The following is a 56886-nucleotide window of genomic DNA, read 5'->3' as shown; positions in this document are numbered from 1 at the left end:
TAAAAGCAGCAGTAGAATTATCTCATCGATATATTACTGATCGATATTTACCAGATAAAGCTATTGATTTAATTGACGAGGCAGCCTCTAAAGTTCGATTGATGGTTGTAACAGCACCGCCTGATTTAAAAGATTTAGAGGAAACCTTGGAAAAACTAAGCAAAGAGAAGGAAGAAGCCATCAGCTTGCAAGATTTTGAGAGGGCGGCACAGTTGAGGGATAAAGAAAAATCCGCTAAGGAAGAACTTGAAAAAAGACAAATGGATTGGACAAATAAAGCCCATGCAAACAAAGCAGTAGTAGATACGGAAGAAATTGCCGGAGTTGTTTCTGATTGGACAGGAGTACCAGTAAAAAAACTTCAGCAGGAAGAATCAGAAAAACTGCTTAACATGGAAAGTATATTACATGATCGAGTAATTGGGCAGGCAGAAGCTGTTAAATCTGTATCCCAGGCTATTAGAAGGGCAAGGGTAGGATTAAAGGATCCTAAAAGGCCCATTGGTTCCTTTATTTTCCTAGGGCCAACAGGCGTAGGAAAAACAGAACTATCAAGGGCTTTAGCAGAAGCTATGTTTGGGGAAGAAGATGCTATGATTCGCATAGACATGTCAGAGTACATGGAAAAACATACAGTATCAAGGTTGATAGGCTCTCCTCCTGGATACGTAGGGTTTGATGAAGGTGGTCAACTAACGGAAAAAGTTAGAAGAAAGCCTTACTCAGTTATTCTGTTTGATGAAATTGAGAAGGCACATCCAGATGTTTTCAATGTATTACTACAAATACTAGATGATGGCCGTCTTACTGATGCAAAAGGAAAGACTGTGGACTTTAAAAACTCTATCATTATTATGACTTCTAATGTAGGGGCACATACAATAAAGAAACAAAAATCTCTTGGATTTGCTGTAAATGAAGAAAATGTAGCAAAAAATGAATATGAGAAAATGAAAGAAAATGTTATGGGGGAACTAAGAAGAAGTTTTCGACCGGAATTCTTGAATAGAATTGATGACATCATAGTGTTCCATAGTTTAGATAGAGAATATATTGCACAGATAGTAGACCTGATGGTAGGAGATTTGAAGAAACGTCTGGATAAGCTAGAAATTGAAGTAGAAATCACCGATCAAGCTAAAAAGCATATTGCAGATGAAGGATATGATCCACAATTTGGTGCAAGACCATTGAAAAGGGCAATACAAAAACTAGTAGAAGATAAGTTGTCAGAAGCATTATTAAAGGGAGATGTAACAGCAGGAAGTCATGTGGAAATTGACTTTCAAAATGATGATATAATAGTAAGAAAAAAATAGGAAGGATGATCCTTTCTATTTTTTTCTTTTTGAAGTATCCGGTACTGCAAATATAAACGCTAAATTTAGATTGCCTATTTCAGCCTGTAGACTAGAGCTTTGCTTGAAAAAGTGATGTATATAATAGTATACTTAAGTGAATGATGTATAAAATAAAATCTTTTTTAGAAAGGTTTATGTGGAGGAAAAATGAAAGAGAAAACAATATATCAATGTTCGAATTGTGGCTATCAGTCCCTAAAATGGGTAGGAAGATGTTCAGAATGTAATGAATGGAATACAGTTGAAGAAGCTATTGTACGGATGGATAAAAAATCTGCAGTAAAGAAATATGAGATAAGGAAGAAAACCCCTATAATAAAACTATCAGAAGTGCAAGGTAGTAAAAGCGATAGAATCATTACACGGATGAATGAATTTAATCGAGTGATGGGGGGCGGAATTGTTAGAGATTCTATAACGATTATTACTTCACCTCCAGGAGGGGGGAAATCTACTTTAACCTTAGCTGTAGCTAATGATGTAGCTTCAAAAGGCTATAAGGTTTTATATGCCTCTGGAGAAGAGAGTGATAGTCAGATTAAGAATAGAGCAGATAGAATCTTAGATAAGATAGACGAAAACATTTGGATTATAGCTGATACCAGTATGGACTATGTACTACAGTCTATTGAAGAAATTGAACCTGATTTGATCATTGTAGATAGTATACAAACATTTACTTTAAGTCAACACCTACCGGCTAGGGCAGGCAATCCAACACAAACTATGGAGTGCTCTAATGAATTATTAAGGGTTGCGAAAAATAGTGATAAGCCAAAGGCAGTCATCATGATAGGACAAATGAATAAAAATGACGAGATCGCAGGTTTGAGAGCATTGGAACACCTTGTAGATACAGTGTTGGTGATTGAAGGAGAAGATGAAGAAGAGCTAAGAGCTGTTTTATCTACTAAAAATAGGTTTGGCAGTACTGGAGAGATGGGCTTTTTTTCTATGACAGAAAAGGGACTTTTATCTATAGATAATCCTTCGGAGTTTTTTATGACGAAAAGGGATGAGGGAGAGATTGTTTCAGGGAGCGCTTTGACTGTTTTGAGAGAGGGTTCTAGGCCTATTATTGCAGAAATAGAGAGTTTGGTATCTAACTCCTTTACTCCTTATCCTTCTAGAATTGGGGAAGCTCTAAGAAGAGAACAACTGAACACATTAATATCTATCCTAGAGCAAAGGGGAGGAATCAATTTATTTAATAAAAATGTTGTTATTAAAACCACAGGTGGAATAAAGCTTAAAGAACAAGCGGCAAATCTATCTGTCATCATGAGTATCGCCTCTTCTGTATATAATATAGGAATATCTAATAATATAGTTTTTATTGCTGATGTAGGATTAACAGGGGAATTGAAAAAAGTTCCAGCCCTTGAGAGCAGAATAAAAGAACTAGCTAGAATGGGCTTTAAGAAGGTATATGTTGCAAAAAATACTTTTTCTAAGGCTGTTAAGTTTGACAATATTGATGTAATCCAGTCGAAAACCCTTCAAGAAGTGATTCAACAAGTATTTGGTGTAGAAAAACCTTAGGAGGAATTCGGCGTTGGTTATCTATACAAAAATCTCCTTATAAATATTGATAAATTTATAGATTGATTGGCAAAATAATGGTAAAATTATATACTGAAACATTAGGATAGAAGGAGGGCAGTGTGATGGTTAAGGAAGAGTGGAGCAAGGAAGAGGAGTTAATGGAAACTCTAAAATTATTGGCTCCTGGCACACCCTTGAGGGAAGGGCTGGAAAATTTGTTAAGAGCTAAAACGGGAGCGTTGATTGTTATTGCTGATAGTCAGGATATCATGGAAGTCGTAGATGGTGGGTTTCATATCAATATAGACTTTTCCCCTGCCTATATATATGAACTAGGAAAAATGGATGGAGCTATTATTTTAAGCTACGATGCTAAAAAAATATTATATGCCAATGCACAGTTGATTCCAGATTCTTCAGTTCCTTCCAGTGAAACGGGTATTCGACATCGTACAGCAGAGCGGGTTGCAAAAGAAACGGGAGAAATTGTTATTGCTATCTCTCAAAGACGTAATATCATTACCTTATATAAAGGTTATCATAAATATATTATACAGGACCCAGACAAAATATTGACCAAAGCCAATCAAGCTATACAAACCCTAGAAAAATATAAGATATCCTTCGACAAAGCTATGACCAGTCTTAGTGCTTTAGAGTTTGAAGATTTGGTGACAGTATATGATGTAGCAGTAGTTTTACAAAGAACAGAGATGGTAATGAAAATCGCCTATGAGATTGAGAAATTTATTTATGAATTAGGAAATGAAGGGCGATTGGTAAGCATGCAGTTAGAAGAATTAGTAGCTAATGTGAAAGAAGATGGAAAACATGTTATTTACGATTATAAATTTGGGGCAGAAGGGGATTACGAGGGAATTGAAAAAGCAATCAAATCTCTAACTTCAGAAGAATTGCTAAATCTAAATAACATCTCAAAAATATTAGGTTACGGCAATAGTATAAACGCATTGGACTTAGCGGTGTCCCCTAAAGGATACAGGATTTTGACAAAGATCCCGAGATTGCCCCTTGGTGTTATAGAGAATTTAGTAAAGCAATATAATAGTTTTCAGAAAATTCTTAAGGCATCTATCGGGCAGTTGGATGAAGTAGAGGGCATAGGAGAAATTAGAGCAAGGGCTATAAAAGAAGGATTAAGAAGACTACAGGAGCAGGTGTTGTTGGAGCGTCATATATAGATATTATGGGCTTTAACTTAACACAATTACTTCTAATACTTCTAAAATTTTTTTGACCTGTCATCCTTTGACTCAGCTTTGCTCCCCTCGGAATGACAAATTGTGATTTAAGTTAGCGCTAATAATATAGATAGATAAGATATTAGCTATCAACGGTACCTTTAGTATATTAAAATTTAATAATATGATTCCAACTATAGTATGATAAAAAGCTAGGGTAGACCTTTTGCTGTATAATTAAGTTATAGGGTGAAAGGCTTACCCTCAATTTATAGTTGTATGTTTATAGTAAACCATACTTACCTAAGGTTTTTAATTGATTTTCATAATAATTGTTCAGAAGGTCCTCAATATTTGTATTAAAAGCATTAGCAAGGGCAGTTATGTAAAAAAAGTTGATAGACAACTCTTGTTCTATCTTTTCTCTACAAACATCGCATAGATTTCCTGTTACATGACTAGACATATAATCTTTTAGTTGTGAGTAAGAAATGTCTTGAGGAACTTCTTGTTTGGTTATGTTTAATTCTATGCATCCACAGAAAGTGGCAGACTTAGCGACAGCACGATTTATTCGTGCACTACTTTCCTGAAGCTTTGTCAATATATCCAAAATACTACTATGTCTAACTAAAACATCATCAACTTTGTGTTGAAAACTCTCCAAAGAAAACTTTTCCATAAGAACAACTCCTCATTATTAATAATAAAATTAATTTAATCAATGTATACCAATACTATATATAATAGCTAAGAATACAGAAAACAAAATGTAAAATTTTGAAAAAAAGATTTAAAAATTTCTGTAAAGTATTACCCAAAATGCAGAAAAATTTGTGAAAGACCTTAAGCAATTGTAGTAAACGTTTGCTTTGTCATGATTTAATTATACTTTTATCCTATACAATTTGTCAATTGGAGGAAGTTTCAAAAAACATATCCATCTATGTCACAATGAAAATTTTATTGACAATTTATAAGGCATGTGATAAAATAATATTTTTATTTGACATCCATACTCTGATCATGTATACTATAATTAATAAAAATAAGCAGTTCTGTAGGGGGGAAAAATATGTTCAATATTGGTGATAAAATTGCTTATCCTATCCACGGTGCTGGAATTATTGAAGCTATTGAGGAACGAGAAATCTTAGGTAAGTCTAGAAAGTATTATATAATGAGAATGCCTTTAAATAATATGAAGGTAATGATTCCTTTAGATAATGTAGAGGATATAGGTATTAGATCTGTTATAAGTTTAAAAGAGGTAGAGCAGGTGATGGCAGTACTTGCATCAGATGTTACAAAAATGCCTCAAAACTGGAACAGAAGATATAGAGCTAATATGGATAGAATTAAAAGTGGTGATATCTATGAAGTAGCAGAAGTAGTAAGGAATTTAATGTTGAGAGATCGCGAAAAAACGCTTTCTACTGGTGAAAGAAAAATATTGAACAATGCAAGACAAATATTGTTAAGTGAACTTATTCTTGCTGCTGATATGGAGGAAGCGGAAGTGGTACAATTAATTGAAAAAGTAGTGAAATAAGTTTTCTTGCTTCTGTCAAGAAAACTTTGCATTGTTCTTTCTTTCCTTTTCTGATGCCTTTTGATACAATATATAAGGGACTACTGGCGAAGTGAATACAATATATTTTGCTAAAATTTATGTATTTTTCTATATATAGATATTAAAAGTGTAAAAAAAGGGAATAATGAAGGAATAAGGAGGTGACCGAATGATTAATAGAATTGTAAGAGGAATTCTGTCTGCTCTAGGTGCATTGTCAGGACTATTAATCTATATTTATATTACCAATAATATCATCACGGTTACAAAAGATAACTTTTTAACTTACAGCGTTGGAATTATTATATCTTCATTCATTGGTGGAGGACTTTTGTTTCTTTTAGCTCCTTGGCTAATTAACAAAGGAAGAGATATTGCTAATTGGATTGAAAATGAATTGGCTAATGTTCCAATTACAAACATTGTACTAGGATCTGTAGGGCTTATTATAGGATTGATTATTGCCTACTTAATAAGTCAGCTAACAAATAACATTCCTATTCCTTTTGTAGGAACCATTGTTTCAACAATAGTATATATTTTTATGGCTTATTTAGGAGTAAACATAGCTACCAAAAAGATAGAAGAATTACCAAATCTGCAAGCTGTGTTTAAGAAAAATGCTTCTAAGGAAAAGAATGGAAAAAAAGAGTATAAAGGATCTCCTAAAATCTTAGATACTAGTGTAATCATTGATGGTAGAATTGCGGATATTTGTAAGACTGGATTTATTGAAGGGCCACTAGTGATACCAGAGTTTATTTTGCAAGAACTTCGCCATATTGCTGACTCTTCTGTGACCATTAAAAGAAATAGAGGTAGAAGAGGGTTAGACATATTGAACAAAATTCAAAAAGAGTTAGACATAGAAGTGAAAATCGACAATAAGAGCTTTGATGATACACTTGAAGTAGATATAAAACTCTTGAAGTTAGCACAAGTCTTAGAGGGAAAGGTTGTAACCAATGATTACAACTTAAATAAGGTAGCAGAGTTCCAGGGGGTACCAGTGCTGAATATTAACGAATTAGCTAATGCTGTGAAACCAGTGGTATTGCCAGGAGAAGAGATGTTTGTTCAAGTAATCAAAGATGGAAAAGAGTCTGGACAAGGCTTGGCTTACCTAGATGATGGAACTATGATTGTTGTGGAAAGCGGGAAAAAGTACATTGGTCAAAACATTGATGTATTGGTTACTAGTGTACTACAGACAGCTGCTGGTAGGATGATTTTTGCAAAGCCAAAATCTATGGCGGATAAATCTGCTTAGTTAAAGATAAAGTTTTATTATTGAAAGAGACTCTTCCGATGGAGGAGTCTTTTTCAATCTTATTTAGAACATACTTAGTATAGATGCATACTTCTAAAATCAAATTTTAGTATACAAAGTCTGGAATTTTTTTGCAAGGGATGGGATACAAAGGGAACTCTTGGTGTATTAAAATTTAGGACTACATATTTATAAGGCGAGAGGTTTGTTTAACTAGTGAAGGGGAGGGATGGTTAAATTGATGCAAAAGGGGAAAAATATTGCTATTATTGTAGCGGCAGGCAAGGGAAAAAGAATGGGAAGAGAACTTAACAAACAATACATTCTATTGGAAAATAAACCTATTGTAGCCTACACATTGGAGGTGTTTGAAGAAAGTGAGCATGTAGATGAAGTGATCTTGGTGGTGGGAGAAAATGAAATGAGTTTTGCTCAAGACAATATTATAGAGAAATATGGGTTCAAAAAAATTAAACAGGTAGTTTCTGGAGGAAAAGAAAGACAAGATTCTGTTTATAGAGGTTTGTTGGCAATAAAAGAGCAGTGTGAAATTGTCGTGATTCATGATGGTGCAAGACCTTTTTTGGAGAAAGAGTTATTGAAAAAAGCTGTAGAGACAGCTGAAAATATAGGAGCAGCTATTATAGCAGTGCCTGTAAAAGATACAATTAAGGTGGTTAGTGAAGAGATGGAAGTAATAGATACGCCTAATAGGAGCTTGATGTGGGCGGTGCAAACCCCCCAAGTTTTTCGGTATGCTTTATTAAAAGAAGCCTATGGGCGATTAATAGAAGAAGGACTTTGTGCTACAGATGATGCTATGGTGGTAGAGAAATATGGTCACACAGTGAAAGTGATTCAAGGAAATTATGAAAATATAAAAATTACTACGCCAGAGGATTTAGTCGTGGCGGAAGGGATATTAAGAAAGGAGAAAAGGTAATATGCGCATAGGTCTGGGATATGATGTACATAAGTTAGTGGAAAATAGAAAACTTATATTAGGTGGAGTAACCATCCCTTATGAAAAAGGGTTGTTAGGGCACTCTGATGCGGATGTACTGCTACATGCTATCAAAGATGCTTTGTTGGGAGCAGCAGCTTTGGGAGATATAGGTAAACATTTTCCAGATACTGATGAAAAATATAGAGGTGTCGACAGCTTAAAATTATTAGAGGAAGTTGCAAAAATGTTGTTGCAAAAAGGGTATGTTGTAAATAATATAGATACTACCATCATTGCTCAAAGACCGAAGGTAGCATCTTATATTGAAGGTATGCGAGAAAATATTGCTGGTGCCTTAGATATTTCTATACACCAGGTGAATGTAAAGGCAACTACCACGGAAGGACTTGGTTTTGAGGGACAAGGAGAAGGCATTGCTGCTCAAGCTATTGTGAGTATTGTTATAAAGTGATGAATTTTTCCAACGACAAAACCGATAACGGATGTAGAATTAAATTTTATAAAGCCGTTGACATAAATTAGATAATGCTATATGCTATAAAAAAAGAATATTCCTATGCTATGATAGGGAATAGTAAAGAAACAAAGCTTTTTTAGAGAAAAAACCCTAGGCTGGAAGGTTTTTAAGTAATGTTTTTTGAACCCGCCCTTGAGCTGTTAACTGAAAAATTAGTAGGTTATACCGGTGGACGCCGTTAAGTCATGAAGGGAACTGTAATGGTTAACTAGAGTGGTACCGCGGGGAAAGTAAATCTCTCGTCTCTAAATATAGAGATGAGGGATTTTTTGATGTATTTTATAATGAAAATTGTTACAATCTAGTCAAGAGAGAGGAGAATGAAAAATGGGTAAAAAAGACAAACAATTTGTTGCTGAAATTACACCGATGGAAGTAGATTTTGCTCAATGGTATACAGATGTTATTTTAAAGACTGACTTGGTGGATTATTCGCCAGTAAAAGGTTTTATGGTCATTAAGCCCTATGGTTATGCTATTTGGGAAAACATTCAAAAATATATGGATGATAGATTTAAGGAAACTGGACATAAAAACTGCTACTTTCCACTATTAATTCCAGAAAGTTTATTAAAGAAGGAAGCGGAACACGTGGAGGGGTTTGCTCCTGAAGTGGCATGGGTTACCCACGGTGGCCAAGAAGAGTTAGCAGAAAGACTTTGTGTTCGCCCTACGTCTGAAACCATCATATGCGAGATGTATTCAAAGTGGTTAAAATCCTATAGAGATTTGCCTTTTTTATATAATCAGTGGTGTAGTGTAGTTAGATGGGAAAAGAGCACTAGGCCTTTCTTAAGAACTTCTGAATTCTTATGGCAAGAGGGGCATACGCTACACGAAACCTATGAAGAGGCACAAGAAGAAACATTGCAAATGTTACAAATTTATAAAGAAACAGCAGAAGAACTTCTGGCTATGCCAGTAGTGGTGGGAAGAAAAAGTGAAAAAGAAAAATTTGCTGGAGCTCATGCTACTTATACGATGGAAGCTTTAATGCATGATGGTAAAGCATTACAGGCTGGAACTTCCCATAACTTAGCACAGCATTTCACTACCGCCTTTGATATTAACTACTTAGATAGAGATGGAGAGTTAAAACATCCTTATCATACCTCTTGGGGAGTATCTACTCGACTTATTGGAGGTATTATTATGGTACACGGAGATAATCGTGGGTTGGTACTACCTCCAGGAATCGCACCTGTTCAAGTGGTGATTGTACCTATTGCTGCGCATAAGGGTGGTGTTACTGAGAAGGTAGATGAAATTTTTGCCCACTTAAAGAAGGATATAAGAGTGGAAGTAGATGACAGAGAAAATTACTCTCCGGGCTGGAAATTTAACGAGTGGGAGATGAAAGGTGTGCCTCTTCGTATTGAAATAGGACCAAAGGATATTGAAAATCAACAAGCGGTTTTATTTAGAAGGGATACTTTGGAGAAAGAAGTTGTGGCACTGGACCAGTTGAAGGAAAAAGTTCAAGGGTTGTTAGGAGATGTCCATAACAACTTACTACTCAAGGCAAAGAATATGAGGGATGAAAAAACCTATTATATTAAAAACTTTGATGAAATGAAGGAAATCATGCAGACAAAGCCTGGTTTTGTAAAGGCTATGTGGTGTCAAGAAAGAGAATGCGAAGACAAAATTAAAGCAGAGACAGCTGCTACTGTAAGATGTATTCCTTTTGAACAAGAAAAACTAGGAGAAACTTGTCCTTTCTGTGGTAAAGAGGCAAAGGTAATGGCTTATTTTGCGAAGGCTTATTAATAGCAAAGTCCCTTAGGAAACTAAGGGACTTTGCTACTTCGTCTTCATGTAGAACTTAAAGCTGCAGATTGCCTCACAATTTTCATTGTTATGAAAGTACTACATGATACTTTCGTTTATTGTGGTGTGAGTAACGCATGTAAATTTTGAAGGTAGTAAACAGTTTTCGAAGGTTATTTTTTACGGAATCTGGTGTGGATTTATCATCATAGGGATAGTAAGATAACGTGATTCTGTATATTTGCATGAAAATGTGGTAAAATATAGAAATATAAAGGTGTTGGAGGGATAAAGGTATGAAGAAAAAACTCGTTAGTATAGTGCTGCTTTGTGTATTGCTCACTACATGGATGAGCTATGGAAGCCAACATGTGGTTGTTACATTAGGCAATGACTTGAATCAGCAGCAGCGACAACAAATGCTTGAGATTTTTGGAGTTCAGGAAGGAACTGTAAAAACTTTGGTTGTTACAAATCAAGAAGAAAGAAGATACTTAGAAGGGCTTGCAACTGAAAGACAAATTGGAACCCGAGCCATTTCTTCGGCTTACATAGAAAACCTTCAACAAGGCGAAGGTATTTCTGTAGAGACCTATAATATCACATGGGTTACAGAAGAAATGATTATGAATGCTTTAGTAACAGCTGGTGTAACAAATGCAAAAGTGATAGCGGCGGCTCCTTTTGAAGTATCTGGTACGGCGGCTTTGACAGGAATTTTGAAGGGTTTTGAGGAGATCACAGGAGAAAAAATCAGTGAAGAACAAAAGCAAGTTGCTAATGAAGAAATGATTAAAACGGGTGAATTGGGAGAAGAAATTGGCAAGGAGGAGGCGACTACATTAATTAGGGAGATTAAGGAAGTCGTTGTTGAAAAAAGAATTCGAGAACCAGAGGAAATAAAAAGAGTTGTTATAGAAATAGCAGGACAGTTAAATATCCGTTTGACAGAAGGACAGGTAGAAGAAATTACTAGGTTAATGGAACGAATTACAAGGTTGAACCTTAATACTGAAGTAATTCGTCAGCAGTTGCATGGAATTGGACAACAATTAAGAGATATTTCTAGGGACAACCAACAGGTGCAATCTTTGTTGCAAAGAATGATTGAAATGTTAAAAAGATTGGTGGAGTCGATATTAGGCATGTTTTCTAGTTAAACAAAACTGGCTTGATACACTGAAGAGAATAGTTTATAATAAGGTAATATAGATGGGAAAATAGGAGGAATTTATATATGTCGGTAAGGGTGAGATTTGCTCCAAGTCCTACTGGATTTGTCCATATAGGTAGTTTAAGAACAGCGTTATATAACTATCTACTGGCAAAAAAACACGGCGGGCAATATATCTTGAGGATTGAGGATACTGACCAAAGTCGTTATGTCGAAGGTGCCATTGAAAACCTATTACAGTCAATGGATTGGGCTGGAGTTTTGCATGATGAAGGTATCACGATGGAAAAAGGCAATGTGGTAGAAAAGGGAGAATATGGACCTTATATTCAATCCAAAAGACTAGACTTGTATAAAAAGTATATTGAAATTCTTTTAGATAAAGGAGATGCCTATCATTGTTTTTGTTCTAAAGAAAGACTAGATGAAGTGCGAGAAAAGCAAAAAGCTTTGGGTCTCACTGCTAAATATGATGGGTATTGCAAAAGTTTAACGAAGGAAGAAGTTACAAAGAAGATTGAAGCTGGAGAAGAACATGTTGTTCGGTTGAAGCTTCCAGCTAACAAAAACATAGAAATTAATGATGTTATCAGAGGTAAGGTAGTTGTAAATACGGAAGAAGTCGATGATCAAGTATTGATTAAGTCCGATGGATTTCCTACTTATCACTTTGCTGTGGTGGTGGACGATTATCTCATGAAAATTACCCATGTTATTCGAGGTGAAGAATGGTTACCCTCTACACCGAAACATGTGTATCTATATGAAGTATTAGGGTGGGAGGCACCGCAATTTGTGCACTTGCCTAATATCTTAAATACAGATAAGAAAAAATTAAGTAAACGTCAAGGCGATGTATCAGTAGAGGATTTCATGAAAAAGGGTTATTTACCAGAGGCATTGGTGAATTATATTGCTTTGATAGGATGGAGTCCTGAAGAAAATCGGGAGATTTTTTCCATGAAGGAACTGCAAGAAGCCTTTTCTTTAGAGCGTGTATCTAAAAGTGGTGGTGTGTTTGATGTAAATAAGTTGAATTGGATGAACAACCATTATATTAAAGAAAGTCCTATTGAGAGAATCACAGATTTAGCCATTCCTTATTTGCTAGAAGCAGGATATATTGTTGAGGCAGAAGTTGAAGAAAAGTATGAGTGGTTAAAGGATATGGTTTCTGTTTTTCAAGATGGTATGAACTATGTGAAGGAAATTGTTGAAAAGGTAGAGGTTTTCTTTAAAAATGAAGTTAAGCCTGAAGATGAAGAAGCTGAAGCTGTACTAAAACTAGAACATATAAAAGAGCTGTTAGATATATTTTATGAAAAAGTTGAAGCGGAAGAAGTGATGAACCAAGAGGCTGCTAAAAGGATATTTAAGCAGGTGCAAAAAGAAAAAGGAATTAAAGGTCCCAACTTATTTAAACCAATTCGGGTAGCCTTAACGGGTAAAGCCCATGGACCAGATCTTCCGTTAATTATTCAAGTGCTGGGGAAACAAGACATCCTATCCCGCATACAATATGTAAAGCATAACTTCATATAGAAAAAGATGTTGAACAGGAGAAGTAAATCCATGCTACTTTAATAGAGAGGAACCATCGCAGGCTGAAAATGGTTCTAAAGAACAGATGGGTTGAAATGCACCTGGGAGTTGTTGCTTGAAAGAGAGTAGGGCAAATCGGGAGGTCCCGTTACAGACTAAAAGGGGAATGAACTTTTTCATTCAACCAGAGTGGAACCGCGGAAAAAACTTCGTCTCTGTAATGATACAGGCGAGGTTTTTTATTTTTGATCAAAGAAAGGGAGATGAATATGAAGGGATTTTTTAGAACAATAAGAGAAGATATTGATGCTATTTTCGAAAGGGACCCGGCAGCCCAAAATGTTTTAGAAGTAATGTTGTGTTATCCTGGACTACATGCTATTATTATTCATCGTATTTCCCATGCACTATTTAAAAGGGGGCTTGTTATATTACCTAGGTTTATATCCAATATAGCAAGATTTCTTACGGGTATTGAAATTCATCCAGGTGCAAAAATAGGTAGAAAAGTTTTTATTGATCATGGAACTGGTGTGGTTATTGGAGAAACTACAGAAATTGGAGATAATGTAACTATCTATCAAGGGGCTACTTTGGGAGGGACAGGAAAAGATAAAGGAAAAAGACATCCCACTATCGGAAACAACGTTGTAATTTCTTGCGGTGCTAAAGTGCTAGGACCCTTTAAGGTAGGAGATAATTCTAAAGTGGGTGCAGGCTCGGTGGTTTTAAGAGAAGTTCCTGCTGACTGTACAGTAGTTGGTGTGCCGGGACAAATTGTTATTAAAGAAAACAAAAAAGTTCGAACTGTTTACAATGAAGTAGATTTAGAACATGGTAAACTGCCAGATCCAATTGCGGAAGAACTAGGTTGTCTACAAAGAAGGATTATAGAATTAGAAAAAAAGCTGTCAGAAATGGAAAGGAGAAGTAAAAATGAAGCTGTATAATACGCTAACGAGACAAAAAGAAGTGTTTACCCCTATCTTTCCTGATGAGATAAAAATGTATGCCTGTGGACCTACTGTGTATAATTATTTTCATATAGGAAACGCTAGAACTTTCATGGTTTTTGATGCAATGAGGAGATATTTTCAATATAGAGGTTATAAGGTGACTTTTGTACAAAACTTTACTGATATTGATGATAAAATCATAAAAAGAGCACAGGAGGAAAATATCTCTTCTACGGAAGTTAGTGAAAAATATATCCAAGAGTATTTCAAAGATGCTGAGACTCTGGGAATTCAAAAGGCAGATATTCACCCTAAGGTAACAGAAAATGTGCAGGAAATTATTGAATTTATTCAAGCATTGGTTGAGAAGGGGTTTGCCTATGAAGTAGAAGGTGATGTATATTATGATGTATCGAAATTTGAACATTATGGAAAACTATCAAAACAAAGCTTAAAAGATTTGCAGTCTGGTGCTCGAATAGAAGTCAACGAAAGTAAAAAGAATGCTCTTGATTTTGCCTTATGGAAGGCAACGAAGCCAGATGAGCCTAGCTGGGAAAGTCCTTGGGGATTAGGGCGCCCTGGTTGGCATATTGAATGTTCTGCTATGGCACAAAAGTATTTAGGGGAAACTATTGATATTCATGGTGGTGGTGGTGACTTGGTTTTTCCTCATCATGAAAATGAGATTGCCCAGAGTGAAGCCTGCACAGGAAAGCCTTTTGCTAATTATTGGCTGCATGTAGGTTACTTAAATATAGATAATAAAAAAATGTCTAAGTCCTTAAATAACTTTTTTACACCTAGAGAAATCGCTGAAGAATTTGATTTAGAAAACCTAAGATTCTTTATGCTTTCAGCTCATTATCGTAACCCTTTAAACTTTAGTAGAGATCTATTGACATCTGCTGAAACTGCACTTGAAAGACTATATAATGCTAAAAACAACCTTCAACATCTGCTGGAGAATGCAGAGGAAAAAATCTTGACACAAGAAGAAGAAGAGTTGCAGAAAATGCTTCTGAGTTATAGAGAAAAATTTGTTGAAGTAATGGATGATGACTTTAATACTGCCGATGGTATTGCGGTTATTTTTGATATGGTGAGGGATATGAACAGCTATCTAAATGGAAGCACTTCTAAATCATTAATTAAAGCTGCACTTGAACTGCTAGTGGAATTGACGGGGGTGCTGGGCTTGTTACAAAAGAAAGAGGAAAGTATAGATCAGGAAATTGAAGAATTGATTTTAAAACGTCAACAGGCAAGGAAAGAAAAAAACTACCAACTAGCAGATGAAATAAGGGATCAACTTAAAAGTATGGGAATTGTATTAGAAGATACGCCCCAAGGTATAAAATGGAAAAGAGACTAAAGGTTTGCTAAATGCAACAGATTATTTTATGATAGTAATAGGAGAGTTATTATGGTAAAGGAACTACTAGAAAACATGGTTAATGGTGGGGAAGTAAAAACAGAGAAGGAAGTAAAAATGATGGCACCATTAACCTTAGCCTATATGGGAGATGCTGTATTTGAGGCCTTTATCCGCAATTATCTTATTTTAACAGGAAATGTTTCGGTAAAGGAACTCCACAAAAATGCTATACGATATGTAAAGGCGAAGGCACAGGCAGAAATTATCCATGAACTAGAAAAAGAACTAACCCAAGAAGAATGGGGAGTTGTAAAAAAAGGAAGAAATCAAAAGTCGGCTTCTCCTCCAAAGAATGCTGATCTTATAGACTATAAGTATGCAACGGGATTTGAAACTTTGCTGGGTTATCTATTTTATACAGGCAAAACAGATCGTTTGATGGAAATTATGAAAAAGTCAGTAGATATTATCAATAGCAACTAGGAAAAAGGAGGAGCTATGGATAAGCGAGGACAAGCAATGCTGATAGTAACCATCCTTTTGCTAGTTTTTTTGATAGTTAAGTCTTTGTTTTTTGATCCTGTAAGGGGACTAGAGGGAGATAGAGAGAAGTACCGACTCTTTGCTTTACAGGTGGCTCCATCACAAAATATAAGTTTGCTGGAGCGGGGGAGCCTGCTTAATTACAAGGTAATCTATGTTTTCAAAGAAAATGAAGAAGACAATACTAAAATTATGTATAAAAGAGATGAAGCTTGGATTACTGAGGTTTTAGAAGGGGGATATAGTGCCAAAGTAAGGGCCTATATCCTCGGAGTAATACCAGTAAAAGATATTTATGTACAAGGGGGCATGCAAAAATGAAAGCAACATTAAAACTAAAACTATTGGCGTATACGCCAAATCCTGATGCTGTTGTGGCAAAAGGGGGCAAGCTTTGCTATTACCCGGGAGGGATTGAAGAATTAGAAGAGGGTTTAACGGAAGAAAAGATAGGTAGATTTGTGACGATGTTGGCGGAAATGGAACACGAATCTCCTCTAGAACACGCTGTATTTACCTTCGGGATAGAGGGTGTTTCCCGAAGTTTAACTCATCAATTGGTTCGACATAGATTGGCTAGTTACAGTCAGAAGTCCCAGAGATATGTTTCAGAAGGTAGTTTTGAGTACGTGATTCCTAAAGATATAAGCAACAATGAAGAAGCACAAAAAACCTTTATAAAGGCTATGGAAAATGCACAAGAAGCCTATGATAAAATCACTGAAGAACTATTGGCTGAAAAAATAAAGGGATTTTATAAGGAAAAAAAACAAACAATAGAGGTAGGGAATCAAGAAATTATCCAACACTGTAAAAAACACTTTAAAAGGGATTATAGCGCCTTAGAAAAGTTGGCTATAGAAAATGCAAGGGCAGTTTTACCAAACGCTTGTGAAACAAAAATTATTGTTACAATGAATGCTAGAATATTACTACATTTTTTCAAAAAACGCTGTTGTAGTCGTGCACAAGAAGAAATTAGGGACTTAGCTACTGAAATGTTAAAACTAGTTAAGACAGTGGCACCTAATATCTTTAGATATGCAGGCCCTGCTTGCGTACATGATGTTTGTCCAGAAGGAGACATGACCTGTGGACGGGCTAAGGAGATTAGAGAGCAGTTTAACAGGATATAGTGGAAGAATAATTTATTTAGGAAACTGAAGAATCCCCTGTGTTTAGTAGGGGATTCCAAGGGAAAATTAGGATAAGCACAAGAGGTGATTAAGAAAGTGGCAAATAATCAAATAGAAGGAAGAAATCCTGTCATGGAGGCTTTAAAATCTCATAGGGAGATTGATAAAATATTAGTGGCTAAGGGTGCTAAAGAGGGTTCTATCCAAAAGATAATAGCAATGGCTAAGGAACAAGGTGTTTTTATTCAATATGTTGAAAGACAAAAGCTAAATGAGTTGTCTGAATCTGACAATCATCAAGGTGTCATAGCCATGGTAGCAGCTTATAAGTATAGCGAGTTAGAAGACATATTGGAAATAGCGAAAACAAGAGGTGAAAAGCCATTTGTTTTATTGTTAGATGAGATTACAGATCCTCATAATCTAGGTTCTATTATGAGAACTGCGGATGCGGTGGGGGCTCATGGTATCATCATACCTAAGAGACGTTCTGTAGGTCTGACTGCTACCGTAGCAAAAACCTCTGCGGGGGCTATAGAATATGTGCCTGTGGTTAAGGTATCTAATATAGCTCAGACAATAGATAAGCTAAAATCAGAGGGTCTCTGGGTAGCAGGTGCTGACTTAGGAGGAAAAAGCAACCATTTTGAAGCAGACTTTACCGGTGCTATAGCTCTGGTTATTGGAAGCGAAGGAAAAGGTATATCTAGGCTTATTAGAGAAAAATGCGATTTTTTAGTTACGATACCAATGGTTGGAAAGGTAGCCTCATTAAATGCCTCAGTAGCAGCTGCCACCCTGATGTATGAAGTCCTTAGACAGAGAAAGAACTATGGTGATAAATAGCAGCGTTCCATGAGGATGGAGGAAGAGCTTTGAAGGAGTATTTAATAATAGACGGATATAATGTGATTAATGCATGGTCTGAACTAAAAGCTTTAGCAGAAGAAAGTTTAGAAGAAGCAAGGATAGAATTGGTTGAAAGAATGGCTGAATACCAAAGTTATAAAGGGATCAATATTATTGTTGTATTTGATGCCCATATGGTCAAAGGAACGATGGAAAAGAATGATGCCATAAAAGGTATAAAAGTAGTTTTTACAAAAGAAAAGGAAACTGCTGATAGCTATATTGAAAAGTTTATTGTGCAGTTGTCTAAAAGGCATCGTGCTGCGGTGGTAACCAATGATTGGGCAGAGCAACAAGTCGTACTGGGGGGAGGCGCCACCAGGACCTCTGTTAGAGAACTAATTATAGATTATGGTACAATAAAACAAAATATTCAGAGAAAAACAGAGGTTTTAAAACAAGAAAAGGATTCTCTATCTAATCGTATTGATCCATTAATTTTAGAAAAGCTTGAAAAATTCAGACGAAGGTCATGAAACTTCTTGACTTAACATAATATGGTAGGTTATAATGGTAGCAAAGTTTTTGACGTTTTTACAAAATGGTGTGGGGGCGATGTGTGTGGGCGTTGTGGTAGCAAAAAGAGAAGAATTTATAGAAGAAAACGATTTGCTAGATGAAACGATTGTAGAAGCTGCGAAAAACGGAGAAAGACAAGCTGTAGAGTTGCTGATAAAAAAATATAAAAACTTTGTGCGCTCTAAGGCAAGATCTTATTTTCTAATAGGAGCAGATCGGGAAGATATTATACAGGAAGGGATGATAGGCTTGTATAAGGCTATTAGAGATTATAAACCGGACAAGCTTTCATCTTTTAAGGCATTTGCAGAGCTTTGTATTACAAGGCAAATTATTACTGCCATCAAGACTGCTACTAGGCAAAAGCATATTCCACTAAATTCTTATGTTTCTTTAAACAAACCTATCTATGATGAAGAATCTGATAGGACGTTGTTAGATGTGATTTCTGGGCATAAGATCACAGATCCAGAGGAACTGATGATTTGCAAAGAAGAATTAGTACACATAGAGAGTAAAATAGGAGAAATACTAAGTGATTTAGAATGTAAGGTATTGATGTTATATTTGCAGGGTAGATCTTATCAAGAAATTGCGTATGACTTGAAACGACATGTAAAATCTATTGATAATGCATTGCAGAGAGTAAAAAGAAAGTTGGAAAGATACTTGGAAATAAGATACACTTAAGTTGAAATTTTTTTAAACATATATAATCTTGTTGACAAGGAGAGCGTCAAATAGTAAAATGATTAGCGGATAGTTTTTGTAGAAATAATACAGGAAAATAACATAAATCAGAGAAAATATCTTTACGAAGTTCAGTAGAAACACTAGGGATAGTGTACATGCTACTGGGATATTTAAAAACGAGGAGGAGTAAAAAATGGCAAAAGCAAAATATGAAAGAAATAAACCCCATGTAAACATAGGAACAATAGGACACGTTGACCATGGTAAAACAACATTAACAGCAGCGATTACAATGACATTAAACAAAAGATTAGGAACAGGTTCAGCAGTAGCCTTTGACCAAATCGATAAAGCACCAGAAGAAAGAGAAAGAGGAATCACAATTTCAACAGCACACGTTGAGTACGAAACAAACAACAGACACTACGCACACGTAGACTGCCCAGGCCATGCTGACTATGTAAAGAACATGATCACAGGAGCAGCACAAATGGACGGAGCGATCTTAGTAGTATCAGCAGCGGATGGTCCAATGCCACAAACAAGAGAGCATATCCTACTATCAAGACAAGTAGGTGTACCATACATCGTAGTATTCATGAACAAGTGTGATATGGTAGATGACGAAGAATTATTAGAGTTAGTAGAAATGGAAATCAGAGACCTATTAAACGAGTATGAGTTCCCAGGAGATGACACACCAGTAATCAAAGGATCAGCTTTACAAGCATTAAATGATCCAGACAGTGATTGGGGAACAAAGATTGTAGAGATGTTTGAAATCATCGACGAATACATCCCACAACCAGAAAGAGATATCGACAAGCCATTCCTAATGCCAGTAGAGGACGTATTCTCTATTACAGGTAGAGGAACAGTTGCAACAGGAAGAGTAGAAAGAGGCGTAGTAAAAGTACAAGACGAAATAGAGTTAGTAGGATTAGCAGAAGAATCAAGAAAGTTAATCGTAACAGGGGTAGAAATGTTTAGAAAATTACTAGACCAAGCAGAAGCAGGAGACAACGTAGGGGTATTACTAAGAGGTATCCAAAGAACAGAAATCGAAAGAGGACAAGTATTAGCAAAGCCTGGTACAATTAAGCCTCATACAAAGTTTAAAGCAGAGGTATATGTATTGAAAAAAGAAGAAGGTGGAAGACATACACCATTCTTTGATGGATACAGACCACAGTTTTATTTCAGAACAACAGACGTAACAGGAAGCATCAAGTTACCAGAAGGAACAGAAATGGTAATGCCAGGAGACAACATTACAATGGAAATCGAATTAATTAGCCCAATCGCTACAGAAGAAGGTTTAAGATTTGCGATCCGTGAAGGTGGAAGAACTGTAGGCGCTGGTGTAGTTGCTTCTATTATTGAGTAATATTTGACGAGAATATTTGACGAGGTTAAACTGAAGGGCTGGGTTAGCCTAGTCCTTTGTTTTTCATATAATCTTTGCATATAAAATGCAAAAACATTATAGAAGTGGGCATAATGAAAATAAACAAAATCTTTCATTTAGATTTGTCAGATAAAATACTATTTTTTCGTTGACATAAAAATAAAAGTATGATAGATTTTATTAGGTGACAACTGTATAATGGAAGACATCTATGCCATATACTCATAAATTAATGGAATCCTTTGAGGGTTGTGCTTTATAGGAGGTGTAACCGGTGCGTGTAAAAATCACATTAGCATGTACAGAATGTAAACAAAGAAACTACAACACAACAAAGAACAAAAAAAACAATCCCGATCGTATGGAAATGAAAAAGTACTGCAAGTTTTGTAAAAGCCATACAGCTCACAAAGAAACAAAATAACAAACTTGGCAAAAGGAAGTGAAGTCGAAATGACTACTCAAGCAAATACAAATACAAAGGCCGGGAACCTTGGGAAATACTTAAAAGGTGTTAAGTCCGAGCTTAGAAAAGTGAATTGGCCTACTAGAGAAGAGCTAAAAAATAACACAGGTGTTGTTATAGCTTCCTGTTTATTGGCAACAATTCTACTATGGGCATTAGACACGTTTTTTGGTTTTGGATTAAATTTCATTATTAGATAATACTTATTAAGTTAAAAGGAGGGGAGAGTAATCTATGTCTAAGCTATTAGGCGATAGATGCTCCTTATATATGTCCCAAGATATAAAATGGTATGTAGTGCATACTTATTCAGGCTATGAAAACAAAGTAAAAGTAAATATTGAGAAAATGGTTGCCAACAGAGGTATGGAGGACTTTATATTAGAAATTAAGGTACCTACAGAAGAAAAAGTAGAAATAAAAAATGGTAAAAAGAAAATAAAAGAAACCAAACTATTCCCAGGTTATGTGCTAATTAAAATGATTATGACGGATGAAACCTGGTATATAGTGAGGAACACCCGTGGTGTTACTGGATTTGTTGGGCCTAGTTCTAAACCTATACCATTAACAGATGCAGAAGTAAGGTCAATGGGTGTGGAGGAAGTACGTCAAGAAATTGATATGAAGGTTGGCGATACGGTAAGAGTCATTTCAGGTCCTTTTGAAAGTTTCATAGGAACAATTGAGCATGTTAACTTGGAAAAAGAAACGTTTAAAGTACTCATATCCATGTTTGGTAGAGAAACCCCTGTAGAGTTAGAATTTTCACAGGTGGAATCGCTGTAGAAACAAAAATTCAATACAATTCAAGTGTTAGATCGACAATGGTGAGGAGGTGGAAAATATGGCAAAAAAAGTTGTGGGACAAATCAAGCTACAAATTCCTGCGGGCAAAGCTACACCAGCGCCACCAGTTGGACCTGCATTAGGACAGCATGGTGTGAACATCATGGGATTCTGTAAGGAGTTCAATGCTAAGACTGCTGAGCAGGCTGGATTAATTATTCCAGTAGTTATTTCTGTTTATCAAGATAGATCCTTTACTTTTATTACAAAAACGCCACCAGCTGCAGTTTTAATTAAAAAAGCAGTAGGAATTGAAACGGCATCGGGTGAGCCTAATAAAAAGAAAGTAGCGAAGATCTCTAAAGATAAATTAAGAGAAATAGCTGAGCTTAAAATGCCTGATTTAAATGCTAATACTGTTGAAGCTGCAATGAATATGATAGCAGGGACAGCTAGAAGTATGGGTATAGAAGTAGAGGCTTAAAATTGTTGGGCGAATGAGATATAATGTGGGAGGTTCTCACGAATAAAACCGATAATACCACAAGGAGGTTGCAAAATGCCAAAAAGAGGTAAAAAGTATCAAGAAGCTATGAAGCTTGTTGATAAAACTAAACTATATGATTTAAAAGAAGCTGTTGAAACAGTGAAGAAAACAGCAACAGCTAAGTTTGACGAAACTGTAGAGCTTCATGTAAAACTAGGGGTAGATTCAAGACATGCAGACCAACAAGTAAGAGGTGCTGTTGTACTACCTCATGGAACAGGTAAAGAAGTAAAAGTACTTGTGTTTGCTAAAGGTGAAAAAGCTACAGAAGCAGAAAAAGCTGGAGCTGATTATGTTGGAGCTGATGATCTAGTAGCAAAAATACAAGGTGAGAATTGGTTTGATTTTGATGTAGTTGTTGCTACACCTGATATGATGGGGGTAGTAGGTAGATTAGGTAGGGTGTTAGGGCCTAAGGGATTAATGCCAAACCCCAAATCTGGAACGGTTACTTTTGATTTAGAAAAAGCAGTTAAAGAAATTAAAGCTGGTAAAGTTGAATATAGATTAGATAAGACCAATATTATTCACGTACCAATTGGAAAGGTTTCTTTTGAAGATAGTCAACTATCTGAAAACCTTAAGGCAATTTTAGGGGCTATTGTGAAGGCGAAGCCTTCTGCTGCAAAAGGGCAATATTTAAGAAGTATTGCATTAACCAGCACAATGGGTCCAAGCATTAAAGTAAGCCCTAGTAAAGCTGTTGAATAAATTTCAATAAAATACTTGACATAAACTTAGTGTACTGATAGAATTATATACGCTGTTAAAAATGAATATTTTGCCGTAGACAGTAGGTGCATTGCTTAATATCCTACCGAGGTTTTGTATAAATGAAGCGATATGCAAAAGTTGCATGTTATATAAAGCTTTTAAAAACAAAAGACCTCTTTAGTCTATGGACCTAAGGGGTCTTTGTTTTTATCAGGAGAAGACAGTGCCCATAAATGTAAAGGAGGTGGACATTCAGATGTCAAAGGCTGTTGAAATGAAAAAAGAAATTGTAGCGGAAATTACTGAGAAATTTCAAAACTCTACTGCAGCAGTTGTAGTTGATTATAGAGGTTTAAAAGTAGAAGAAGTTACAGAACTAAGAAGAAAGTTCAGAGAAGCAGGAGTAGAGTACAAAGTATATAAAAATACTATGATGAGAAGAGCTGCTGAGAACGCTGGTATGGAAGAATTAGTGAAGGAATTAGTAGGACCAAATGCTGTAGCCTTTAGTTATGATGATCCTATAGCTCCGGCTAAAATAGCCAGTGAATTTGCAAAAACCCACAAAAACTTAGAGTTAAGAGTAGGTATTGTTGAAGGAGCTTTCTATAATGAAGACAAGTTAAAGGCACTTGCTGATGTACCAGCAAGAGAAGTGCTTATTGCTAAACTTCTTGGTAGCTTAAAAGCTCCAGTTTCTAACCTTGCTTACCTTCTTCAAGCTATTGCAGATAAAAAAGAAGCTGAAGGACAAGCGTAAATTATAGTAAATACAAAAATATTAAATAAAAAAATTTCGGAGGTGCTTATAATGACAATCGAACAAATCTTAGAAGCGATTGAAAATATGAAAGTATTAGAGTTAAATGAATTAGTAAAAGCAGCAGAAGAGAAATTTGGTGTATCTGCAGCTGCTCCAGTAGTAGTAGGTGGTGCAGTAGCAGGTGCAGCAGCTGAAGAAGAAAAAACAGAATTTGATGTAATTTTAGCTAGTGCGGGTGCATCTAAGATCGGTGTAATCAAAATAGTAAGAGAGATCACTGGATTAGGATTAAAAGAAGCTAAAGAATTAGTAGACAATGCTCCAAAGCCGCTTAAAGAAGGTATAGCTAAAGACGAGGCTGAAGCAATGAAGGCTAAGTTAGAAGAAGCGGGTGCAGTAATAGAAGTTAAGTAGTTTGATTCAGTGTTATAAATGATAAAAAGGGACTTCGTTGATCGAAGTACCTTTTTATCTATTTTTGATGACTAGAAAAAGTCTTTTGTTTTCCAGGTAAGATAATATAAAGAACAGCTTAAGGTTGAAATTAAAACTAAGCTATAGCCTTAATTTTAATTTCAACCTTAACTAAGATGAATTGCTTTTTAAGTTTTAGCTGAGTATCCTCTAAATTTCATAAAGACGCTAGAGGATAACTTTCACACTAAAAGAAAAAGAATAATTAATATTGACAAATTTAAAGACACTATGATAAAATTATATATTGCAGTACTGTATTTAATTGTAAATATTGTATAAAAACACAAATGAATGTCAATAGTATTATATAGTGAAATGTTAAAAAAAGTCAAAAACGGAATCTATGCATTTTTGACTTTTTAAAATAAAGTTATGTCTTATCCAAAAAAGTTATGTCTATGTTGTTTTTACTTTATTACGAGGAGTGAATATTAATATGCCACATCCTGTCGAAGTTGGTAAGAAAGTTAGAATGAGCTATTCACAAATTGACGAAGTCGTCGACATGCCTAACCTCATCGAACTTCAAAAAGAGTCCTACCAATGGTTTTTAGATGAAGGACTTAAAGAAGTGTTCAATGATATTTCCCCCATAGAAGATTACACTGGCAATTTAATTTTAGAGTTCGTAGACTATTCCTTAGACGAAAATATTAAGTATGACGTAGAGGAATCAAAAGAACGAGATGTTACCTATGCCGCCCCTTTGAAGGTAAAAGTAAGATTAATCAATAAAGAAACAGGGGAAGTAAAGGAGCAAGAAGTCTTTATGGGAGATTTCCCTATCATGACAGATACAGGGACATTTATCATTAATGGTGCTGAAAGGGTTATTGTTAGTCAGCTAGTCCGATCTCCTGGGGTGTATTATAGCAGGGAATTTGACAAAACAGGGAAGCCGCTTTTTTCTTCTACTGTTATTCCCAATAGAGGAGCATGGCTAGAATATGAAACAGATTCAAACGATGTTGTTTCAGTAAGAATAGATCGTACCCGTAAACAGCCGGTCACAGTGCTTTTAAGAGCTCTAGGTTATGGAAATGATCAGCAAATTAAAGATCTATTAGGAGAAGATGAACGTCTTCTGGCTACATTGGAAAAAGATAATACAAAGAATACGGATGAAGGACTATTAGAAATTTATAAAAAATTAAGACCTGGTGAACCGCCTACCGTAGAAAGTGCTACATCTTTGTTGAATTCTTTGTTCTTTGATCCAAAACGCTACGACTTGGCGAAGGTGGGTAGATACAAGCTAAATAAAAAGCTATCTTTAGCTAATAGAATTTTGAACAAAAAAGCAGCAGAAAATATCATGAATCCTATTACGGGAGAAATCATGGTAGAAGAAGGACAGAAAATCGATCGTGATACATCCGTGGCCATACAAAATGCAGGAATTAATGTTGTGTCAGTATATTCTGAAGAACATAAAGCTGTAAAAGTGTTGGGTAACCACTTTGTTGATATAAGAACCCACGTTGCCTTTAATATAGATGATCTAAAAATTAAAGAGAAGGTATATTACCCATTATTAAAAGAAATATTAGATACTTTCCAAACAGAAGAAGAAATCAAAGAGGCAATAAAAGATAAAAAAAGGGAGTTAATACCTAAGCATGTTATTGTGTCAGATATTATTGCATCTATAAACTATATATTTAACTTAGCTCATGATATAGGAAATATTGATGACATTGACCATTTGGGAAATAGAAGACTACGTTCAGTAGGTGAATTACTTCAGAATCAATTTAGAATTGGTTTATCTAGAATGGAGAGAGTTGTTAAGGAAAGAATGACGATTCAAGATGTAGAACTAGTTACGCCTCAAGCATTGATCAATATCCGTCCTGTGGCTGCTTCTATTAAAGAATTCTTTGGAAGTTCACAGTTATCTCAATTTATGGATCAAACTAACCCATTAGCAGAACTAACCCATAAGAGAAGACTCTCAGCTCTTGGTCCAGGAGGTCTTTCAAGAGAAAGAGCAGGTTTTGAGGTAAGAGACGTTCATCATTCTCATTATGGTAGAATGTGCCCGATAGAAACCCCTGAGGGACCAAACATCGGCTTAATTAACTCTTTAAGTACATATGCTAGGGTAAATGAGTATGGATTTATTGAATCCCCTTACAGGAAAGTAGATCGCAAAAGAATGGTAGTTACCAGTGAGATAGAATATCTTACAGCAGACGAAGAGGATCTATTTATTGTTGCACAGGCCAATGAGCCTTTAGACGAAGAAGGACGCTTTGCAAATAAAAGAGTAACAGTAAGAACGCGATTTGGAGGCATCGATGTTGTACCATACAACGAAGTGGACTATATGGATGTATCGCCAAAACAAGTAGTTTCAGTGGCGACTGCTATGATTCCTTTCTTAGAGAATGACGATGCTAACCGTGCTTTGATGGGATCTAACATGCAACGTCAAGCTGTTCCGTTGTTGATCACCAATGCGCCCATCATTGGTACTGGCATGGAGTATAAAGCAGCTAAAGACTCTGGAGTTGTTGTTGTATCTAGAAGCAGCGGTGTTGTTGATAAGGTTTCCGCTAATGAGATCATCATCAAGACAGAGGACGGAAAGAAGGACAGATATAAGCTTCTAAAATTCAAAAGATCAAACCAAGGGACTTGCATTAATCAAAGACCCATCGTTAATAAGGGTGAAGTAATTAAAGCAGGTGATGTTATTGCCGACGGCCCTTCAACAGACCAAGGAGAAATTGCATTAGGTAGAAATTGTCTTATAGGTTTCATGACATGGGAAGGTTATAACTACGAAGATGCTATTTTGATTAATGAAAAATTAGTAGAGGAAGATGCGCTGACATCTATTCATATCGAAGAATATGAGGCAGATGCTAGAGATACAAAATTGGGTCCTGAAGAGATTACTCGAGATATTCCCAATGTAGGTGAAGATGCTTTAAAGGACTTAGACGAAAGAGGGATTATTCGTATAGGAGCTGAAGTGCAGTCTGGGGACATTTTAGTAGGCAAAGTAACACCGAAGGGTGAAACTGAACTGACAGCAGAAGAAAGGTTGCTGAGGGCAATCTTTGGTGAAAAGGCTAGAGAAGTAAGGGATACTTCTTTAAAGGTGCCTCATGGTGAATCAGGAATTATTGTAGATATCAAAGTTTTTACTCGGGAAAATGGTGATGAACTACCTCCAGGTGTTAACGAACTAGTAAGGGTGTACATCGCTAAAAAGAGAAAAATAAATGTTGGAGATAAAATGGCTGGACGTCACGGAAACAAAGGGGTTATTTCAAGGGTATTACCTCAAGAAGATATGCCTTTCTTAGCGGACGGAACGCCTTTAGAGATTGTTTTAAATCCACTAGGAGTACCTTCCCGTATGAATATTGGGCAGGTATTGGAAATCCATTTAGGTCTAGCGGCAAAGGCACTAGGATGGAAGGTAGCCACACCAGTATTTGATGGTGCAAATGAAGAAGATATTATGGACGCACTAGAGGAAGCCGGATACCCTAGGAGTGGAAAATTGACGCTTTACGATGGAAGAACTGGAGAATCATTTGATAATCCAGTAACAGTAGGATATATGTATATGTTAAAACTGCATCACTTAGTTGATGATAAGATTCATGCCAGAAGTACTGGTCCTTACTCCCTTGTTACGCAGCAGCCATTAGGAGGAAAAGCTCAGTTTGGTGGTCAACGTTTTGGAGAGATGGAGGTTTGGGCACTGGAGGCTTATGGTGCTGCCTATACATTACAGGAAATTCTTACAGTAAAGTCTGATGATGTGGTGGGACGTGTCAAAACCTATGAATGTATTGTTAAGGGAGAAAACATTCCTGAACCAGGGGTGCCTGAATCTTTTAAAGTACTTATAAAAGAGCTACAAAGTTTATGTTTAAATGTAAAGGTACTAATGGAAGGAGAACAAGAGGTGGAAATTAAAGAGTCCATAGAAGATGATGTAGCAGATCTTAATATGGAACATGGTGATTTCCCATATGCTCCTGAAGATGAAGCAGATCAAAATGAAATAAATGACGATGATGAAGAGCAAGAAGAGCAAGAAGAGCAAGAAGAAGAGATAGAGATAGATGAAGACTATATCATAGAAGACGAAGAACTAAAAAAGTCAGGCTATAAGGATGAATTTCTAGAAGATTTTGACGGATATGATGATGATTATGAGGATTAAAAATTTAATAAAATTATATACTAACTTATAGTTATTAAACTATAGAGAAGGGAGAGAGACTCCTTGTACGAATTAAATAATTTTGAATCTATTAAAATTTCATTGGCATCTCCAGAAAAAATTAGACAGTGGTCTAAGGGTGAGGTTAAAAAACCTGAAACTATTAACTACAGAACATTAAAGCCTGAAAAAGAGGGATTGTTCTGTGAGAAAATTTTTGGACCCACAAAAGATTGGGAATGTCACTGTGGTAAGTATAAGCGTGTCAGATACAAAGGAGTTGTATGTGATCGTTGTGGTGTTGAAGTAACAAAGTCCAAAGTAAGAAGAGAAAGAATGGGACATATAGAGTTAGCTGCCCCAGTGTCTCACATTTGGTATTTTAAAGGTATACCTAGTAGGATGGGATTATTATTAGACATGTCGCCAAGATCCCTAGAAAAAGTACTGTACTTTGCAGCTTATATTGTAATAGAGCCAGGAGAAACACCTTTAACTGAAAAGCAGATTTTGACTGAGAAGGAATATAGTGAAGGGTTAGAAAAGTATGGATCTAACTTTAAGGCTGCTATGGGGGCCGAGGCGGTTAAAGAAATACTGTCTAGAATTAATCTTGAAGAACTATCAAAAGAGCTAAAGCACAAGTTGAAGGAAAGTACTGGACAAAAAAGAGTACGAACCATTAGACGTCTTGAGGTGGTAGAGGCATTTAGACAATCTGGTAATAAACCTGAGTGGATGATTGTAGATGCCGTGCCAGTAATTCCTCCTGACTTAAGACCTATGGTGCAATTGGACGGTGGTAGATTTGCTACCTCTGATTTAAACGATCTATATCGAAGAGTAATCAATCGTAACAATCGTTTGAAGCGATTATTAGATTTAGGTGCTCCTGATATCATTGTTAGAAACGAAAAAAGGATGCTGCAGGAGGCAGTAGATGCCTTAATTGATAACGGCAGAAGAGGAAAGCCTGTAACAGGTCCTGGAAACAGACCACTGAAGTCACTTTCCGATATGCTAAAGGGTAAGCAAGGACGTTTCAGACAAAACCTTTTAGGAAAGCGTGTAGACTATTCAGGACGTTCAGTTATTGTTGTTGGCCCCGAACTGAAGTTTTATCAATGTGGTCTGCCTAAAAAGATGGCCTTGGAGCTATTCAAGCCCTTTGTCATGAAAAAACTTGTAGAGAATAATTATGCTCATAATATTAAAAGTGCGAAACGTATGGTGGAAAAGGTAAAACCAGAGGTATGGGATGTATTGGAAGAGGTAATCAAAGAACATCCTGTGTTGCTTAATAGAGCACCTACCCTGCATAGATTAGGGATTCAAGCCTTTGAACCAATCCTAGTAGAAGGTAAGGCGATTAAGCTGCATCCATTGGTATGTACTGCTTATAATGCAGATTTCGATGGAGATCAAATGGCGGTACACGTACCATTATCTGTCGAAGCTCAGGCAGAAGCTAGATTTTTAATGCTGGCGCCTAACAATATACTAGCTCCAAAGGATGGGCAGCCAATCACTACACCAACACAGGATATGGTGTTGGGCAGTTATTATCTTACCATTGAAGTACCTGGTGTTAAAGGAGAAGGCATGATCTTTAAAGATTTTGAAGAAATGCTGATGGCCTATGATACCGGAGTGGTAGACCTACATGCTAGGGTTAAGGTGAGAACAAAGTTAAACAAAGAAGATCCAGGAAAGTTAGTAGAAAGTACTGTTGGCAGATTTATTTTTAATGAAAAAATACCTCAAAACTTAGGTTTTGTAGATCGTACCAAGGATTTATATGCTTTGGAAGTTGACTTTTTATGTGACAAAAAGGCTTTAGGAAAAGTTATTGATAAGTCCTTTAGAAAGTTGGGCAATACAACTACTTCTATTATGTTGGACTATATAAAACAAACAGGCTTTAAGTTCTCTACTAAAGGTGCTATCACTATAGCCGTATCAGATATGGAAGTGCCAGATGAAAAACCAGAGCTGATTTCAGAAGCTGAAGAAAAAGTCGATAAGTATGAGAAGGCCTATAGAAGAGGATTAATCTCTGATGAAGAAAGATACGAAAGAGTTATTGAAACCTGGACGGAAACGACAGAAAAAGTTACCGATGCCCTAATGGCGGGCTTGGATAGATTAAATAATGTATTTATCATGGCTCACTCAGGTGCTAGGGGTAGTAAAAACCAAATTAGACAGCTAGGTGGTATGAGGGGATTGATGGCAAATGCCTCTGGCCATACGGTGGAAATGCCGATTAAAGCTAACTTCCGTGAAGGCTTATCTGTACTAGAATACTTTATTTCTACTCATGGGGCTAGAAAAGGATTGGCGGATACTGCCCTTAGAACTGCTGACTCAGGATATCTAACTAGACGTCTTGTAGATGTTAGTCAAGATATTATTATTCGGGAAATTGATTGTGGTACCACAGAAGGCATTGTAGCTTCTGCCTTTAAGGATGGCAACGAAGTAATTGAAGAACTATATGATAGACTAGTTGGCAGACATGCATTAGAAGATATTCTTCACCCTGAAACTGGAGAAGTGATGGTTGCTAAAGATGCTATGATCACTGAAGAAGATGCAGAAAGAATCATTACTGTCGGTTTAGAAAAAGTAAAAATTAGAACAGCATTAAATTGTAAAACAAGGCACGGTGTATGTGCAACTTGTTATGGTAGAAACTTAGCTACTGGCGAAGCTGTTCAGGTAGGAGAGGCTGTAGGTATTATTGCTGCACAGTCTATTGGAGAACCAGGAACACAGCTTACTATGAGAACCTTCCATACTGGCGGGGTTGCCGGTGCGGATATTACTCAAGGTTTGCCGAGGGTAGAGGAATTGTTTGAGGCAAGGAAACCAAAGGGATTAGCTATTATTAGTGAAATCGGAGGTACCATTGAAGTTCTAGAGTCTAGAAGAAAACGTGAAGTTGTTGTAAGAAATGCTACTGAGGAGAAAAAGTATGAGATTCCTTACAGTTCTAGAGTAAAAGTAAAACAAGGTCAGGTTATTGAAGCTGGAGATGAAATTACACAAGGATCTGTAAATCCTCATGATATTCTTAAAATCAAGGGTGTAGAAGGTGTTGAAAACTATATCATTAAAGAAGTACAGAGGGTGTACCGTCTACAGGGTGTTGATATCAACGATAAGCATGTTGAGGTTATTGTAAGACAGATGTTGAGTAAGGCAAAGGTTGAAGATTCTGGTGATACTGACTTGTTACCTGGAGCACTGGAAACTGTATTTGACTTAAAAGAAGTAAATGAAAAGGCAACAGAAGAAGGTAAAAAAGAAGCGACCTATACAGTAACCCTACTAGGTATTACTAAAGCTTCATTAGCTACAGAATCCTTCTTATCTGCTGCATCTTTCCAAGAAACTACAAGAGTTTTAACGGAGGCTGCTATCAAGGGTAAGGAAGACTACCTGATAGGACTGAAGGAAAATGTAATTATTGGTAAACTAATTCCTGCTGGTACAGGAATGAAACGATATAAGAATATTGCCTTAAGTACAGAAGATGAAACACCAGAAGATATGGAAGAAAAAGAAGAGGAATAAAAACCATTTTTTTTCAAAGATGAGGGATAAAGTTCTAACATCAACTTAATAAATAAGTAGTTGACACACTAATTAACAAGTGTTAGAATATTTAAGTGTGTTATACACAGCATTGTGAGTGTTGCACACAGTACAGTGAGATCAAGATGGAAAATTTCAGAATAAAAGTGGACTTTTAACTGGGAGACTAAAAGTCTCCCAGATCTACGAAAAAGGAGGAAACTTTTATGTTAGATTCTCTGCAGATGGCCAATAATAAGGTGGTTGGCGTTAAGCAAACCAACAAGGCGTTAGCTGAAGATAAAGTAAAGACGCTTTACTTAGCGGAGGATGCAGAAATGTATCTAGTGGAAAAACTTAAGAACACCGCTAGCAATAAAGGTGTAGAAATTGTCTTTGTTGATTCCATGAAAAAACTTGGTAAAGCCTGCGGTATCGATGTTAGTGCAGCGGCCGTAGCGATATTAAAGTAGTGAGTAGTTTGCACTTAAATTTGGCAAAAATATTTTATCTTATATTGCAAAAAAGATAAAAGTTTTTCTATGTTTAAAGCTTTTTATTGGAAGGAGGTGCGATGGATGCCAACAATAAGCCAGTTAGTACGTAAAGGTAGAAAAGAAATTCAAGAAAAATCAACAGCTCCTGCATTACAAAAAGGTTTCAACTCTTTGAGAAGAGTAGCTACCGACAAAAGTTCTCCACAAAAAAGAGGAGTTTGTACTTCTGTTAAAACTGTTACACCTAAAAAGCCTAACTCAGCGTTAAGAAAAGTAGCTAGGGTAAGACTTACAAATGGTATTGAAGTAACAGCTTATATCCCAGGAATTGGTCATAACCTTCAAGAGCATAGTGTTGTTCTAATCAGAGGTGGAAGGGTAAAAGACTTACCAGGGGTTAGATACCATATTGTTAGAGGTACATTAGATACTGCAGGTGTAGCTAACAGACAGCAAGCAAGATCAAAGTACGGTGCAAAGAGACCTAAGAAAAAATAGTAGACGTCGGAGCGATGATGCATATATATAAAGCATTGAACTGCGCACGACGGCAATCTTTAAATTGGTTGTCGAGTACCGATGAACAATTTCATTCATTGAGGAGGGAAGAAAAGTGCCAAGAAAAGGGAATGTACCTAAAAGAGAAGTGTTACCAGATCCTATGTATGGTAGCAAAGTTGTTACAAAATTAATCAATGGCATTATGTTAGATGGTAAAAAAGGAACAGCTCAAAGAATTGTTTATGATGCCTTCGATTTAATAAAAGAAAGAACTGGAGAAGAGCCAGTTGAAGTTTTTGAAAAAGCTATGAACAACATCATGCCAATACTAGAAGTTAAGGCAAGACGTGTTGGTGGAGCTAACTACCAAGTACCAATAGAGGTAAGACCTGAGAGAAGAGAAACTCTAGGAATCAGATGGTTGGTAGGCTATACCAAAAAAAGAGGCGAAAAAGGCATGGATGAAAAATTAGCAAAAGAAATTATGGATGCCGCTAACAACACAGGAGCATCAGTGAAGAAAAGAGAAGATACACATAAAATGGCGGAAGCAAACAAAGCATTTGCTCATTACAGATGGTAAAATAATGATTAAAATAGTAGTTTTTGGATATGCTAATGTATATTAGTTGCTAAAAATCACTGTAAATGTTTCGTTTCCTATGGAAGGAGGATGACAGTGGCAAGGCAGTTTCCACTAGAAAAAATAAGAAATATTGGTATTATGGCACACATTGATGCTGGTAAAACAACAACTACAGAGAGAATATTGTTTTATGCCGGCAGAATTAGAAAATTAGGTGAAACCCACGAGGGTGCATCGCAAATGGACTGGATGGAGCAGGAAAAAGAGAGAGGTATTACTATCACTTCAGCTGCTACTACCTGTCAATGGGAAGATCATAGAATCAACATCATAGATACACCAGGTCACGTGGACTTTACTGTAGAGGTAGAAAGATCTCTAAGAGTATTGGACGGTTCAGTAGCTGTATTCTGTGCAAAAGGTGGGGTTGAACCTCAATCTGAAACTGTTTGGAGACAAGCGGATAAGTATAGAGTACCAAGAATGGCCTTTGTAAACAAAATGGATATCTTAGGTGCTGATTTCTTTCAAGCTGTAAAAATGATGAAGGAGAGATTAGGTGCCAATGCGATACCTATTCAGATCCCAATTGGTGCTGAAGATACCTTCAAGGGAATCATTGACTTGGTAAAGATGAATGCAACCATGTATAAAGATGATTTAGGTCAAGAGACTGAGATCGTAGACATCCCTGAGGATATGAGAGATGTTACTAATGAGTATAGAGAAATACTAGTTGAGGCAGTGGCTGAAACTGATGAAGAATTAATGATGCGTTATTTAGAGGGTGAAGAGTTTACAGAAGAAGAAATCATTGCTGGAATCAGAAGAGGTACGATTGCTACTCAAATGACACCAGTATTGTGTGGTTCTTCTTATAAAAACAAAGGGGTACAACGTCTATTAGATGCTGTTGTAACTTATATGCCTTCACCACTGGATATCCCAGCTATTAAAGGTGTAACAGAAGACACCGAACAAGAAATTGAAAGACATGCGGATGATGATGAGCCGTTTTCAGCATTAGCTTTCAAAATTATGGCGGATCCATATGTAGGAAAATTAGCTTTTTTCCGAGTTTATTCGGGAAAGCTTGAGTCTGGTTCTTATATCTTAAACTCTACAAAAGGGAAAAAAGAGAGAATTGGACGTATTCTTCAAATGCATGCCAATACAAGAGAAGAAATCACAGAAGTATATGCTGGTGATATTGCAGCTGCTGTAGGTTTAAAGGATACAACTACAGGGGATACGCTATGTGATCCTAACAATGTAGTAGTACTAGAGTCTATGGAGTTTCCAGAACCAGTTATTCATGTAGCGATTGAGCCAAAAACCAAAGCTGCTCAAGAAAAAATGGGGGTTGCTTTACAGAAACTTGCTGAAGAGGACCCAACCTTTAAAACTTATACAGATGAAGAAACAGGGCAAACCATCATTGCAGGTATGGGAGAACTTCACCTTGAAATCATTGTAGATAGAATGATGAGGGAGTTCAAAGTAGAGGCAAATGTAGGTAAACCTCAAGTTGCATATAAAGAGACAATCACTCAAGCTGTAGAGGTTGAGGGTAAATACGCTAAACAATCTGGGGGTCGTGGACAGTACGGACATGTTAAAATCCGTCTTATCCCACAAGAACCAGGTCAAGGATACCGTTTCGATAACCAGGTCGTTGGGGGAGCTATTCCAAGAGAATATATTCCTGCTGTTGATGCCGGTATTCAAGAAGCTATGAGCAATGGTATATTGGCTGGCTACGAAGTAGTTGACATGAGAGTAGAACTGTTTGACGGATCTTATCATGAAGTTGACTCTTCTGAAATGGCATTTAAAATTGCTGGTTCTATGGCTTTCAAAGATGGTATGAAGAAAGCGAAACCAGCCTTACTAGAACCATATATGAGAGTGGAGGTAACAACTCCTGAGGATTATATGGGAGACGTTATGGGTGATCTAAACTCAAGACGTGGTAAAATTGAAGGAATGGAGCCAAGAACAGGTGGAGTACAGGTGATCAAATGTCATGTACCACTATCTGAAATGTTTGGATACGCTACAGACCTACGTTCTAAAACACAGGGTCGTGCGGTATACTCTATGCACTTCAGTCATTATGAGCAAGTTCCAGCAAGTATTGCTGAAAAAGTGGTTGCTGGAAAACAATAGTGAAAACTGGGTAGCAGGTTTAAGCATTTGATCTGCTATCCTACCTTATAGATAAATAGTATAAAATACTTTTACTTAATACGTTAAAAACGAGGAGGAGTAAAAAATGGCAAAAGCAAAATATGAAAGAAATAAACCCCATGTAAACATAGGAACAATAGGACACGTTGACCATGGTAAAACAACATTAACAGCAGCGATTACAATGACATTAAACAAAAGATTAGGAACAGGTTCAGCAGTAGCCTTTGACCAAATCGATAAAGCACCAGAAGAAAGAGAAAGAGGAATCACAATTTCAACAGCACACGTTGAGTACGAAACAAACAACAGACACTACGCACACGTAGACTGCCCAGGCCATGCTGACTATGTAAAGAACATGATCACAGGAGCAGCACAAATGGACGGAGCGATCTTAGTAGTATCAGCAGCGGATGGTCCAATGCCACAAACAAGAGAGCATATCCTACTATCAAGACAAGTAGGTGTACCATACATCGTAGTATTCATGAACAAGTGTGATATGGTAGATGACGAAGAATTATTAGAGTTAGTAGAAATGGAAATCAGAGACCTATTAAACGAGTATGAGTTCCCAGGAGATGACACACCAGTAATCAAAGGATCAGCTTTACAAGCATTAAATGATCCAGACAGTGATTGGGGAACAAAGATTGTAGAGATGTTTGAAATCATCGACGAATACATCCCACAACCAGAAAGAGATATCGACAAGCCATTCCTAATGCCAGTAGAGGACGTATTCTCTATTACAGGTAGAGGAACAGTTGCAACAGGAAGAGTAGAAAGAGGCGTAGTAAAAGTACAAGACGAAATAGAGTTAGTAGGATTAGCAGAAGAATCAAGAAAGTTAATCGTAACAGGGGTAGAAATGTTTAGAAAATTACTAGACCAAGCAGAAGCAGGAGACAACGTAGGGGTATTACTAAGAGGTATCCAAAGAACAGAAATCGAAAGAGGACAAGTATTAGCAAAGCCTGGTACAATTAAGCCTCATACAAAGTTTAAAGCAGAGGTATATGTATTGAAAAAAGAAGAAGGTGGAAGACATACACCATTCTTTGATGGATACAGACCACAGTTTTATTTCAGAACAACAGACGTAACAGGAAGCATCAAGTTACCAGAAGGAACAGAAATGGTAATGCCAGGAGACAACATTACAATGGAAATCGAATTAATTAGCCCAATCGCTACAGAAGAAGGTTTAAGATTTGCGATCCGTGAAGGTGGAAGAACTGTAGGCGCTGGTGTAGTTGCTTCTATTATTGAGTAATTAACTTTTAAGATTAAATTTAGAAGAAGGGGTTTTTCTCTTCTTCTAAATTTGCATTATACTCTAGAAAAAAACACAGTAAAACTTTTAATAAATATTAAAAATAGGCTTGATATTTATAACAGGATGATATAAAATATACTAGTGTCTGTTTGACATGTTTATTTAATATTCATTGAGGCGATGAAGCGAAAGGTTGCCTGCAAGGGAAATTTTCGTGGAGAAATGTCTAGATCTATGAATCGGGCGACAAGACTACTGTATGATGTTCTTTAAAAAAATATCAACACACCCGGAACAGTGTATAAGTGGTCGAGGTCGTACGTAAAAAGAAATCACGTGCGATGAAAGGGAGGGAAAGTTAATGGCAACAGCAAAAGTTAAACAAAAAATTAGAATTAGATTAAAGGCGTATGATCATAAGGTGTTAGATCAATCGGCTGAAAAAATCGTTGAAACTGCAAAAAGAAGTGGTGCTGAGGTTTCTGGTCCGGTTCCATTGCCGACAGAAAAGCAAATCATTACGATATTAAGAGCAGTTCACAAATATAAGGATTCAAGAGAGCAGTTTGAAATGAGAACACACAAAAGATTAATCGATATCTTAAGCCCAACACCAAAAACTGTTGATGCTTTAATGAGATTAGATTTACCAGCTGGTGTGGATATTGAAATTAAATTATAATGTCAGTTTGACTAAGATAAAGTGATGAATTCATCCTATCTTAGTATGATTATACATGATGTGTAATCCGCTGTAAGATTAATAGGAGGTGTAGTGATGAAAGGTATTATCGGAAGAAAAATTGGGATGACTCAAGTTTTCGATCAAAGCGGTTTAGTAGTGCCTGTAACAGTAATTCAGGTAGATCCTAACGTTGTAGCTCAAGTGAAAACAACAGAGACGGATGGATACAATGCTGTTCAAATAGGCTACGGAGAAATCAAGGAAAAAAATGTTGGCAAGCCATTGAAAGGACACTTTGAAAAGGCTGGCGTAACGATTAGAAGAAGGTTGAAGGAATTTAGATTAGAAAATCCAACTGAATTTACAGTAGGACAAGAAATCAAAGTGGATACCTTCCAAGCAGGACAAAAAGTAGATATTACAGGTATTTCTAAAGGTAAGGGTTTCCAAGGTGTTATTAAAAGACATGGTCAAAGTAGAGGACCAGAATCCCACGGTTCTAGATACCATAGAAGACCTGGATCAATGGGAGCATCTTCATTCCCATCTAGAGTATTTAAAGGTAAAAAATTACCTGGGCATATGGGTGCGGTACAAGTAACTGTGCAAAACCTAGAAGTAGTAAAAGTAGACGTGGAAAGAAATGCACTTTTAGTAAAAGGTGCTGTGCCAGGACCTAAAAAAGGATTATTAATCATCAAAGAAACAATAAAACAAGGAAAATAATCTGATTAGAAAGGAGGAATTGCTATGCCTAAAGTAGCTGTATACAATGTGTCTGGAGAACAAGTAAGTGAAATAGAATTAAATGAGAACGTGTTTGGCGTAGAAGTAAATCGACATGTACTTTATGAAGTTGTAAAGAATCAGTTAGCGAATAAAAGACAAGGAACACAGTCTGCTAAAACCAGAGCAGAAGTAAGAGGTGGCGGTAGAAAGCCTTGGAGACAAAAAGGAACAGGTCGCGCACGTCACGGAAGTATTCGTTCGCCGCTATGGGTTGGTGGTGGAACCATCTTTGCACCAAAACCAAGAGATTATAGCTATACATTACCAAAGAAGGTAAGAAGACTTGCTATGAAATCAGCCCTAAGTTCAAAAGTGAATAGCAATGAACTAATTGTACTAGATGAGTTATCTTTACAATTACCAAAAACAAAAGAAATGCTGAATATCCTTAAAAACCTAAAGGTTGATAAAAAGGCATTAATTGTAACAGGAGATAAAAATGACGCTGTGATTAAATCAGCTAGAAATATCCCTGGTGTTGATACGACTTCTGTAAATACATTAAATGTATATGATATCTTAAAATATGATAAATTTATCATTACCAAAGATGCGGTTCAAAAAGTGGAGGAGGTGTACGCATAATGACAAATCCACACGATATTGTTATTAGGCCATTAGTTACTGAACAAAGCATGCAAGACATCGCCGACAAAAAATATGCTTTTGTTGTAGATAGAAAAGCCAACAAAACAGAAATTAGAAGAGCCATTGAAAAAATCTTTAGTGTTAAGGTGGAGAAAGTGAACACAGTTAACATGAAGGGTAAAGTTAAAAGAATGGGTAGAAATGTTGGCAGAAGAGCGGACTGGAAAAAAGCGATCATTACTTTAACACAAGATAGCAAAGAAATCGAGTTATTTGAAGGAATGTAATGACTGATTTGTATTACGAAGGAGGGAAACAGTAATGGGTGTTAAAAAGTTTAATCCTACTTCACCAGCTAGAAGACAAATGACAGTTTCTACATTTGAAGAATTAACAAGGGTAGAACCAGAAAAGTCTTTATTAGAAACTATTTCTAAAACTGGTGGTAGAAATGCTCAAGGAAAGATCACCGTACGCCATAGAGGTGGCGGTATGAAAAGAAAGTATAGAATTATTGACTTTAAAAGAAACAAAGATGGCATCCCAGCCAACGTTGCTTCAATTGAATATGATCCAAATAGAACTGCAAACATTGCACTTTTAAACTATGCTGATGGAGAAAAAAGATATATCATTGCTCCAAATCATTTAAAAGCTGGAGATGTGGTGCAATCAGGACCTGACGTAGATATCAAGATAGGGAACGCTTTGCCACTAAGAAACATTCCTGTTGGTACAGTAGTACACAACATTGAAATGAAACCTGGTAAAGGCGGACAGATCGCAAGAGCCGCTGGTAACTCAGCACAGTTAATGGCGAAGGAAGGCAAATATGCATTACTAAGATTACCGTCAGGTGAAATTAGACAAATTGCTATCGACTGTAAAGCTACTGTTGGTGAAGTAGGAAATTTAGAGCATGAAAATATCACTATCGGTAAAGCTGGTAGAAAAAGACATATGGGTATTAGACCTACAGTAAGAGGTTCTGCAATGAATCCTAACGATCATCCACACGGTGGAGGGGAAGGTAGATCTCCTATCGGTAGACCATCACCAGTTACACCATGGGGTAAACCTGCTCTTGGATACAAAACACGTGACAAGAAAAAAGCGTCAAACAAGTTTATTGTATCTAGAAGAAAGAAATAATTTAGTCAGATAATATGAAGGTATAGATAGACACATACTTGTGAAGGGAGGAAAAGTCATGGGTAGATCACTTAAAAAAGGACCTTTTGTTCATGCTGGTTTATTAAAAAAGATCGAAGAAATGAACGAAAAGGATGAAAAGAAAGTTATCAAAACATGGTCAAGAGCATCTACTATTTTTCCACAAATGCTCGGACATACGATTGCTGTACATGATGGTAGAAAACACATTCCTGTATACGTTACTGAGGATATGGTAGGGCATAAATTAGGAGAGTTTGCTTTAACTAGAACCTATAGAGGACATGATGATAACGATAAAACAACAAAAAGAAAATAAACTTTGATTTGGTGGAATGTTTGATCGTTTGATCTACATTATGAAAGGAGGTCATTCCATGGAAGCAAAAGCAATTGCAAAATTTGTCAGGATCGCTCCTAGAAAAGCTCAACAAGTTGTTGATTTAGTTAGAGGAAAAAAAGTTGATGAAGCTTTAGCGATATTAAAGTATACACCTAAAGCGGCTGCACCAATCGTAGAAAAAGTTGTTAAGTCGGCTTTAGCTAATGCGGAAAATAACTATAGTATGGATAGAGATAGTCTATATGTGGCAGAGATTTATGCGGACCAAGGACCTACAATGAAACGTTTTAGACCAAGAGCTATGGGTCGTGCCACTACAATTAGAAAAAGAACAAGTCATATCGGTGTTGTGCTAAAAGAAAAATAGGATTTAAGGAGGGAAAATAATGGGTCAAAAGGTGAGTCCACACGGATTGAGGGTAGGTATCATTAAAGACTGGGATGCCAAATGGTATGCCAATAAAAAAGATTATTCAGACCTACTCGTCGAAGACCATAAAATCCGAAAATACGTAAAAGAAAAGCTTTTTGTTTCGGGAATTTCTAAAATAGAAATTGAAAGAGCCGCTAACAATCGCGTTAAGATAAATGTTCACACAGCAAAACCAGGAATGGTTATTGGTAAAGGTGGGCAAGGTGTTGAAGAACTTAAAAAGCAGTTAGAAAAAATGACAAACAAAAACGTAGCAGTAAACGTAGTAGAAGTAAAAAGACCAGAAACAGATGCTCAATTAGTAGCTGAAAACATTGCATTTTCATTAGAAAGAAGGGTATCCTTCAGAAGAGCAATGAAGCAAGCTATGCAAAGAGCAATGCGTTCAGGTGCTAAAGGAATCAAAGTATTAACTTCAGGTAGACTTGGTGGGGCAGAAATGGCTCGTTCAGAAGGATACAATGAGGGAAATGTTCCATTACACACATTAAGAGCGGATATTGATTATGGTTTTGCTGAAGCTATGACCACTTATGGAAAACTAGGTGTAAAGGTATGGATATATAAAGGTGAAATATTGCCTACGAAAAGAACTGTAGTTGTAGAAGAAAGTGCTAAAAATACAGAAAACAAGTAACAGATATGCCTTGAAGGAAGGAGGAATAGTGCATGTTAATGCCTAAAAGAGTAAAACGCCGTAGAGTGCATAGGGGTAAAATGACAGGTGAAGCCACAAGAGGAAACAAAGTTTCCTACGGAGAATTTGGAATTATGGCTTTAGAACCAGCATGGATTACCTCTAATCAAATAGAAGCTGCTCGTATTGCTATGACAAGATCTATTAAAAGAGGGGGTAAAGTTTGGATTAAAATTTTCCCTCACAAGCCTGTAACAAAAAAACCTGCTGAAACTCGTATGGGTGCTGGTAAAGGTTCACCAGAGTTTTGGGTAGCAGTTGTTAAGCCAGGTAGAGTAATGTTTGAATTAGCTGGAGTATCTGAAGAAAAAGCAAGAGAAGCGCTTAGACTTGCTATGCATAAATTACCAATCAAGTGTAAGTTTGTAACACGCCAAGAATTAGAAGTAAAGGGTGGTGAAGCTGATGAAAGCTAATATGTTAATAGATATGACTGATGTTGAATTGCAACAAAAATTAGCTGATTCAAAAAGTGAATTATTCAACTTGCGTTTCCAATTAGCGACCGGCCAGCTTGAAAACCCTTTGAGAATCAGAAACGTTCGCAAAGATATCGCTAGAATTAAAACAATCATTAGACAGCGTGAAATAAATAACGTAAATTCCTAATTGGATTATGATGCAAGGTGGAAGGGAGGCCAAACTCGTGGAAAGAGGAAGAAGAAAGATTAGAACAGGTCGTGTAGTAAGTGATAAAATGGACAAAACGATCGTAGTATTAGTAGAAGATTTTGTTCGTCATCCTTTATACGGCAAAGCAGTTAAGAGAACGACTAAATATAAAGCCCATGATGAAATGAACGAATGTGGAATTGGTGATAAAGTAAGAATTATGGAAACAAGACCATTGTCAAAGGACAAAAGATGGAGACTTGTTAGAGTGATAGAACAAGCTAAGTAAGAGAGAAGAGGAAAAGGAGGTATTGCTATGATCCAACAGGAATCACGGCTTACTGTTGCAGATAACTCAGGTGCGAAAGAATTACTTTGTATCCGCGTACTAGGTGGAACAAAAAGAAGATATGCAAGAATAGGTGATGTTATCATCTGTGCTGTTAAGAGTGCAACACCAGGAGGAGTTGTAAAGAAAGGTCAAGTTGTAAGAGCGGTTGTAGTTAGAACAAAGGCTCCTGTGAGACGTAAAGATGGTTTCTATATTCGATTTGACGAAAATGCTGCTGTGGTTATTAAAGAAGACAAACAACCAATGGGTACACGTATTTTTGGACCGGTAGCAAGAGAGTTAAGAGATAAAGAATTTATGAAGATCGTTTCCCTAGCTCCAGAAGTATTATAAACGAGGAGGTGTTACAAATGCGTATGAAAAAAGGTGACACAGTAGTAGTTATAGCTGGAAAAGATAAATCTAAAGTAGGTAAAGTACTACAAGTATTACCGAAAGTAAATAGAGTGATTGTTGAAGGCGTAAATATGGTGACAAAACACCAAAAACCAAACCCAAGAACACAGCAGGGAGGTATTATACGCCATGAAGCTCCTATCCATGCATCTAATGTAATGTTCTTTGAGAAAAAAGCTAACCAAGGTGTTAGAGTTGGATATAAGCTTTTACAAAACGGTGAAAAAGTAAGGGTAAGCAAAAAGACTGGCGAAGTATTAGACTAAAGTGAAGAAGGGAGGTAAGTCTAGTAATGGCTAGATTAAGAGAAAAATATAAAAATGAAATTGCAGCAGCGATGATGGAAAAATTTGGTTATAGCAATGTGATGGAAATTCCAAAACTTGAAAAAGTTGTTATTAATATGGGAATTGGTGACGCTAAGGACAATGCTAAAAGTCTTGAAGTTGCGGTGAAGGAATTGGCTACAATAGCTGGACAAAAGCCTGTTATTACTAAAGCTAAAAAATCAGTTTCTAACTTTAAAGTGCGTGAAGGTATGTCAATAGGTGCTAAGGTTACCTTAAGAGGCGAAAAGATGTATGAATTTGTAGATAGATTAGTAAATGTTGCACTACCAAGGGTAAGAGACTTTAGAGGGGTAAGTGCTAAAGCCTTCGACGGTAGAGGAAACTATGCACTAGGAATCAAAGAGCAATTGATTTTCCCAGAGATTGAGTACGATCAAGTGGAAAAAGTTCGCGGAATGGATATTATCTTTGTCACCACTGCTAAAACAGATGAAGAGAGTCGTGAGTTGTTAAAGTTAATGGGAATGCCTTTCGTAAAATAAGAAGGAGGTACATGTAGTGGCAAAAACATCTCTAAAAGTAAAGCAACAAAGAAAACAAAAATATCAAACAAGAGAGTATACTAGATGTAAAATTTGTGGAAGACCACATGCTTATTTAAGAAAATTTGGTATATGTCGTATATGCTTTAGAGAACTAGCCTACAAGGGGCAAATACCAGGTGTGAAAAAAGCTAGCTGGTAAAATCGGGAAGGAGGTAAAAGGTTATGACAATGACAGATCCAATTGCAGATATGCTTACACGGGTTAGGAACGCCAGTGCGGTGAAACATGAAACAGTAGATATTCCTGCGTCTAATGTAAAAAAGGAAATTGCAAACATTCTTCTTGAAGAAGGTTTTGTAAAAGGATTCGATGTAATTGAAGACGGAAAACAAGGTATCATTAGAATGCAGTTAAAATACGGAAAAAACAAAGAAAAAGTTATCACAGGTATAAAGCGTATTTCAAAGCCAGGGTTAAGAGTTTATGCTAAAAAAGATGAAATTCCAAGGGTATTAGGTGGGCTAGGAATAGCGATTATTTCTACATCTAAAGGAATTATTACGGATAAAATTGCTAGAAAAGAAGGCGTTGGCGGAGAGGTTGTCGCTTACATCTGGTAATCGTAATAACTTTAAAGGAGGTGCAAATATGTCAAGAATAGGTGTTAAGCCAATAGAGCTATCGAATGAAGTTGAAGTGAAAGTTGATGAGAATAATGTTGTTACTGTTAAAGGCCCGAAGGGGATGCTGACAGAACAAATTCATAAAGATATTACTATAAAGCAAGAAGAAAACACGATTGTTGTTGAAAGACCAACTAACAACAAAAAACATAGATCTTTACATGGTTTATCAAGATCGCTAGTGGCTAATATGGTTGATGGTGTAGTGAAGGGATATGAGAAAAAGTTACAATTGGTTGGTGTTGGTTACAGAGCAAATAAGCAAGGTGACAAACTAGTGCTTAGCTTAGGTTTTTCTCACCCAGTAGAAATGGTGGATCCAGAGGGTGTTACAACAGAAGTACCTTCTCAAACTGAAATTCTTGTTAAAGGAATTAACAAGCAGGCTGTTGGAAACTATGCAGCTAAAATCCGTGAATTAAGAAAACCTGAGCCATACAAAGGTAAAGGAATTAAATATTCGGATGAAGTGATCAGACGTAAAGAAGGTAAGACTGGTAAGTAATAGAAAGGAGTGAAATAAGGTGATCAAGAAGGTAAGTAAGAACCTTACAAGAATGAAAAGACATCAGAGAGTTCGTAATAAAGTCTCTGGTACAGCTAAGCGTCCAAGATTAAATGTATATAGAAGTTTAAATAACATTTATGCTCAAGTCATCAATGACGAAAATGGTCAAACCTTAGCAGCAGCTTCAACTATGGATAAAGAAATCAAACAGCAAGCTGAAGCTACAGGCAACCAGAATGCTGCGAAATTAGTAGGACAGTTAGTAGCTAAAAGAGCTTTAGAAAAAGGTATTACAACTGTGACTTTTGATCGTGGTGGATATATTTATCATGGAAGAGTAAAAGCGATGGCAGAAGGTGCAAGAGAAGCCGGACTTAACTTTTAATAAGAAGGAGGGAAATAAATGCTACGCAAGCGTATAGATGCTAGTCAACTTGATTTAAAAGAACAAGTTGTTGACATAAGACGTGTTACTAAGGTTGTAAAGGGCGGTAGAAACTTCAGATTTGCTGCTTTAGTAGTAGTTGGAGATGAAAACGGACATGTGGGAGTAGGATCTGGAAAAGCTATGGAAATCCCAGATGCTATTAGAAAAGGAATCCAAGATGCAAAGAAAAATCTAATCAAGGTACCAATTGTTAAGACCACAGTTCCTCACAAAATCATTGGACACTTCGGTGCTGGCAATGTATTAATTATGCCTGCTTCAGAGGGTACTGGTATCATTGCTGGGGGACCAGTTCGTGCGGTACTAGAGTTAGCAGGAGTGAAGGATGTAAGAGCAAAGTCTTTAGGTTCAAACAACTCAAGAAATATGGTAAATGCTACAATGGATGGCTTAAGAAATTTAAAAAGAGCAGAGGATGTAGCTAGACTAAGAGGCAAATCCATAGAAGAACTCTTAGGTTAGGAGGGAAAATACTATGGCAAATGTAAATATCAAACTGATAAAAAGCGTTATTGGTTCACTACCAAAACAAAGAAAAACAGTTGAAGCATTGGGATTATCTAAGGTTGGTCAAGTAGTAGAAAAGCCTGATAATGCTCAAATTAGAGGCATGATTGAAAGAGTAAAACACTTAGTAGAAGTTGTAGAAGCATAAATAAGGAGGTGTAAAGATGAAGTTACATGAGCTTAGACCTGCTGAAGGTGCTGTAAAAAAGACGAAAAGAAAAGGTAGAGGTACTGGTAGCGGACTTGGTAAAACTGCTGGAAGAGGTAGTAATGGCCAAAATTCTCGTAGCGGTGGCGGCGTTAGAATTGGTTTCGAGGGAGGACAGATGCCTCTTATAAGACGTCTTCCAAAACGTGGATTTACTAACATTTTCAAAAAACAGTTTAGTGTTGTAAATATTGAAGATCTAAATAGATTTGAAAATGGAACAGAAATTACAGCTGCAGTTCTTAAAGAAGCAGGCGTTATTAAAAAAATCGAGAAAGACGGCTTAAAGATTTTAGGTAATGGTAATATAGAAAAGAATTTAACAGTGAAGGCTGCAAAGTTTACGCAATCAGCTGTTGAAAAAATTGAAGCTGCTGGTGGAAAAGTAGAGGTGATATAGGATGATATCTACCTTGAAAAACGCTTGGAAGATTCCTGAATTAAGAAGTAGGATACTATACACTTTCATGATGTTGCTTGTTTTTCGATTAGGTTCTGTTATACCGGTACCAGGTGTAAATATCGCCTATGTACGTAACATTGTTGAAAATGCTGGATTACTTGCTATGTTCGATATGTTTTCTGGTGGTGCTTTCGGTAATATGACAATTTTTGCTCTAAGCATCACACCTTATATTACTGCTTCTATTATCATGCAGCTTCTAACTATTGCGATTCCTAGCTTAGAAGAAATGGCAAAAGAAGGAGAAGAAGGTAGAAAAAAAATTGCTCAATATACAAGATACGGAACAGTTATACTGGCATTAATTCAAGCTACTGGAATTAGCGTAGGTCTTTTTAGAGGAGCGCTAATCTCTAGAGATACCTTCAGTATTATTGTTGTTGTACTAACATTGACCGCTGGTACAGCCTTTTTAATGTGGTTAGGAGAGCAAATTACCGAAAAAGGTGTAGGTAACGGTATTTCGTTGCTGATCTTTGCAGGAATTGTTTCTAGAATTCCTGATGGGGTATACAGAACATTTGTATTAACAAGGCAAGGTGAAATTTCTCCTATAACGATTATTCTGTTTGTGGTGATTGCATTAGCTATTGTTGCTGGTGTAGTTGCTATACAGGAAGGTACTAGGAAAATTCCAGTACAGTATGCAAAAAGAGTTGTGGGCAGAAAGATGTATGGTGGACAAAGTTCCCATATTCCTTTGAAGGTGAATCAATCAGGAGTAATTCCAGTGATCTTTGCAATGTCACTATTAGCTTTTCCACAGACGATTGCTTTCTTTGTAGGTGAAACTAGTGGCTTTGCTTTATTTGTAGCTAGATGGTTATCTCCAAGTGGAAGACCGGGCATATTTATCTATAACCTATTAAGTGCACTGCTGATTATTTTCTTTACTTATTTCTATACGGCAGTCACATTTAATCCAGTTGAAGTAGCTACAAATATGAAGAAAAATGGTGGTTTCATTCCAGGAATTCGACCTGGAAAACCAACTTCTGATTATTTAACAAAGGTATTAAATAGAATCACTCTAGCTGGAGCAGTTTTCCTAGCAGTTATTGCTATACTGCCAACACTATTCCTAAACTTACTAGGAATGCCTATCGCTTTTGGAGGAACATCCATATTGATTGTGGTTGGGGTAGCATTGGAAACGATGAAACAGGTAGAGGCGCAAATGCTAATGAGACATTATCAAGGATTTTTAAAGTAACTAGTAAAGAGGTATCTGTCATGGGGAACCAATCCCCATGATATCATCAAAATCTACTCCAGGAGATGGTGAAATGAGAACAATTTTACTAGGACCACCAGGGGCCGGTAAAGGCACTCAAGCGTCGGTCATTGTAAATGAATTTCATGTACCCCACATTTCAACAGGGGATATTTTTAGATATAATATTAAGCAGGGAACCGACTTAGGAAAAAAAGCAAAAATTTACATGGATCAAGGTCTTTTAGTACCGGATGAACTTGTTGTAGCAATCGTAGAGGATCGTTTAAAACAAGAAGACTGCAAGAATGGGTTTTTATTAGACGGTTTTCCAAGGACAGTTCCTCAAGCAGAAGCTTTAGATAATGCATTAGTAAAAATGGATATTTCTTTAGATCGTGTTATCAATATAGAAGTAGATAAAGATAAACTTGTTAGAAGAGCAGTGGGGAGAAGAATCTGCAAAGAGTGTGGAGCTACTTATCACTTAGAGTTCAACCCTTCTTCAAAGGGTGAGCTATGTGACCAATGTGGTGGCAAGTTATATCAAAGAGAAGACGATACTGAGGAAACAGTTTCTAAAAGAATAGAAGTGTATCTTAAAGAAACTCAACCATTAATTCAATATTATCAAGAAAGAGACCTATTGATGGTAATCAATGGCGACCAAGATATAGCGATAGTTTCTAAAGAGATTGTTGATGCTTTGGGGAGAAGATCCTAATGATCTACATGAAGTCTCGTCAGGAAATTGAAATAATGCGTAGGGCTGGAAAAATTGTAGCAGAAGCTCATGAGCTATTGAAAGAGGCAATTAAACCAGGAGTAACAACAAAGGAATTAGATACTATAGCAGAAGAACATATAAGAAAAAGAGGTGCTACTCCTGCCTTCAAAGGATATGGAGGTTTTCCAGCTAGTATATGTACGTCAATCAATCACGAAGTAGTGCATGGAATTCCTGGATTAAAAAGATTAGAAGATGGCGATATTATTAGTATAGATATTGGTGCACTTTATGAAGGTTATTATGGAGATGCTGCCAAGACTCATGCTGTTGGAAAGATTAGTGAAGAGGCAGAAAAATTAATAAAGATAACCAGAGAAAGCTTTTACGAAGGACTGAAATATGCCTTTGAAGGGAACCGGTTATCGGATATTTCTCATGCTATTCAAACTTACGTAGAGAAAGAAGGATTTTCTGTTGTTAGAAACTATGTAGGTCATGGCATCGGCACAAAGATGCATGAAGAACCCCAGGTACCAAACTATGGACCGCCGGGAAAAGGGCCAAGACTTCAAAGTGGGATGGTTTTAGCTATAGAACCGATGATCAACGCAGGAACCTACGAAGTGAAGGTGTTATCTGATGGATGGACTGTGATAACACTGGATGGGAAATACTCTGCTCATTATGAACATACTATCGCTATTACAAAAGGAGAACCTGAAATCTTGACGGTTCTGTAGTCTAGGTAAATGAGGTGACATTTCGTGGAGCAAGGCGATATAAATATAGGTCAAGTAGTAAAGTCCACTCAAGGAAGAGATAAAGGAAAATTCTTTATTGTTTTAGAAAAAGTTGATAAAGAATATGTCCTAATTGTAGACGGCGATGTTAGGAAAACAGATAAACCTAAGAAGAAAAAGTTGAAGCATCTGGTTAAGCTCGGTATTATATCTGCAGAGACGAAGGATCGGGTTATAAATAATAAAAAAGTAAGCAATGCTTTTATAAGAAGAGAGCTTGAAAGACTAGGTGTAAATGCCTAGGTTGAGAATGGAGGTTTGATTGCCGCATGTCTAAACAAGATGTAATTGAAGTAGAAGGTATAGTGAAAGAAGCTCTACCGAATGCTATGTTTATTGTACACCTTGAAAATGGTCATGAGATTCTAGCTCATATATCTGGAAAGTTAAGAATGCATTTTATCAAAATTTTACCAGGCGATAAAGTTACAGTAGAATTGTCTCCTTATGACTTAACTCGTGGTAGAATAACATGGCGGAAAAAGTAGGTTGTAATAAAGTGTTAATTTTTAGGTGTTCTACTTGAAGGAGGAATAACAATGAAGGTTAGACCATCAGTTAAACCAATTTGCGAAAAATGCAAGATTATCAAAAGAAAAGGGAAAGTAATGGTAATCTGTGAAAATCCAAAACATAAGCAAAAACAAGGATAACAAAATACTAGTTTTTTTATAAGTTTTATAGTATAATATAACATTGTGGTAATTCATTTTTTAGAGCGGCTGCATCAGTTTTTTACTGATCTCTAAAGAATAAATTTTAATATACTTTGCATATAAGAAACTTGCATATAAGAAAGTAAATAGTTAGTTATATGATCACTATGTACCAAGAGAATTAGGAGGTGTAAATTACTATGGCCAGAATTGCTGGTGTTGACTTACCAAGAGATAAAAGAGTAGAAATTGGCTTAACTTATATATATGGTATTGGCAGAAAAACTTCTAATGATATATTAGCTACTGCTGGTGTTAACCCTGATACAAGAGTAAAGAACTTAACAGAAGAAGAAGTCAATGCATTAAGAAAAGCTATTGATGAAAGTCATCAGGTTGAAGGGGATTTAAGAAGAGAAATTTCTTTAAACATCAAGAGATTAAAAGAAATTAGATGCTATAGAGGAATCCGTCATATTAAAGGATTGCCTGTAAGAGGACAAAAAACTAAGACAAACGCTCGTACTAGAAAAGGTCCTAAGAAAACCGTCGGACGTAAGAAAAAGAAATAGGTAAGGAGGGGCGAAAGAATGGCAAAAGTAGCGAAAAGAAAAACGACTCGTAAAAAAAGAGAACGTAAAAATATTGAACGCGGTCAAGCGCATATTCAATCAACTTTTAACAACTCTATTGTTACGCTAACTGATACACAAGGCAACACAATCGCATGGGCTAGTGCAGGACAGTTGGGCTTTAAAGGATCAAGAAAGTCTACTCCATTTGCTGCACAAATGGCTGCTGAAACTGCAGCTAAGTCTGCTATGGAACATGGATTAAAAACAGTAGAAGTATTTGTTAAAGGACCAGGAGCAGGTAGAGAAGCTGCTATCCGTTCATTACAAGCAACAGGTCTTGAAGTTACTATGATTAAAGACGTAACTCCAGTACCTCATAATGGATGCAGACCACCAAAACGTAGAAGAGTATAATAAAGATTCAAAGGATTAGGAGGTGCTAAAATGGCAAGATATACAGAGGCGGTATGTAGATTATGTCGTCGTGAAGGATTAAAACTGTATCTAAAAGGCGAAAGATGCTATACAGATAAATGTGCTATTACAAGAAGAAACTTTGCACCAGGTCAACATGGGCAAAACAAAAGAAAGCTTTCTAACTACGGTATGCAGTTAAGAGAGAAGCAAAAGGCAAAAAGATTCTATGGTGTATTAGAAGCTCAATTTAGAAATTACTTTGAAATTGCTGAAAAGCAATCAGGTATTACAGGTGAGAATCTGTTAAGACTACTAGAAACTAGATTAGATAATGTAGTTTATAGACTTGGCCTTGCTTCATCAAGACCGCAGGCAAGACAGTTAGTAACACACGGTCACTTTATCATTAATGGTAAAAAGCTAGATGTTCCTTCTTACATTGTAAAGGTTGGAGATGTGATTCAAGTAAGTGAAGTATCTAAAAATTCTCCTCACTTTAAAGAAGTTAAAGAAGTCTTTAAAGGAACAGTACCACATTGGTTAAGTGCTGATGTTGATAAATTAGAGGGAAAAATTGTTTCACTGCCTACAAGAGAAGACATAGACATACCAATTGCAGAAAACTTAATTATTGAGTTATATTCTAGATAATAAATGATTAGAATCAGTTACCCTCAATATAGTAGAGAAGATATTAAAAGGAGGGTTTAATTAAATGATAGAAATGGAAAAACCTAAAGTAGAAGTTACTGAGTTAAGCGAGGACTTTTCTTATGGTAAATTTGTGGTAGAGCCTCTAGAAAGAGGTTACGGTACAACATTAGGTAATTCCCTTAGAAGAATTATGTTATCATCTTTACCGGGAGCTGCTGTGACTTCTATTAAAATAGATGGTGTACTGCATGAATTTTCTACGGTTCCAGGTGTGAAGGAAGATGTAACAGAAATCATCTTAAATTTAAAGAGCTTATCTTTAAAGCTACACGGTGAAGAGCCTAAAACCATCAGGATCGAAGCTGAAGGTGAGGGCGTTATTACTGCTGGTGACATTATTGCAGACGCAGATGTAGAAATACTAAACCCTGATCTTTATATTGCAACATTGGATACAGATGCTAAGTTTATGATGGAAATCAATGTGTCTAAGGGAAGAGGATATATCTCTGCTGAAAACAATAAAACTTCAGGAATGCCCATAGGCGTTCTACCTGTTGATTCAATATTTACTCCTGTAAAGAAAGTAAGCTATTCTGTAGAAAATACCAGAGTAGGTCAAATGACTGACTACGATAAGTTGATTATCGAAGTATTTACAGATGGCAGTATTAAACCAGACGAGTCTATTTCGTTAGCTGCTAAAATCATGAATGAACATCTTAACCTATTTATTACTCTAACAGAGCATGTTAATGATGTTGAAATCATGGTGCACAAGGAAGAAGATAAGAAGGAAAAGATGCTTGAAATGACAATCGAGGAATTAGATTTATCTGTTCGATCCTATAATTGTCTAAAACGAGCTGGTATTAATACTGTCCAAGAGCTAACGATGAAATCAGAAGAAGATATGATGAAGGTTAGAAACCTAGGTAAGAAGTCTCTTGAAGAAGTACAGAAGAAATTAGAAGAATTAGGCTTAGGATTAAAACCTAGTGATGAGTAACTAGTAGTAAGGAGGGATAGTTATGGCTGGATATAGAAAATTAGGTCGTGTAAGTGCTCATAGAGACTTAATGCTAAGAAACTTAGTAACAAGCTTAATGAAAAGCGGCCGTATTCAAACAACTGAAACAAGAGCTAAAGAAACAAAAAGATTAGCGGAAAAAATGATTACTTTAGCTAAAAGAGGAGACCTACACGCTAGACGTCAAGCGTTAGCCTTTATAACAGATGAAACGGTTGTTAAAGACTTATTTACTGATTTAGCAGCAAAGTATGAAGATAGAAATGGTGGATATACAAGAATCATCAGGATAGGCCCTAGAAGAGGCGATGCTGCTGAAATGGTAATTCTTGAATTAGTATAATTATAAGGAAAAGGGATTAAGTCAAAAAACTTGGTCCCTATTTTTTATTCAAAGAATAGTTTTTCAAGATGAAATGAGTTATAATATATCGTGTATGTAAGAAACTAATGATAAGATAGCAATCTAACATTGTTTTTATTATAGATAAGCAAGTTCAAACTTTAATTTTGATATACACGGTTTACGGTTTCGCCCCAAAACCGTGGGCTGTAAATGTAGCCCTTAGCATATCAAAATTAAGTCCTGATGTTGTTTATCTATAGCATTAGTTTTAATTGAAGCTATTATCTTGGAGCAATAAGACAGAATTTTTTTTACTATTGTGAATTCCTTTCTTATTCTCAAGATAATAACTTCAAAGGCTTTTAAGAAGTTATAAGCTAATAGTATAACATTGTTTTGAGAAGGAGACTTTTATGGAACATATGATAGAAGTGGAGAATGTGGTATTTGACTATACAAATAATGAGGAAGAGATAAAAGCTTTAAAAGATATTACAATGCAAGTGAATAAAGGAGAATTCTTAGTAGTAATAGGACATAATGGTTCAGGTAAGTCCACTCTAGCAAAGCACATGAATGCATTATTGTTGCCGACTACAGGGGATGTAAAGGTAAAGGGTATGAATACCAAAGAAGAAGAATATCTTTGGGATATTAGACAAACTGCTGGTATGGTTTTTCAGAATCCTGACAATCAGATTGTTGCTACGATTGTAGAGGAGGATGTTGCCTTTGGACCTGAGAACCTTGGTGTAGAACCAGAACAAATTCTCAAAAGAGTGGATGAAGCTCTAAGCATTGTAGGTATGTCAGATTATCGTGAAAAGGCACCCCACCTCCTATCAGGAGGACAAAAACAGCGGATAGCTATTGCTGGCGTTATAGCTATGCGTCCTGATTGTATCATCTTTGATGAACCAACAGCTATGTTAGACCCCTCTGGTAGAAAAGAAGTGATTCGTACAATAAAAAAGTTAAATAAGGAAGAAAATATAACGATTATTCATATAACGCACTTCATGGAGGAGGCAGTAGATGCAGATCGTGTGATTGTAATGGAGAATGGAAACATTGTTCTTCAGGGTACACCAAGAGAAGTGTTTTCTCAAGTAAAACAACTAAAAGAGTTGGGGTTAGATGTACCTCAAGTTACAGACTTAGCCCATCAGTTAATTGATGAAGGGATTAATATATCGAAAGATATACTTACAGTAGATGAGATGGTGATAGAATTATGTCGATTAAAATAGAAAACCTAACGTACATTTATAATCCTAAAAGTCCCTTTGAAACCAAAGCCCTAGAAGATGTTAGCCTAGAAATTAAAAGTGGAGAGTTTATTGGATTAATTGGTCATACTGGTTCAGGAAAATCAACTTTAACGCAACATCTAAATGGATTGATTAAGCCTACTAGTGGTAAAATTATTATTAATGGCTTAGATATTACATCTACTTCAGTAAAACTAGTGGAAGTAAGAAAAAAGGTTGGGTTAGTATTTCAATACCCTGAACATCAGTTGTTTGAAGAAACTGTCTATAGAGACATAGCTTTCGGTCCTATAAACTTAGGTTTATCGGAGGAGGAGGTTAAGGAAAGAGTAATGGAAGCCATGGGTTTAGTAAAACTGTCTTACGAAGACCTGAAGGATCGATCTCCTTTTGAATTGAGTGGCGGGCAAAGGAGAAGGGTTGCTATAGCTGGTGTGTTGGCTATGAAACCAGAGGTATTAATATTAGATGAACCTACCGCTGGATTAGATCCTAGAGCACGGGATGAAATTTTAGATCAAATAAAGCTTCTTCATAAAACCTATAAGAGCACTGTTATTCTAGTATCACATAGTATGGAGGATATAGCAAAACTAGTGGACAGAATTATTGTTATGCATCGAGGAAAAGTAGCTTTGGTGGGGGAACCAAGAGAGGTCTTCAAACAATCAGAGATTTTAGAGTCTATAGGGCTAGGGATTCCGCAGATTACTTATTTAATGAAGAAACTTAAAGAGTTGGAAATCCACCTAAGAGAAGATATCTTCACCGTGGAAGAAGCTAGAGAAGAAATATTAAAATGGATAAGAGGGAAAGAAAATGCTTAAAGATATTACAATAGGCCAACACTATCCAACAGGTTCTATCATACACAAACTAGATCCTAGAACTAAAATACTTATTACCTTTGCGATTATCCTGAGTTTGTTTATTGTAGAAAACTTTGTAGGATATTTATATATTGCTGGTTTTATCGCTGCTGCTATAGGGGTTTCTAAAATTCCCTTTAAATACATGATAAAGGGATTAAGGCCTTTATATATTCTTATTTTTATTACTTTTCTTATTAATGTATTTATGACAAGGGGAGAAGTGATCTTTAGCATAGGCCCCTTGAATGCAACGAGACAAGGGGTATATCAGGCGGTATTTATGGCTATAAGATTAATATTACTTGTGATAGGGACTTCCCTACTAACTTTGACTACATCACCTATCATGCTGACAGATGGTATAGAACATTTATTAAATCCTTTTAAAAAAATCGGTGTACCAGCCCACGAATTAGCTATGATGATGACAATAGCATTGAGGTTTATCCCAACACTGCTAGAAGAAACTGATAAAATTATGAAGGCTCAAATAGCTAGAGGAGCAGATTTTGAAAGCGGCAACATTATAAACCGTGCAAAGAGCTTAGTGCCTTTATTGGTGCCACTGTTTATTAGTGCTTTTAGGAGGGCGGACGAGCTTGCAATGGCTATGGAGGCTAGATGTTATCGTGGAGGAGACAATCGTACCAGAATGAAACAACTTAAAATGGAAAAAAAAGACCTTATGAGTTTTGTTATAATGAGTGGATTACTAATGATACTAGTGTATATAAGAGTCTCATAAGGTTTTTAAGAGGATGAATTTCATGAGAAATATTATGATAGATATAGAGTATGATGGAACAAACTATAATGGATGGCAAATGCAGATCAATGGCATAACTATTCAACAAAAAATTATGGAAGCTGTGAAAAAGCTTACTGGGGAAGATGTCACTATTAATGGATCAGGAAGAACAGATGCAAAGGTCCATGCTAGAGGGCAGGTGGCAAATTTTTATAGCACATCAAAGATTCCTATAAAACGCTTTCCAATAGCTATAAATCACTTTCTACCGGATGATATTACTATATTGGAGGCTAGGGAAGTACCTATAGATTTTCATGCTCGATATTGGGCACAAGGCAAAATTTATTCCTATCAAGTTAATCATCAGACTCAAAGAAGTGCCTTGCTTCGAAATTATAGTTATCATTTTCCCTATCAACTAGAACTAGACAAGATGGAGAAGGCGGCAGGGCTATTGATTGGGACTCATGACTTTAAGGGGTTTATGTCTAGTGGCAGCAGTGTGAAAAGTACGGTGAGAAGTATATATGCTATTAAAATAGAAAAGAATAAAAATAGCATATGGATGACCTTTGAGGGAAGTGGTTTTCTATACAATATGGTGAGGATCATGGTGGGGACCTTGCTAGAAGTAGGCAATGGAAGAAGGTCTATGGAGGCAGTACAGGAGGCACTGAAACTAGGAAATCGAGAAAAGGCAGGACATAAGGCACCCCCTCAAGGATTATTTTTAGATAAAGTATTTTACCCCTTGACACACTAGGCAGGTTGTATTACAATATATGAGTGTGTGTATGTAAAAACGAT

Annotated in this window: 70 protein-coding genes and 3 other annotated features (1 of these 73 cut by a window edge); of the genes, 69 read left to right on the top strand and 1 reads right to left on the bottom strand. The window is 36.4% G+C overall.

The window, feature by feature from the left end; translation table 11 throughout:
- From CACET_RS17810 to disA, 3 genes are all read left to right on the top strand, one after another.
- Positions 1-1319 carry the 3' portion of an ATP-dependent Clp protease ATP-binding subunit gene (locus CACET_RS17810; protein ID WP_044825886.1) on the top strand. Its footprint begins 1126 nt before the window's first position, so only the last 1319 of its 2445 coding nucleotides appear in the window; its start codon lies off the left edge, out of view; its stop codon occupies positions 1317-1319.
- Positions 1320-1508: 189 nt separating this feature from the next.
- Positions 1509-2903: a DNA repair protein RadA gene (gene radA / locus CACET_RS17805; protein WP_044825885.1), complete on the top strand. Its 1395-nt coding sequence runs from the start codon at positions 1509-1511 to the stop codon at positions 2901-2903.
- Positions 2904-3028: 125 nt separating this feature from the next.
- Positions 3029-4108: a DNA integrity scanning diadenylate cyclase DisA gene (gene disA, locus CACET_RS17800; RefSeq protein ID WP_044825884.1), complete on the top strand. Its 1080-nt coding sequence runs from the start codon at positions 3029-3031 to the stop codon at positions 4106-4108.
- A 283-nt stretch (positions 4109-4391) separates the two neighbouring features.
- Here the strand turns inward: disA and CACET_RS17795 are convergent, their stop codons facing one another.
- A complete protein-coding gene (locus CACET_RS17795; protein WP_044825883.1) occupies positions 4392-4790 on the bottom strand; it encodes a hypothetical protein in 399 nt (132 codons plus the stop codon).
- Between the two features lie 393 nt (positions 4791-5183).
- On the opposite strand from CACET_RS17795, the gene CACET_RS17790 reads away from it, so the two are divergent.
- The 66 genes from CACET_RS17790 to truA all read left to right on the top strand — a co-directional run bounded on the left by CACET_RS17790 (position 5184) and on the right by truA (position 56842).
- Positions 5184-5660, top strand: a complete 477-nt coding sequence (locus CACET_RS17790; RefSeq protein WP_044825882.1) for a CarD family transcriptional regulator — start codon at positions 5184-5186, stop codon at positions 5658-5660.
- A 190-nt stretch (positions 5661-5850) separates the two neighbouring features.
- Complete coding sequence (locus CACET_RS17785) at positions 5851-6951, top strand: PIN/TRAM domain-containing protein (RefSeq protein ID WP_044825881.1); 1101 nt, start codon at positions 5851-5853, stop codon at positions 6949-6951.
- Between the two features lie 241 nt (positions 6952-7192).
- On the top strand, positions 7193-7894 hold the full coding sequence (gene ispD / locus CACET_RS17780; protein WP_044825896.1) for a 2-C-methyl-D-erythritol 4-phosphate cytidylyltransferase: 702 nt from the start codon (positions 7193-7195) through the stop codon (positions 7892-7894).
- A 1-nt stretch (position 7895) separates the two neighbouring features.
- Positions 7896-8369: a 2-C-methyl-D-erythritol 2,4-cyclodiphosphate synthase gene (gene ispF / locus CACET_RS17775; RefSeq protein ID WP_044825880.1), complete on the top strand. Its 474-nt coding sequence runs from the start codon at positions 7896-7898 to the stop codon at positions 8367-8369.
- Positions 8370-8470: 101 nt separating this feature from the next.
- Positions 8471-8685 (top strand) — a binding site (T-box leader).
- 77 nt (positions 8686-8762) lie between these two features.
- Positions 8763-10205: a proline--tRNA ligase gene (gene proS, locus CACET_RS17770; RefSeq protein WP_044825879.1), complete on the top strand. Its 1443-nt coding sequence runs from the start codon at positions 8763-8765 to the stop codon at positions 10203-10205.
- 296 nt (positions 10206-10501) lie between these two features.
- Entirely contained in the window at positions 10502-11365 is an 864-nt protein-coding gene (locus CACET_RS17765; protein WP_044825878.1) for a DUF1002 domain-containing protein, read from the top strand.
- Between the two features lie 77 nt (positions 11366-11442).
- Positions 11443-12921 carry a glutamate--tRNA ligase gene (gltX, locus tag CACET_RS17760; protein WP_044825877.1) on the top strand — a complete coding sequence of 493 codons (1479 nt, stop codon included), beginning with the start codon at positions 11443-11445 and terminating at the stop codon, positions 12919-12921.
- Positions 12922-13141: a binding site (T-box leader), on the top strand.
- Between the two features lie 49 nt (positions 13142-13190).
- The gene (gene cysE / locus CACET_RS17755; RefSeq protein ID WP_044825876.1) at positions 13191-13871 is read left to right on the top strand and encodes a serine O-acetyltransferase; all 681 of its coding nucleotides are present in this window, start codon (positions 13191-13193) and stop codon (positions 13869-13871) included.
- Complete coding sequence (cysS, locus tag CACET_RS17750; protein WP_044825875.1) at positions 13858-15252, top strand: cysteine--tRNA ligase; 1395 nt, start codon at positions 13858-13860, stop codon at positions 15250-15252. The genes cysE and cysS overlap by 14 nt, the downstream gene beginning before the upstream one ends.
- A 51-nt stretch (positions 15253-15303) precedes the next feature.
- On the top strand, positions 15304-15738 hold the full coding sequence (locus tag CACET_RS17745) for a Mini-ribonuclease 3 (RefSeq protein WP_044825874.1): 435 nt from the start codon (positions 15304-15306) through the stop codon (positions 15736-15738).
- A gap of 15 nt (positions 15739-15753) precedes the next feature.
- A complete protein-coding gene (locus tag CACET_RS17740) occupies positions 15754-16119 on the top strand; it encodes a hypothetical protein (protein ID WP_044825873.1) in 366 nt (121 codons plus the stop codon).
- Entirely contained in the window at positions 16116-16934 is an 819-nt protein-coding gene (thyX, locus tag CACET_RS17735; RefSeq protein ID WP_044825872.1) for an FAD-dependent thymidylate synthase, read from the top strand. Before CACET_RS17740 ends, thyX begins: the two co-directional genes overlap by 4 nt.
- 96 nt (positions 16935-17030) lie before the next feature.
- On the top strand, positions 17031-17780 hold the full coding sequence (rlmB, locus tag CACET_RS17730; RefSeq protein WP_044825871.1) for a 23S rRNA (guanosine(2251)-2'-O)-methyltransferase RlmB: 750 nt from the start codon (positions 17031-17033) through the stop codon (positions 17778-17780).
- Positions 17781-17809: 29 nt separating this feature from the next.
- A complete protein-coding gene (locus tag CACET_RS17725; protein ID WP_044825870.1) occupies positions 17810-18319 on the top strand; it encodes an NYN domain-containing protein in 510 nt (169 codons plus the stop codon).
- Between the two features lie 79 nt (positions 18320-18398).
- Complete coding sequence (sigH, locus tag CACET_RS17720) at positions 18399-19052, top strand: RNA polymerase sporulation sigma factor SigH (RefSeq protein WP_044825895.1); 654 nt, start codon at positions 18399-18401, stop codon at positions 19050-19052.
- A gap of 196 nt (positions 19053-19248) precedes the next feature.
- Entirely contained in the window at positions 19249-20442 is a 1194-nt protein-coding gene (gene tuf, locus CACET_RS17715) for an elongation factor Tu (protein ID WP_044826578.1), read from the top strand.
- Positions 20443-20737: 295 nt separating this feature from the next.
- A complete protein-coding gene (gene rpmG, locus CACET_RS17710) occupies positions 20738-20887 on the top strand; it encodes a 50S ribosomal protein L33 (RefSeq protein ID WP_044826540.1) in 150 nt (49 codons plus the stop codon).
- A gap of 29 nt (positions 20888-20916) precedes the next feature.
- Positions 20917-21129, top strand: a complete 213-nt coding sequence (gene secE / locus CACET_RS17705) for a preprotein translocase subunit SecE (RefSeq protein ID WP_044826539.1) — start codon at positions 20917-20919, stop codon at positions 21127-21129.
- A 34-nt stretch (positions 21130-21163) separates the two neighbouring features.
- Positions 21164-21718 carry a transcription termination/antitermination protein NusG gene (gene nusG / locus CACET_RS17700; protein WP_479722641.1) on the top strand — a complete coding sequence of 185 codons (555 nt, stop codon included), beginning with the start codon at positions 21164-21166 and terminating at the stop codon, positions 21716-21718.
- 58 nt (positions 21719-21776) lie between these two features.
- A complete protein-coding gene (gene rplK / locus CACET_RS17695) occupies positions 21777-22202 on the top strand; it encodes a 50S ribosomal protein L11 (protein ID WP_044826538.1) in 426 nt (141 codons plus the stop codon).
- A gap of 75 nt (positions 22203-22277) precedes the next feature.
- On the top strand, positions 22278-22976 hold the full coding sequence (gene rplA, locus CACET_RS17690; protein WP_044826537.1) for a 50S ribosomal protein L1: 699 nt from the start codon (positions 22278-22280) through the stop codon (positions 22974-22976).
- Positions 22977-23031: 55 nt separating this feature from the next.
- Positions 23032-23192 (top strand) — a sequence feature (ribosomal protein L10 leader region).
- Positions 23193-23235: 43 nt separating this feature from the next.
- Complete coding sequence (gene rplJ, locus CACET_RS17685) at positions 23236-23739, top strand: 50S ribosomal protein L10 (RefSeq protein ID WP_044826536.1); 504 nt, start codon at positions 23236-23238, stop codon at positions 23737-23739.
- 51 nt (positions 23740-23790) lie between these two features.
- Complete coding sequence (rplL, locus tag CACET_RS17680) at positions 23791-24156, top strand: 50S ribosomal protein L7/L12 (protein ID WP_044826535.1); 366 nt, start codon at positions 23791-23793, stop codon at positions 24154-24156.
- A gap of 499 nt (positions 24157-24655) precedes the next feature.
- On the top strand, positions 24656-28408 hold the full coding sequence (rpoB, locus tag CACET_RS17675) for a DNA-directed RNA polymerase subunit beta (RefSeq protein WP_082058332.1): 3753 nt from the start codon (positions 24656-24658) through the stop codon (positions 28406-28408).
- 63 nt (positions 28409-28471) lie between these two features.
- Positions 28472-31987 (top strand): DNA-directed RNA polymerase subunit beta', encoded by a 3516-nt coding sequence (gene rpoC / locus CACET_RS17670; RefSeq protein WP_044826533.1) that lies wholly within the window; start codon positions 28472-28474, stop codon positions 31985-31987.
- Positions 31988-32214: 227 nt separating this feature from the next.
- The gene (locus tag CACET_RS17665; RefSeq protein ID WP_044826532.1) at positions 32215-32460 is read left to right on the top strand and encodes a ribosomal L7Ae/L30e/S12e/Gadd45 family protein; all 246 of its coding nucleotides are present in this window, start codon (positions 32215-32217) and stop codon (positions 32458-32460) included.
- Between the two features lie 105 nt (positions 32461-32565).
- Complete coding sequence (gene rpsL, locus CACET_RS17660) at positions 32566-32982, top strand: 30S ribosomal protein S12 (protein WP_044826531.1); 417 nt, start codon at positions 32566-32568, stop codon at positions 32980-32982.
- 115 nt (positions 32983-33097) lie between these two features.
- Positions 33098-33568, top strand: a complete 471-nt coding sequence (gene rpsG / locus CACET_RS17655) for a 30S ribosomal protein S7 (protein ID WP_044826530.1) — start codon at positions 33098-33100, stop codon at positions 33566-33568.
- 96 nt (positions 33569-33664) lie between these two features.
- On the top strand, positions 33665-35740 hold the full coding sequence (fusA, locus tag CACET_RS17650) for an elongation factor G (RefSeq protein WP_044826529.1): 2076 nt from the start codon (positions 33665-33667) through the stop codon (positions 35738-35740).
- Positions 35741-35846: 106 nt separating this feature from the next.
- Positions 35847-37040 (top strand): elongation factor Tu, encoded by a 1194-nt coding sequence (gene tuf / locus CACET_RS17645; RefSeq protein ID WP_044826578.1) that lies wholly within the window; start codon positions 35847-35849, stop codon positions 37038-37040.
- Positions 37041-37404: 364 nt separating this feature from the next.
- On the top strand, positions 37405-37725 hold the full coding sequence (gene rpsJ, locus CACET_RS17640) for a 30S ribosomal protein S10 (protein WP_044826198.1): 321 nt from the start codon (positions 37405-37407) through the stop codon (positions 37723-37725).
- Positions 37726-37821: 96 nt separating this feature from the next.
- Positions 37822-38454 carry a 50S ribosomal protein L3 gene (gene rplC / locus CACET_RS17635; RefSeq protein WP_052661559.1) on the top strand — a complete coding sequence of 211 codons (633 nt, stop codon included), beginning with the start codon at positions 37822-37824 and terminating at the stop codon, positions 38452-38454.
- Between the two features lie 24 nt (positions 38455-38478).
- Positions 38479-39102 carry a 50S ribosomal protein L4 gene (gene rplD, locus CACET_RS17630; protein WP_044826200.1) on the top strand — a complete coding sequence of 208 codons (624 nt, stop codon included), beginning with the start codon at positions 38479-38481 and terminating at the stop codon, positions 39100-39102.
- Positions 39102-39392, top strand: a complete 291-nt coding sequence (gene rplW, locus CACET_RS17625; RefSeq protein WP_044826201.1) for a 50S ribosomal protein L23 — start codon at positions 39102-39104, stop codon at positions 39390-39392. Before rplD ends, rplW begins: the two co-directional genes overlap by 1 nt.
- 34 nt (positions 39393-39426) lie before the next feature.
- On the top strand, positions 39427-40257 hold the full coding sequence (gene rplB, locus CACET_RS17620; RefSeq protein ID WP_044826202.1) for a 50S ribosomal protein L2: 831 nt from the start codon (positions 39427-39429) through the stop codon (positions 40255-40257).
- A gap of 58 nt (positions 40258-40315) precedes the next feature.
- A complete protein-coding gene (gene rpsS / locus CACET_RS17615) occupies positions 40316-40597 on the top strand; it encodes a 30S ribosomal protein S19 (protein WP_044826203.1) in 282 nt (93 codons plus the stop codon).
- Between the two features lie 58 nt (positions 40598-40655).
- Positions 40656-40988, top strand: coding sequence for a 50S ribosomal protein L22 (gene rplV, locus CACET_RS17610; protein WP_044826204.1), 333 nt, complete (start codon positions 40656-40658; stop codon positions 40986-40988).
- A gap of 19 nt (positions 40989-41007) precedes the next feature.
- Positions 41008-41691, top strand: coding sequence for a 30S ribosomal protein S3 (gene rpsC / locus CACET_RS17605; protein WP_044826205.1), 684 nt, complete (start codon positions 41008-41010; stop codon positions 41689-41691).
- A gap of 32 nt (positions 41692-41723) precedes the next feature.
- On the top strand, positions 41724-42167 hold the full coding sequence (rplP, locus tag CACET_RS17600) for a 50S ribosomal protein L16 (RefSeq protein ID WP_044826206.1): 444 nt from the start codon (positions 41724-41726) through the stop codon (positions 42165-42167).
- Positions 42157-42360 carry a 50S ribosomal protein L29 gene (gene rpmC / locus CACET_RS17595; RefSeq protein ID WP_044826207.1) on the top strand — a complete coding sequence of 68 codons (204 nt, stop codon included), beginning with the start codon at positions 42157-42159 and terminating at the stop codon, positions 42358-42360. Before rplP ends, rpmC begins: the two co-directional genes overlap by 11 nt.
- Positions 42361-42397: 37 nt before the next feature.
- On the top strand, positions 42398-42652 hold the full coding sequence (gene rpsQ / locus CACET_RS17590; protein ID WP_144414802.1) for a 30S ribosomal protein S17: 255 nt from the start codon (positions 42398-42400) through the stop codon (positions 42650-42652).
- A 27-nt stretch (positions 42653-42679) separates the two neighbouring features.
- A complete protein-coding gene (gene rplN, locus CACET_RS17585; RefSeq protein ID WP_044826209.1) occupies positions 42680-43048 on the top strand; it encodes a 50S ribosomal protein L14 in 369 nt (122 codons plus the stop codon).
- Positions 43049-43065: 17 nt separating this feature from the next.
- Positions 43066-43377 carry a 50S ribosomal protein L24 gene (gene rplX, locus CACET_RS17580; protein ID WP_044826210.1) on the top strand — a complete coding sequence of 104 codons (312 nt, stop codon included), beginning with the start codon at positions 43066-43068 and terminating at the stop codon, positions 43375-43377.
- Positions 43378-43403: 26 nt separating this feature from the next.
- Positions 43404-43943 carry a 50S ribosomal protein L5 gene (rplE, locus tag CACET_RS17575; protein WP_044826211.1) on the top strand — a complete coding sequence of 180 codons (540 nt, stop codon included), beginning with the start codon at positions 43404-43406 and terminating at the stop codon, positions 43941-43943.
- A gap of 16 nt (positions 43944-43959) precedes the next feature.
- Positions 43960-44145 carry a type Z 30S ribosomal protein S14 gene (locus CACET_RS17570; protein WP_044826212.1) on the top strand — a complete coding sequence of 62 codons (186 nt, stop codon included), beginning with the start codon at positions 43960-43962 and terminating at the stop codon, positions 44143-44145.
- Positions 44146-44168: 23 nt separating this feature from the next.
- Positions 44169-44567, top strand: a complete 399-nt coding sequence (gene rpsH / locus CACET_RS17565; protein WP_044826213.1) for a 30S ribosomal protein S8 — start codon at positions 44169-44171, stop codon at positions 44565-44567.
- 28 nt (positions 44568-44595) lie between these two features.
- Positions 44596-45135 carry a 50S ribosomal protein L6 gene (gene rplF / locus CACET_RS17560; protein WP_044826214.1) on the top strand — a complete coding sequence of 180 codons (540 nt, stop codon included), beginning with the start codon at positions 44596-44598 and terminating at the stop codon, positions 45133-45135.
- A gap of 19 nt (positions 45136-45154) precedes the next feature.
- Entirely contained in the window at positions 45155-45523 is a 369-nt protein-coding gene (rplR, locus tag CACET_RS17555) for a 50S ribosomal protein L18 (protein ID WP_044826215.1), read from the top strand.
- An 18-nt stretch (positions 45524-45541) separates the two neighbouring features.
- The gene (gene rpsE / locus CACET_RS17550) at positions 45542-46048 is read left to right on the top strand and encodes a 30S ribosomal protein S5 (protein WP_044826216.1); all 507 of its coding nucleotides are present in this window, start codon (positions 45542-45544) and stop codon (positions 46046-46048) included.
- Between the two features lie 13 nt (positions 46049-46061).
- The gene (gene rpmD / locus CACET_RS17545) at positions 46062-46241 is read left to right on the top strand and encodes a 50S ribosomal protein L30 (RefSeq protein WP_044826217.1); all 180 of its coding nucleotides are present in this window, start codon (positions 46062-46064) and stop codon (positions 46239-46241) included.
- Positions 46242-46257: 16 nt separating this feature from the next.
- Positions 46258-46701 (top strand): 50S ribosomal protein L15, encoded by a 444-nt coding sequence (gene rplO, locus CACET_RS17540; RefSeq protein ID WP_044826218.1) that lies wholly within the window; start codon positions 46258-46260, stop codon positions 46699-46701.
- A gap of 1 nt (position 46702) precedes the next feature.
- Entirely contained in the window at positions 46703-47977 is a 1275-nt protein-coding gene (gene secY, locus CACET_RS17535) for a preprotein translocase subunit SecY (protein ID WP_044826219.1), read from the top strand.
- A 73-nt stretch (positions 47978-48050) separates the two neighbouring features.
- The gene (locus CACET_RS17530) at positions 48051-48701 is read left to right on the top strand and encodes an adenylate kinase (protein ID WP_044826220.1); all 651 of its coding nucleotides are present in this window, start codon (positions 48051-48053) and stop codon (positions 48699-48701) included.
- Positions 48701-49447: a type I methionyl aminopeptidase gene (gene map, locus CACET_RS17525; RefSeq protein ID WP_044826221.1), complete on the top strand. Its 747-nt coding sequence runs from the start codon at positions 48701-48703 to the stop codon at positions 49445-49447. The genes CACET_RS17530 and map overlap by 1 nt, the downstream gene beginning before the upstream one ends.
- Before the next feature lie 24 nt (positions 49448-49471).
- The gene (locus CACET_RS17520; RefSeq protein WP_044826222.1) at positions 49472-49750 is read left to right on the top strand and encodes a KOW domain-containing protein; all 279 of its coding nucleotides are present in this window, start codon (positions 49472-49474) and stop codon (positions 49748-49750) included.
- A gap of 26 nt (positions 49751-49776) precedes the next feature.
- On the top strand, positions 49777-49995 hold the full coding sequence (gene infA / locus CACET_RS17515) for a translation initiation factor IF-1 (protein ID WP_044826223.1): 219 nt from the start codon (positions 49777-49779) through the stop codon (positions 49993-49995).
- Between the two features lie 51 nt (positions 49996-50046).
- Entirely contained in the window at positions 50047-50160 is a 114-nt protein-coding gene (gene rpmJ / locus CACET_RS17510; RefSeq protein ID WP_008516283.1) for a 50S ribosomal protein L36, read from the top strand.
- 203 nt (positions 50161-50363) lie between these two features.
- On the top strand, positions 50364-50735 hold the full coding sequence (rpsM, locus tag CACET_RS17505; RefSeq protein ID WP_044826224.1) for a 30S ribosomal protein S13: 372 nt from the start codon (positions 50364-50366) through the stop codon (positions 50733-50735).
- 18 nt (positions 50736-50753) lie between these two features.
- Entirely contained in the window at positions 50754-51152 is a 399-nt protein-coding gene (rpsK, locus tag CACET_RS17500) for a 30S ribosomal protein S11 (RefSeq protein ID WP_044826225.1), read from the top strand.
- A gap of 30 nt (positions 51153-51182) precedes the next feature.
- Positions 51183-51806: a 30S ribosomal protein S4 gene (rpsD, locus tag CACET_RS17495; protein ID WP_044826226.1), complete on the top strand. Its 624-nt coding sequence runs from the start codon at positions 51183-51185 to the stop codon at positions 51804-51806.
- Positions 51807-51870: 64 nt separating this feature from the next.
- Positions 51871-52818: a DNA-directed RNA polymerase subunit alpha gene (locus CACET_RS17490; RefSeq protein ID WP_044826227.1), complete on the top strand. Its 948-nt coding sequence runs from the start codon at positions 51871-51873 to the stop codon at positions 52816-52818.
- A gap of 22 nt (positions 52819-52840) precedes the next feature.
- Positions 52841-53182, top strand: coding sequence for a 50S ribosomal protein L17 (rplQ, locus tag CACET_RS17485; RefSeq protein WP_044826228.1), 342 nt, complete (start codon positions 52841-52843; stop codon positions 53180-53182).
- Between the two features lie 416 nt (positions 53183-53598).
- Positions 53599-54435 (top strand): energy-coupling factor transporter ATPase, encoded by an 837-nt coding sequence (locus CACET_RS17480; RefSeq protein WP_044826229.1) that lies wholly within the window; start codon positions 53599-53601, stop codon positions 54433-54435.
- Positions 54420-55283, top strand: coding sequence for an energy-coupling factor transporter ATPase (locus CACET_RS17475; protein WP_044826230.1), 864 nt, complete (start codon positions 54420-54422; stop codon positions 55281-55283). Before CACET_RS17480 ends, CACET_RS17475 begins: the two co-directional genes overlap by 16 nt.
- The gene (locus CACET_RS17470) at positions 55276-56073 is read left to right on the top strand and encodes an energy-coupling factor transporter transmembrane component T family protein (protein WP_044826231.1); all 798 of its coding nucleotides are present in this window, start codon (positions 55276-55278) and stop codon (positions 56071-56073) included. The genes CACET_RS17475 and CACET_RS17470 overlap by 8 nt, the downstream gene beginning before the upstream one ends.
- Positions 56074-56095: 22 nt before the next feature.
- Positions 56096-56842 carry a tRNA pseudouridine(38-40) synthase TruA gene (truA, locus tag CACET_RS17465; protein ID WP_044826232.1) on the top strand — a complete coding sequence of 249 codons (747 nt, stop codon included), beginning with the start codon at positions 56096-56098 and terminating at the stop codon, positions 56840-56842.
- The last annotated feature ends 44 nt before the right edge of the window (positions 56843-56886 follow it).

Source organism: Clostridium aceticum (assembly GCF_001042715.1).
GTDB lineage: Bacteria > Bacillota > Clostridia > Peptostreptococcales > Natronincolaceae > Andreesenella > Andreesenella acetica.
This window is presented reverse-complemented; position numbering and strand designations above follow the sequence as displayed.

Bases quoted from the DNA above. Each gene is read 5' to 3' on its own strand.
- cysE (WP_044825876.1), top strand. From the start codon at position 13,191: ATGAAGGGATTTTTTAGAACAATAAGAGAAGATATTGATGCTATTTTC.
- infA (WP_044826223.1), top strand. From the start codon at position 49,777: ATGTCTAAACAAGATGTAATTGAAGTAGAAGGTATAGTGAAAGAAGCT.
- CACET_RS17790 (WP_044825882.1), top strand. From the start codon at position 5,184: ATGTTCAATATTGGTGATAAAATTGCTTATCCTATCCACGGTGCTGGA.
- rplO (WP_044826218.1), top strand. From the start codon at position 46,258: ATGAAGTTACATGAGCTTAGACCTGCTGAAGGTGCTGTAAAAAAGACG.
- CACET_RS17765 (WP_044825878.1), top strand. From the start codon at position 10,502: ATGAAGAAAAAACTCGTTAGTATAGTGCTGCTTTGTGTATTGCTCACT.
- radA (WP_044825885.1), top strand. From the start codon at position 1,509: ATGAAAGAGAAAACAATATATCAATGTTCGAATTGTGGCTATCAGTCC.
- rplA (WP_044826537.1), top strand. From the start codon at position 22,278: ATGCCAAAAAGAGGTAAAAAGTATCAAGAAGCTATGAAGCTTGTTGAT.
- rplQ (WP_044826228.1), top strand. From the start codon at position 52,841: ATGGCTGGATATAGAAAATTAGGTCGTGTAAGTGCTCATAGAGACTTA.
- rplX (WP_044826210.1), top strand. From the start codon at position 43,066: ATGCGTATGAAAAAAGGTGACACAGTAGTAGTTATAGCTGGAAAAGAT.
- rpmJ (WP_008516283.1), top strand. From the start codon at position 50,047: ATGAAGGTTAGACCATCAGTTAAACCAATTTGCGAAAAATGCAAGATT.
- rpsL (WP_044826531.1), top strand. From the start codon at position 32,566: ATGCCAACAATAAGCCAGTTAGTACGTAAAGGTAGAAAAGAAATTCAA.
- CACET_RS17475 (WP_044826230.1), top strand. From the start codon at position 54,420: ATGTCGATTAAAATAGAAAACCTAACGTACATTTATAATCCTAAAAGT.
- rplK (WP_044826538.1), top strand. From the start codon at position 21,777: ATGGCAAAAAAAGTTGTGGGACAAATCAAGCTACAAATTCCTGCGGGC.
- rplC (WP_052661559.1), top strand. From the start codon at position 37,822: ATGAAAGGTATTATCGGAAGAAAAATTGGGATGACTCAAGTTTTCGAT.
- ispF (WP_044825880.1), top strand. From the start codon at position 7,896: ATGCGCATAGGTCTGGGATATGATGTACATAAGTTAGTGGAAAATAGA.
- rpmD (WP_044826217.1), top strand. From the start codon at position 46,062: ATGGCAAATGTAAATATCAAACTGATAAAAAGCGTTATTGGTTCACTA.
- CACET_RS17490 (WP_044826227.1), top strand. From the start codon at position 51,871: ATGATAGAAATGGAAAAACCTAAAGTAGAAGTTACTGAGTTAAGCGAG.
- thyX (WP_044825872.1), top strand. From the start codon at position 16,116: ATGAAAGCAACATTAAAACTAAAACTATTGGCGTATACGCCAAATCCT.
- CACET_RS17795 (WP_044825883.1), bottom strand. From the start codon at position 4,790: ATGGAAAAGTTTTCTTTGGAGAGTTTTCAACACAAAGTTGATGATGTT.
- rplV (WP_044826204.1), top strand. From the start codon at position 40,656: ATGGAAGCAAAAGCAATTGCAAAATTTGTCAGGATCGCTCCTAGAAAA.
- gltX (WP_044825877.1), top strand. From the start codon at position 11,443: ATGTCGGTAAGGGTGAGATTTGCTCCAAGTCCTACTGGATTTGTCCAT.
- CACET_RS17665 (WP_044826532.1), top strand. From the start codon at position 32,215: ATGTTAGATTCTCTGCAGATGGCCAATAATAAGGTGGTTGGCGTTAAG.
- tuf (WP_044826578.1), top strand. From the start codon at position 35,847: ATGGCAAAAGCAAAATATGAAAGAAATAAACCCCATGTAAACATAGGA.
- nusG (WP_479722641.1), top strand. From the start codon at position 21,164: ATGTCTAAGCTATTAGGCGATAGATGCTCCTTATATATGTCCCAAGAT.
- rpmC (WP_044826207.1), top strand. From the start codon at position 42,157: ATGAAAGCTAATATGTTAATAGATATGACTGATGTTGAATTGCAACAA.
- CACET_RS17745 (WP_044825874.1), top strand. From the start codon at position 15,304: ATGGTAAAGGAACTACTAGAAAACATGGTTAATGGTGGGGAAGTAAAA.
- CACET_RS17470 (WP_044826231.1), top strand. From the start codon at position 55,276: ATGCTTAAAGATATTACAATAGGCCAACACTATCCAACAGGTTCTATC.
- rplD (WP_044826200.1), top strand. From the start codon at position 38,479: ATGCCTAAAGTAGCTGTATACAATGTGTCTGGAGAACAAGTAAGTGAA.
- rplP (WP_044826206.1), top strand. From the start codon at position 41,724: ATGTTAATGCCTAAAAGAGTAAAACGCCGTAGAGTGCATAGGGGTAAA.
- tuf (WP_044826578.1), top strand. From the start codon at position 19,249: ATGGCAAAAGCAAAATATGAAAGAAATAAACCCCATGTAAACATAGGA.
- CACET_RS17740 (WP_044825873.1), top strand. From the start codon at position 15,754: ATGGATAAGCGAGGACAAGCAATGCTGATAGTAACCATCCTTTTGCTA.
- secY (WP_044826219.1), top strand. From the start codon at position 46,703: ATGATATCTACCTTGAAAAACGCTTGGAAGATTCCTGAATTAAGAAGT.
- rpsS (WP_044826203.1), top strand. From the start codon at position 40,316: ATGGGTAGATCACTTAAAAAAGGACCTTTTGTTCATGCTGGTTTATTA.
- sigH (WP_044825895.1), top strand. From the start codon at position 18,399: ATGTGTGTGGGCGTTGTGGTAGCAAAAAGAGAAGAATTTATAGAAGAA.
- rplN (WP_044826209.1), top strand. From the start codon at position 42,680: ATGATCCAACAGGAATCACGGCTTACTGTTGCAGATAACTCAGGTGCG.
- rplW (WP_044826201.1), top strand. From the start codon at position 39,102: ATGACAAATCCACACGATATTGTTATTAGGCCATTAGTTACTGAACAA.
- rpsJ (WP_044826198.1), top strand. From the start codon at position 37,405: ATGGCAACAGCAAAAGTTAAACAAAAAATTAGAATTAGATTAAAGGCG.
- truA (WP_044826232.1), top strand. From the start codon at position 56,096: ATGAGAAATATTATGATAGATATAGAGTATGATGGAACAAACTATAAT.
- secE (WP_044826539.1), top strand. From the start codon at position 20,917: ATGACTACTCAAGCAAATACAAATACAAAGGCCGGGAACCTTGGGAAA.
- rpsC (WP_044826205.1), top strand. From the start codon at position 41,008: ATGGGTCAAAAGGTGAGTCCACACGGATTGAGGGTAGGTATCATTAAA.
- rpsK (WP_044826225.1), top strand. From the start codon at position 50,754: ATGGCAAAAGTAGCGAAAAGAAAAACGACTCGTAAAAAAAGAGAACGT.
- disA (WP_044825884.1), top strand. From the start codon at position 3,029: ATGGTTAAGGAAGAGTGGAGCAAGGAAGAGGAGTTAATGGAAACTCTA.
- rpsE (WP_044826216.1), top strand. From the start codon at position 45,542: ATGCTACGCAAGCGTATAGATGCTAGTCAACTTGATTTAAAAGAACAA.
- rplF (WP_044826214.1), top strand. From the start codon at position 44,596: ATGTCAAGAATAGGTGTTAAGCCAATAGAGCTATCGAATGAAGTTGAA.
- map (WP_044826221.1), top strand. From the start codon at position 48,701: ATGATCTACATGAAGTCTCGTCAGGAAATTGAAATAATGCGTAGGGCT.
- CACET_RS17480 (WP_044826229.1), top strand. From the start codon at position 53,599: ATGGAACATATGATAGAAGTGGAGAATGTGGTATTTGACTATACAAAT.
- proS (WP_044825879.1), top strand. From the start codon at position 8,763: ATGGGTAAAAAAGACAAACAATTTGTTGCTGAAATTACACCGATGGAA.
- ispD (WP_044825896.1), top strand. From the start codon at position 7,193: ATGCAAAAGGGGAAAAATATTGCTATTATTGTAGCGGCAGGCAAGGGA.
- cysS (WP_044825875.1), top strand. From the start codon at position 13,858: ATGAAGCTGTATAATACGCTAACGAGACAAAAAGAAGTGTTTACCCCT.
- CACET_RS17530 (WP_044826220.1), top strand. From the start codon at position 48,051: ATGAGAACAATTTTACTAGGACCACCAGGGGCCGGTAAAGGCACTCAA.
- rpsH (WP_044826213.1), top strand. From the start codon at position 44,169: ATGACAATGACAGATCCAATTGCAGATATGCTTACACGGGTTAGGAAC.
- rplJ (WP_044826536.1), top strand. From the start codon at position 23,236: ATGTCAAAGGCTGTTGAAATGAAAAAAGAAATTGTAGCGGAAATTACT.
- rplE (WP_044826211.1), top strand. From the start codon at position 43,404: ATGGCTAGATTAAGAGAAAAATATAAAAATGAAATTGCAGCAGCGATG.
- rplB (WP_044826202.1), top strand. From the start codon at position 39,427: ATGGGTGTTAAAAAGTTTAATCCTACTTCACCAGCTAGAAGACAAATG.
- rplL (WP_044826535.1), top strand. From the start codon at position 23,791: ATGACAATCGAACAAATCTTAGAAGCGATTGAAAATATGAAAGTATTA.
- rpsD (WP_044826226.1), top strand. From the start codon at position 51,183: ATGGCAAGATATACAGAGGCGGTATGTAGATTATGTCGTCGTGAAGGA.
- rpsM (WP_044826224.1), top strand. From the start codon at position 50,364: ATGGCCAGAATTGCTGGTGTTGACTTACCAAGAGATAAAAGAGTAGAA.
- rpoB (WP_082058332.1), top strand. From the start codon at position 24,656: ATGCCACATCCTGTCGAAGTTGGTAAGAAAGTTAGAATGAGCTATTCA.
- CACET_RS17785 (WP_044825881.1), top strand. From the start codon at position 5,851: ATGATTAATAGAATTGTAAGAGGAATTCTGTCTGCTCTAGGTGCATTG.